Annotated in this window: 54 protein-coding genes, 1 pseudogene and 1 riboswitch; of the genes and pseudogenes, 18 read left to right on the top strand and 37 right to left on the bottom strand. The window is 68.6% G+C overall.

The features are described from left to right. The 6 genes and pseudogenes from OCL97_RS17220 to OCL97_RS17195 form a co-directional block, all read left to right on the top strand. A pseudogene (locus OCL97_RS17220) lies at positions 1 to 1,005 on the top strand (chromosome segregation protein SMC); the annotation flags it as partial. 178 nt (positions 1,006 to 1,183) lie between these two features. Next, positions 1,184 to 1,537 (top strand): F0F1 ATP synthase assembly protein I, encoded by a 354-nt coding sequence (locus OCL97_RS17215; RefSeq protein WP_305337956.1) that lies wholly within the window; start codon positions 1,184 to 1,186, stop codon positions 1,535 to 1,537. A gap of 16 nt (positions 1,538 to 1,553) precedes the next feature. Next, entirely contained in the window at positions 1,554 to 2,339 is a 786-nt protein-coding gene (locus OCL97_RS17210) for a F0F1 ATP synthase subunit A (RefSeq protein ID WP_304777424.1), read from the top strand. Positions 2,340 to 2,390: 51 nt separating this feature from the next. Beyond that, positions 2,391 to 2,615, top strand: coding sequence for a F0F1 ATP synthase subunit C (locus OCL97_RS17205; protein ID WP_293493770.1), 225 nt, complete (start codon positions 2,391 to 2,393; stop codon positions 2,613 to 2,615). A 72-nt stretch (positions 2,616 to 2,687) separates the two neighbouring features. Next, complete coding sequence (locus OCL97_RS17200) at positions 2,688 to 3,302, top strand: F0F1 ATP synthase subunit B family protein (RefSeq protein ID WP_377371066.1); 615 nt, start codon at positions 2,688 to 2,690, stop codon at positions 3,300 to 3,302. Beyond that, a complete protein-coding gene (locus OCL97_RS17195) occupies positions 3,302 to 3,805 on the top strand; it encodes a F0F1 ATP synthase subunit B (protein WP_304777426.1) in 504 nt (167 codons plus the stop codon). The genes OCL97_RS17200 and OCL97_RS17195 overlap by 1 nt, the downstream gene beginning before the upstream one ends. Before the next feature lie 86 nt (positions 3,806 to 3,891). Here the strand turns inward: OCL97_RS17195 and OCL97_RS17190 are convergent, their stop codons facing one another. The 7 genes from OCL97_RS17190 to OCL97_RS17160 form a co-directional block, all read right to left on the bottom strand. Continuing rightward, positions 3,892 to 4,275, bottom strand: coding sequence for a PGPGW domain-containing protein (locus tag OCL97_RS17190; RefSeq protein ID WP_377371069.1), 384 nt, complete (start codon positions 4,273 to 4,275; stop codon positions 3,892 to 3,894). A gap of 392 nt (positions 4,276 to 4,667) precedes the next feature. Beyond that, a complete protein-coding gene (gene gcvPB / locus OCL97_RS17185; protein ID WP_377371065.1) occupies positions 4,668 to 6,251 on the bottom strand; it encodes an aminomethyl-transferring glycine dehydrogenase subunit GcvPB in 1,584 nt (527 codons plus the stop codon). After that, on the bottom strand, positions 6,251 to 7,594 hold the full coding sequence (gcvPA, locus tag OCL97_RS17180) for an aminomethyl-transferring glycine dehydrogenase subunit GcvPA (RefSeq protein WP_377371064.1): 1,344 nt from the start codon (positions 7,592 to 7,594) through the stop codon (positions 6,251 to 6,253). Before gcvPA ends, gcvPB begins: the two co-directional genes overlap by 1 nt. Positions 7,595 to 7,600: 6 nt before the next feature. Beyond that, on the bottom strand, positions 7,601 to 7,966 hold the full coding sequence (gene gcvH / locus OCL97_RS17175; protein WP_304777429.1) for a glycine cleavage system protein GcvH: 366 nt from the start codon (positions 7,964 to 7,966) through the stop codon (positions 7,601 to 7,603). A 12-nt stretch (positions 7,967 to 7,978) separates the two neighbouring features. Further along, complete coding sequence (gcvT, locus tag OCL97_RS17170; protein ID WP_377371063.1) at positions 7,979 to 9,091, bottom strand: glycine cleavage system aminomethyltransferase GcvT; 1,113 nt, start codon at positions 9,089 to 9,091, stop codon at positions 7,979 to 7,981. 155 nt (positions 9,092 to 9,246) lie between these two features. Further along, positions 9,247 to 9,337, bottom strand: a riboswitch (glycine riboswitch). Between the two features lie 141 nt (positions 9,338 to 9,478). Next, entirely contained in the window at positions 9,479 to 11,278 is a 1,800-nt protein-coding gene (locus tag OCL97_RS17165) for an arginine--tRNA ligase (protein WP_377371062.1), read from the bottom strand. Next, on the bottom strand, positions 11,275 to 11,967 hold the full coding sequence (locus OCL97_RS17160) for a Tat pathway signal sequence domain protein (RefSeq protein WP_377371061.1): 693 nt from the start codon (positions 11,965 to 11,967) through the stop codon (positions 11,275 to 11,277). Before OCL97_RS17160 ends, OCL97_RS17165 begins: the two co-directional genes overlap by 4 nt. 121 nt (positions 11,968 to 12,088) lie before the next feature. Between OCL97_RS17160 and ispH the strand changes: the two genes are divergently transcribed. From ispH to OCL97_RS17135, 5 genes are all read left to right on the top strand, one after another. After that, positions 12,089 to 13,051 (top strand): 4-hydroxy-3-methylbut-2-enyl diphosphate reductase, encoded by a 963-nt coding sequence (ispH, locus tag OCL97_RS17155; RefSeq protein ID WP_377371060.1) that lies wholly within the window; start codon positions 12,089 to 12,091, stop codon positions 13,049 to 13,051. Next, the gene (locus OCL97_RS17150; RefSeq protein ID WP_377371059.1) at positions 13,051 to 13,824 is read left to right on the top strand and encodes a class I SAM-dependent methyltransferase; all 774 of its coding nucleotides are present in this window, start codon (positions 13,051 to 13,053) and stop codon (positions 13,822 to 13,824) included. Before ispH ends, OCL97_RS17150 begins: the two co-directional genes overlap by 1 nt. A gap of 32 nt (positions 13,825 to 13,856) precedes the next feature. Then, on the top strand, positions 13,857 to 14,822 hold the full coding sequence (gene thrB, locus OCL97_RS17145) for a homoserine kinase (protein ID WP_305703474.1): 966 nt from the start codon (positions 13,857 to 13,859) through the stop codon (positions 14,820 to 14,822). Further along, a complete protein-coding gene (gene rnhA, locus OCL97_RS17140; RefSeq protein WP_305703473.1) occupies positions 14,819 to 15,271 on the top strand; it encodes a ribonuclease HI in 453 nt (150 codons plus the stop codon). The genes thrB and rnhA overlap by 4 nt, the downstream gene beginning before the upstream one ends. A gap of 125 nt (positions 15,272 to 15,396) precedes the next feature. Further along, a complete protein-coding gene (locus OCL97_RS17135; RefSeq protein ID WP_377371058.1) occupies positions 15,397 to 15,894 on the top strand; it encodes a MarR family winged helix-turn-helix transcriptional regulator in 498 nt (165 codons plus the stop codon). On the opposite strand, the gene OCL97_RS17130 is transcribed toward OCL97_RS17135, so the two are convergent. Genes OCL97_RS17130 through OCL97_RS17120 form a run of 3 tightly spaced genes read right to left on the bottom strand, consistent with a single transcriptional unit; the run spans position 15,857 to position 17,790 of the window. Further along, positions 15,857 to 16,321 (bottom strand): NfeD family protein, encoded by a 465-nt coding sequence (locus OCL97_RS17130; RefSeq protein WP_377371057.1) that lies wholly within the window; start codon positions 16,319 to 16,321, stop codon positions 15,857 to 15,859. The two genes, OCL97_RS17135 and OCL97_RS17130, sit on opposite strands and share 38 nt — an antisense overlap. 4 nt (positions 16,322 to 16,325) lie before the next feature. After that, positions 16,326 to 17,327, bottom strand: a complete 1,002-nt coding sequence (locus OCL97_RS17125; RefSeq protein ID WP_377371056.1) for an SPFH domain-containing protein — start codon at positions 17,325 to 17,327, stop codon at positions 16,326 to 16,328. A 31-nt stretch (positions 17,328 to 17,358) separates the two neighbouring features. Further along, positions 17,359 to 17,790: a TIGR02301 family protein gene (locus tag OCL97_RS17120; RefSeq protein ID WP_377371055.1), complete on the bottom strand. Its 432-nt coding sequence runs from the start codon at positions 17,788 to 17,790 to the stop codon at positions 17,359 to 17,361. 126 nt (positions 17,791 to 17,916) lie between these two features. Here OCL97_RS17120 and OCL97_RS17115 point away from each other — a divergent pair, with 126 nt between their 5' ends. Then, positions 17,917 to 18,414 carry a type III secretion system chaperone family protein gene (locus OCL97_RS17115; protein ID WP_377371054.1) on the top strand — a complete coding sequence of 166 codons (498 nt, stop codon included), beginning with the start codon at positions 17,917 to 17,919 and terminating at the stop codon, positions 18,412 to 18,414. Between the two features lie 3 nt (positions 18,415 to 18,417). Here OCL97_RS17115 and OCL97_RS17110 read toward each other — a convergent pair whose 3' ends face one another. Then, positions 18,418 to 19,350 carry a LysR family transcriptional regulator gene (locus OCL97_RS17110; RefSeq protein WP_377371053.1) on the bottom strand — a complete coding sequence of 311 codons (933 nt, stop codon included), beginning with the start codon at positions 19,348 to 19,350 and terminating at the stop codon, positions 18,418 to 18,420. A gap of 123 nt (positions 19,351 to 19,473) precedes the next feature. Here OCL97_RS17110 and OCL97_RS17105 point away from each other — a divergent pair, with 123 nt between their 5' ends. Both OCL97_RS17105 and wrbA read left to right on the top strand, forming a co-directional pair. Further along, positions 19,474 to 20,172 carry a pirin family protein gene (locus OCL97_RS17105; RefSeq protein WP_377371052.1) on the top strand — a complete coding sequence of 233 codons (699 nt, stop codon included), beginning with the start codon at positions 19,474 to 19,476 and terminating at the stop codon, positions 20,170 to 20,172. Positions 20,173 to 20,235: 63 nt separating this feature from the next. Then, positions 20,236 to 20,835: an NAD(P)H:quinone oxidoreductase gene (gene wrbA, locus OCL97_RS17100; protein WP_377371051.1), complete on the top strand. Its 600-nt coding sequence runs from the start codon at positions 20,236 to 20,238 to the stop codon at positions 20,833 to 20,835. Positions 20,836 to 20,977: 142 nt separating this feature from the next. On the opposite strand, the gene OCL97_RS17095 is transcribed toward wrbA, so the two are convergent. From OCL97_RS17095 to OCL97_RS17055, 9 genes are all read right to left on the bottom strand, one after another. After that, positions 20,978 to 21,952: an NAD(P)H-dependent flavin oxidoreductase gene (locus tag OCL97_RS17095; RefSeq protein WP_377371050.1), complete on the bottom strand. Its 975-nt coding sequence runs from the start codon at positions 21,950 to 21,952 to the stop codon at positions 20,978 to 20,980. Between the two features lie 80 nt (positions 21,953 to 22,032). Beyond that, positions 22,033 to 23,031: a phosphotransferase family protein gene (locus OCL97_RS17090; protein WP_377371049.1), complete on the bottom strand. Its 999-nt coding sequence runs from the start codon at positions 23,029 to 23,031 to the stop codon at positions 22,033 to 22,035. Between the two features lie 13 nt (positions 23,032 to 23,044). After that, a complete protein-coding gene (locus OCL97_RS17085; RefSeq protein WP_377371048.1) occupies positions 23,045 to 23,830 on the bottom strand; it encodes an SDR family NAD(P)-dependent oxidoreductase in 786 nt (261 codons plus the stop codon). Between the two features lie 83 nt (positions 23,831 to 23,913). Further along, entirely contained in the window at positions 23,914 to 24,765 is an 852-nt protein-coding gene (locus OCL97_RS17080; RefSeq protein ID WP_377371047.1) for an SDR family oxidoreductase, read from the bottom strand. A gap of 59 nt (positions 24,766 to 24,824) precedes the next feature. Next, a complete protein-coding gene (locus tag OCL97_RS17075) occupies positions 24,825 to 26,327 on the bottom strand; it encodes a carboxylesterase/lipase family protein (protein ID WP_377371046.1) in 1,503 nt (500 codons plus the stop codon). A 65-nt stretch (positions 26,328 to 26,392) separates the two neighbouring features. Then, a complete protein-coding gene (gene yaaA, locus OCL97_RS17070) occupies positions 26,393 to 27,199 on the bottom strand; it encodes a peroxide stress protein YaaA (RefSeq protein WP_377371045.1) in 807 nt (268 codons plus the stop codon). Between the two features lie 6 nt (positions 27,200 to 27,205). Beyond that, positions 27,206 to 28,615: an FAD-binding oxidoreductase gene (locus tag OCL97_RS17065; RefSeq protein WP_377371044.1), complete on the bottom strand. Its 1,410-nt coding sequence runs from the start codon at positions 28,613 to 28,615 to the stop codon at positions 27,206 to 27,208. A gap of 25 nt (positions 28,616 to 28,640) precedes the next feature. Further along, complete coding sequence (locus tag OCL97_RS17060; protein WP_377371068.1) at positions 28,641 to 29,528, bottom strand: L-threonylcarbamoyladenylate synthase; 888 nt, start codon at positions 29,526 to 29,528, stop codon at positions 28,641 to 28,643. A gap of 17 nt (positions 29,529 to 29,545) precedes the next feature. Further along, entirely contained in the window at positions 29,546 to 29,707 is a 162-nt protein-coding gene (locus OCL97_RS17055) for a hypothetical protein (RefSeq protein ID WP_377371070.1), read from the bottom strand. Between the two features lie 100 nt (positions 29,708 to 29,807). Here OCL97_RS17055 and OCL97_RS17050 point away from each other — a divergent pair, with 100 nt between their 5' ends. Then, on the top strand, positions 29,808 to 31,550 hold the full coding sequence (locus OCL97_RS17050; RefSeq protein WP_377371043.1) for an acyl-CoA dehydrogenase: 1,743 nt from the start codon (positions 29,808 to 29,810) through the stop codon (positions 31,548 to 31,550). Between the two features lie 29 nt (positions 31,551 to 31,579). Here OCL97_RS17050 and OCL97_RS17045 read toward each other — a convergent pair whose 3' ends face one another. The 4 genes from OCL97_RS17045 to OCL97_RS17030 all read right to left on the bottom strand — a co-directional run bounded on the left by OCL97_RS17045 (position 31,580) and on the right by OCL97_RS17030 (position 34,839). Then, positions 31,580 to 32,113: a GNAT family N-acetyltransferase gene (locus tag OCL97_RS17045; RefSeq protein ID WP_377371042.1), complete on the bottom strand. Its 534-nt coding sequence runs from the start codon at positions 32,111 to 32,113 to the stop codon at positions 31,580 to 31,582. A gap of 296 nt (positions 32,114 to 32,409) precedes the next feature. After that, positions 32,410 to 33,051: an NrsF family protein gene (locus OCL97_RS17040; RefSeq protein WP_377371041.1), complete on the bottom strand. Its 642-nt coding sequence runs from the start codon at positions 33,049 to 33,051 to the stop codon at positions 32,410 to 32,412. Continuing rightward, on the bottom strand, positions 33,041 to 33,586 hold the full coding sequence (locus OCL97_RS17035) for a sigma-70 family RNA polymerase sigma factor (protein ID WP_377371040.1): 546 nt from the start codon (positions 33,584 to 33,586) through the stop codon (positions 33,041 to 33,043). The genes OCL97_RS17040 and OCL97_RS17035 overlap by 11 nt, the downstream gene beginning before the upstream one ends. 68 nt (positions 33,587 to 33,654) lie before the next feature. Continuing rightward, complete coding sequence (locus tag OCL97_RS17030; RefSeq protein WP_377371039.1) at positions 33,655 to 34,839, bottom strand: amidohydrolase family protein; 1,185 nt, start codon at positions 34,837 to 34,839, stop codon at positions 33,655 to 33,657. Between the two features lie 14 nt (positions 34,840 to 34,853). Between OCL97_RS17030 and OCL97_RS17025 the strand changes: the two genes are divergently transcribed. Beyond that, positions 34,854 to 35,450: a DNA-3-methyladenine glycosylase gene (locus OCL97_RS17025; RefSeq protein ID WP_377371038.1), complete on the top strand. Its 597-nt coding sequence runs from the start codon at positions 34,854 to 34,856 to the stop codon at positions 35,448 to 35,450. A gap of 6 nt (positions 35,451 to 35,456) precedes the next feature. Here OCL97_RS17025 and OCL97_RS17020 read toward each other — a convergent pair whose 3' ends face one another. Then, entirely contained in the window at positions 35,457 to 35,939 is a 483-nt protein-coding gene (locus tag OCL97_RS17020) for a peroxiredoxin (protein WP_305337935.1), read from the bottom strand. Positions 35,940 to 36,053: 114 nt separating this feature from the next. Here OCL97_RS17020 and OCL97_RS17015 point away from each other — a divergent pair, with 114 nt between their 5' ends. Next, positions 36,054 to 36,620 carry a YqgE/AlgH family protein gene (locus OCL97_RS17015; RefSeq protein WP_377371037.1) on the top strand — a complete coding sequence of 189 codons (567 nt, stop codon included), beginning with the start codon at positions 36,054 to 36,056 and terminating at the stop codon, positions 36,618 to 36,620. Positions 36,621 to 36,777: 157 nt separating this feature from the next. On the opposite strand, the gene OCL97_RS17010 is transcribed toward OCL97_RS17015, so the two are convergent. From OCL97_RS17010 to coxB, 12 genes are all read right to left on the bottom strand, one after another. After that, entirely contained in the window at positions 36,778 to 38,436 is a 1,659-nt protein-coding gene (locus tag OCL97_RS17010; RefSeq protein ID WP_377371036.1) for a putative bifunctional diguanylate cyclase/phosphodiesterase, read from the bottom strand. Between the two features lie 29 nt (positions 38,437 to 38,465). After that, positions 38,466 to 39,077: a GNAT family N-acetyltransferase gene (locus OCL97_RS17005; RefSeq protein ID WP_304777497.1), complete on the bottom strand. Its 612-nt coding sequence runs from the start codon at positions 39,075 to 39,077 to the stop codon at positions 38,466 to 38,468. A 40-nt stretch (positions 39,078 to 39,117) separates the two neighbouring features. Next, complete coding sequence (locus tag OCL97_RS17000; protein WP_377371067.1) at positions 39,118 to 40,380, bottom strand: M16 family metallopeptidase; 1,263 nt, start codon at positions 40,378 to 40,380, stop codon at positions 39,118 to 39,120. After that, the gene (thrC, locus tag OCL97_RS16995) at positions 40,380 to 41,771 is read right to left on the bottom strand and encodes a threonine synthase (protein WP_377371035.1); all 1,392 of its coding nucleotides are present in this window, start codon (positions 41,769 to 41,771) and stop codon (positions 40,380 to 40,382) included. The genes OCL97_RS17000 and thrC overlap by 1 nt, the downstream gene beginning before the upstream one ends. Next, on the bottom strand, positions 41,771 to 42,511 hold the full coding sequence (locus tag OCL97_RS16990) for an SURF1 family protein (protein ID WP_377371034.1): 741 nt from the start codon (positions 42,509 to 42,511) through the stop codon (positions 41,771 to 41,773). Before OCL97_RS16990 ends, thrC begins: the two co-directional genes overlap by 1 nt. Further along, the gene (locus tag OCL97_RS16985) at positions 42,495 to 42,860 is read right to left on the bottom strand and encodes a DUF983 domain-containing protein (RefSeq protein ID WP_304777503.1); all 366 of its coding nucleotides are present in this window, start codon (positions 42,858 to 42,860) and stop codon (positions 42,495 to 42,497) included. Before OCL97_RS16985 ends, OCL97_RS16990 begins: the two co-directional genes overlap by 17 nt. A 4-nt stretch (positions 42,861 to 42,864) precedes the next feature. Further along, the gene (locus OCL97_RS16980; RefSeq protein WP_377371033.1) at positions 42,865 to 43,743 is read right to left on the bottom strand and encodes a cytochrome c oxidase subunit 3; all 879 of its coding nucleotides are present in this window, start codon (positions 43,741 to 43,743) and stop codon (positions 42,865 to 42,867) included. A gap of 73 nt (positions 43,744 to 43,816) precedes the next feature. Beyond that, on the bottom strand, positions 43,817 to 44,443 hold the full coding sequence (locus OCL97_RS16975) for a cytochrome c oxidase assembly protein (protein WP_304777506.1): 627 nt from the start codon (positions 44,441 to 44,443) through the stop codon (positions 43,817 to 43,819). Further along, positions 44,436 to 44,582, bottom strand: coding sequence for a hypothetical protein (locus OCL97_RS16970; RefSeq protein WP_377371032.1), 147 nt, complete (start codon positions 44,580 to 44,582; stop codon positions 44,436 to 44,438). The genes OCL97_RS16975 and OCL97_RS16970 overlap by 8 nt, the downstream gene beginning before the upstream one ends. Further along, entirely contained in the window at positions 44,582 to 45,550 is a 969-nt protein-coding gene (gene cyoE, locus OCL97_RS16965; protein WP_304777510.1) for a heme o synthase, read from the bottom strand. The genes OCL97_RS16970 and cyoE overlap by 1 nt, the downstream gene beginning before the upstream one ends. A gap of 81 nt (positions 45,551 to 45,631) precedes the next feature. Continuing rightward, positions 45,632 to 47,290 (bottom strand): cytochrome c oxidase subunit I, encoded by a 1,659-nt coding sequence (ctaD, locus tag OCL97_RS16960; protein ID WP_377371031.1) that lies wholly within the window; start codon positions 47,288 to 47,290, stop codon positions 45,632 to 45,634. 17 nt (positions 47,291 to 47,307) lie between these two features. After that, complete coding sequence (gene coxB / locus OCL97_RS16955; protein ID WP_377371030.1) at positions 47,308 to 48,288, bottom strand: cytochrome c oxidase subunit II; 981 nt, start codon at positions 48,286 to 48,288, stop codon at positions 47,308 to 47,310. 359 nt (positions 48,289 to 48,647) lie between these two features. Between coxB and tldD the strand changes: the two genes are divergently transcribed. Then, positions 48,648 to 50,090, top strand: coding sequence for a metalloprotease TldD (gene tldD, locus OCL97_RS16950; protein WP_310540449.1), 1,443 nt, complete (start codon positions 48,648 to 48,650; stop codon positions 50,088 to 50,090). Positions 50,091 to 50,228 lie beyond the last annotated feature (138 nt).

The following is a 50,228-nucleotide window of genomic DNA, read 5'->3' as shown; positions in this document are numbered from 1 at the left end:
AAGTCCTGCTCATTGGAGCACACTCTTTCCCTGCGCGGCGCTCTACCGATCTTGCTGGACGAGCTGGAGGCCGCCAAGCCCCGCCGCGCCAAGAGCAGTGACGCCCTGGCCCAGGCCGAGGGCGCGCGCGCCGAGGCCGACCGTGCGGTCCGCGCCGGCGACGCCGCCGCCAGCCAGGCGCGTGAGCTGCGCGCCAGCCTGTCGGCGAAGCTCGAGGCCGCCGCCGAACGCCTGGCCGAGATCACCACCCAGATCCGCGAGACCGCGCGTGTTGAACCGGAAGACCTGGCTCGAAGTCTCGCCGACGCGGCCATCGCCATCCCCGGCGACGCCGGCGGCATGGAGGCCCACCTCCACAATCTGGAGCGCCAGCGCGACGCCATCGGCCCGGTGAACCTGCGGGCCGAGGAAGAGGCCGCCGAGCACGCCACCCGGCTGGAGACCATGCAGGCCGAGCGCCTGGACCTGACCGGCGCCATCGCCAAGCTGCGCCAGGGGATCGACGAACTGAACGGCGAGGGCCGCGAGCGCCTGGTGGCCGCCTTCGAGGTGATCAACGAGCACTTCAAGACCCTGTTCGAGAGCCTGTTCGAGGGCGGGGTCGCCGAGCTGCGGCTCGTCGAAAGCGACGATCCCCTCGAAGCGGGGCTGGAAATCTACGCCTGCCCGCCCGGCAAGCGCATGGCCACCATGAGCCTGATGAGCGGCGGCGAGCAGGCCCTGACGGCGGCGGCCCTGATCTTCGCGGTGTTCCTGGCCAACCCGGCGCCCATCTGCGTGCTGGATGAGGTGGACGCGCCGCTGGACGACGCAAATGTCGACCGCTTCTGCAACCTGCTGGACGAGATGCGCCGTCGGACCCAGACCCGCTTCATCGCCATCACCCACAATCCGGTGACCATGGCCCGGATGGACCGGCTTTTCGGCGTCACCATGGCCGAGCGCGGCGTAAGCCAACTGGTCTCGGTGGACCTGCGTCAGGCCGAGGCGATGGCGGCCCAGTAGTCCGGGTTTGAACGGGGCGGTATGCAGAGTCGCCGACACGTCAAGGAATCATCAGCGAAATCAGCAGTTTATGTAGGCATTTCCCTGCCTTGACGCATTCGGCCCGGCTCTATAGGTTCCGCGCGACTTGAAGCCCCGGCCGCGGCGGGCGTTGTCGTCGTCACTTAGGCCATAACGCATGCCGCAGCCGGAAAATTCGCGCGACGAGGAAATCAAGCGCCTCGACGAAAGGGCCGCCGCGCTAGAGGCGCGGACGGTCCAGACCCCGCGCGATTACGGTTCGCAAGCCGCCGGATACGGCTATCGCCTCATGGGCGTGCTGATCGGCGGCGTGTTTGTCGGACTGGGTTTTGGCGCCGGGGCGGACGCTGTTCTAAAGACAGCGCCTTGGGGGATGATTGTCGGCGTCCTCTCGGGCTTCGGTATTTCGATTTGGATGGCCGTAAATTCGGCTCAGCGGATGGCTGCCGAAGCGGCGGAAGAATGGGGGCCCCCAAAGGACCTCCCGGATTCCGACGACGAGGAAGATTAAAGGAGTTCGAGGCGGCATGGCCGACCCGATGCACCAGTTCGAGATCCACAAGGTCGTGGATCTCCCCGCTATTTCCGTTCCGGGTATTGGGGCGATCGACCTGTCGATCACCAATTCCACGGTCTCGATGCTGATCGCCGCGACTCTCGTCGTGGTGTTCTTCGCCGTCGCCACCGCCAAGGCCGCCATCGTGCCTGGCCGCATGCAGGTGATCGGCGAAGGGGTGTTCGGCTATATCGACGACCTTGTCGCCGGCATCATCGGCCCCGAGGGCCGTAAGTTCTTCCCCTTCGTGTTCACCCTGTTCCTGTTCATCCTGGCGATGAACGTGCTCGGGCTGTTCCTGGTGTTCACGGCCACCTCCCAGCTGGCGGTCACCGCCTCCCTGGCGGTCATGACCATGCTGCTGGTGATCGGCTACGGCGTGCTGCGCAACGGCGCGAACATGTACAAGCTGTTCGTTCCGGCCGGCATCCCCTGGTACATGCTGATCCTGGTCACCCCGATCGAGATCATCTCCTTCGTCCTGCGCCCGGTGACCCTGGCCCTGCGTCTGTTCGGCAACATGCTGGGCGGCCACGTGGCCCTGAAGGTCTTCGCGGGCTTCGTCGTCTCCCTGGGCGCCATGGCGGCCGGGGGCGGTCTGGGCCTGCTGGGCATCCCCGGCGCGGCCCTCTCGCTGGGCGGCGTCGTGGCGCTGACGGCGCTGGAGTTCCTGGTGGCCTTCCTCCAGGCCTTCGTCTTCGCAGTTCTGGCCTGCGTCTATCTCAACGACGTGGTCAACCTCGGCCATCACCACTGATCGCCGAACTCACCAACACCCTCTCTCAACCTACAAACGGGACTGAAAACTATGGACGCGGAATCGGCTAAGTACATCGGCGCGGGCCTCGCGACCCTCGGCATGATCGGCGCGGGCATCGGCGTTGGCACCATCTTCGGCCACTTCCTGGCGGGCGCCACGCGCAACCCGTCGGCCGCCGGCAGCCAGTTCACCAACCTGATCCTGGGCGCCGCCCTGACCGAAGCCCTGGGCATCCTGGCCTTCGTGCTCGGCCTGCTCATCCTGTTCTCCTAAGCCAAGATCCGCAGGGTGATGGGGACGCCTTCCCGGCGTCCTCAGCCTGCGTTTTAGGGACGTTCAAGCCTTATGGCCGCCGAGACCACATCACCGCCGACCGCGGACCTCCGCGACGGTCACACCGCCGCTGACGCTGCGCCGGGCCATGGCCCGGCCGGCACGACGGAAGTCGCCGCCCACGGCGCCGACAGCGGTGGCCTGCCTCAGTTCAAGTTCGAGTACTGGGGCGGCCAGATCGTCTGGCTCTTCCTGATCTTCGCCGTCCTCTACACCCTGCTGGCCAAGGTCTTCGTGCCGCGGCTCCGCAAGATCAAGGACGACCGGGCGGCCACCATCGCGGCCGCCGTCACCGAGGCCCGCAGCGTGCAGGCCGAAGCCGAGGCGCAAGCCGCCGCGGCCCAGGCCGAGATCGCCGAAGCCCACAGCCGCTCTCGCCGGCTCGCCTCCGACGCCAAGACCAAGGCGGCTTCCGACCTGGCGACCAGCCAGAAAGCGGAGGACGACCGTCTCCAGGCCCAGATGGACGCAGCCGAGACCCGCATCCGCGGGCTTCGCGACCAAGCCATGACCAATGTCCGTGGCATCGCCGCCGACACGGCCCAGGCCATCGTCGAGAAGCTGACCGGTCAGAAGCTGTCGACGGCCGAGGTCAATGCGGCCCTGGCCGCCCAAGGAGCCGTCTGATGCCCGCTTTCCTGAACCCCGCCGAAGCGGAGATGTGGGTCGGCGTCGGCCTGCTGATCTTCCTCGGCATCGTGATCTTCGGGGCCAAGGCGCCGAAGCTGATCAACGCCAACCTTGACGCCCAGAGCGCCAAGATCCAGTCCGACCTCGACGAGGCCGCCCGCATCCGTGAGGAAGCCCAGCGCCTGCTGGCCGAACTCAAGGCCGAGCGGATCCGCGCCGAGGCCCAGGCCAAGGAAATGCTGGCAGCGGCCGAGGAACAGGCCGCGCTCTACGCCGCCGACGCCAAGGCCAAGCTGGACGAAAGCCTGGCGCGACGCCAGCTGATGGCCGAACGCCGGATCGCCAACGCCGAGGCCCAGGCCGCCGCCGAGGTTCGCGCCGCCGCCGCCGACCTGGCTGTGGCCGCCGCCGAGGTGGTGCTCACCAACCGGCTCGCCGCCATGCGCACCGATCCCATGATCGACGGGGCGCTGGGCCAGCTGGCCACCAAGATGCAATAGGCTTGAACCGGTCCTCCGCGGAGGACCGGTTCGACGCCTCTGAGCTAGAGAACCCCTCCTTCGCGGAGGGGTTTTTCGTTCCGAGCCTAGCGGCGGCGGAAGCGCCGGCGGGTCTTGATCGCGAAGCGCAGCTTGCGCGGCACAATAAGACGCTCGATGCGCAGGACCTGCTGCCAGGACACCAGCAGGATCTCCGGTTCGCGACGCAGCAGCCGGCGGATGGGGAAGACCATCTTCGGGTGAGCATGCTGGAAGCGGACGAAGGTGCGGCGCGCCTTGAACGAATTGCGCAGCAGCAGCATCAATCCGACCACGATCACCGGGAGGCCGCCGGGGCCCGGCAGGGGCGCCACCGCGATTCCCGCCAGCACGATGAGCACCCCGAGCGAAGCCAAGCCGACGCGCACCAGCCGAGCCACCAGCTCGCGGGCCAATTCGTCGGAGGCGCGCAGGGCGCGCATGCTGGGCATGGCGTAGGACACTTTGGTTCAAACCAGGGGTTCTGACGCGCGCCTGTTCGGGGGAGGACAGGCGGTCGTCGTTAAGCGCATATGCGAACGCACAAGAGAGGCGTAAAGGCGACGTCCGCGTTAAATTTTAAGGTTTATGCTCATTTCAGGGATCGCGCGGCGCCGGAGCCACACTTTCCCCTGAGCCCAAACCCCGGCGAGCCAGGTTTGGCCGATCCGTCACCGGCGCGCGAAGCGGCGCGCACCAGAGATGGCGTAGGGCTAGATATTCAACCTGGAATGCGCGGCCCGCTCGATCTGGGGAGGTCGTTCGGCCACCGCGCTCAACAGGTATGAGAACCTGCGAGCGAATCGTAAAGGCTCGGGCGGGTTAAATTTTGTCCAGACCGCTGCTATTCAGCCGCCATTGGCGCCGGAGACACAGCTGTGGGCTCTGGGCGCCACGTCAACCGGGGCTTGCGAGCCGCCTGGGTCTCATCCAGGCGTCGCATCGGGGCGAGGTAGGGCGCGCCTGTGAACCGCTCGACGTCGCCGGCCTTGGCGGCCTGGGCCAAGAGGGTCAGGGCGTGGCAGAATCGGTCCAGCTCCTGTTTGGACTCTGTCTCCGTCGGCTCGATCAGCATCGCGCCATGCACCACCAGGGGGAAGTACATGGTCATGGGGTGGAAGCCCTCGTCGATCATCGCCTTGGCGAAGTCGAGCGTGGTGACCCCGGTCCCTTCAAGCCAGCTGTCGTCGAACAGGGCCTCGTGCATGCAGGGCCCATCCGGGAAGGCGGGCGTCATCACCGGCGAGAGCTTGGCCTTGATGTAGTTGGCGTTGAGCACCGCGTCCTCGGCGACCTGGCGCAGGCCATCGGTCCCGTGGCTGAGCATGTAGGCATAGGCCCGCACGAACATGCCCATCTGGCCATGGAAGGCCACCATGCGGCCGAAGGTGTCGGCGGCCTCATCCTCCGCCTCCTCCACCAGCTTGAAGCCCCCGCCCGCGCTCACCACCCAGGGGGTCGGCGCATAGGGCGCCAGGGCCTCTGACAGCACCACCGGACCCGCACCGGGGCCGCCGCCGCCGTGGGGCGTGGAGAAGGTCTTGTGCAGGTTTATGTGCATGGCGTCGACGCCCAGGTCGCCCGGGCGAACCCGACCGACGATGGCGTTGAAGTTGGCGCCGTCGCAATAGAAATAGGCCCCGGCCGCGTGGGTCAGGCGGGCGATCTCGATGATGTCGCGCTCGAACAGGCCGCAGGTGTTGGGATTGGTGACCATGATCGCCGCCACCTCCGGCGACAGCTTGGCCTCCAGGTCGGCCAGGTCGACCCGGCCGTCGGCGGTCTGGGCGATCTCGGTGACGTCATAACCGACAAAGGCCGCGGTGGCCGGGTTGGTGCCATGGGCGGAGGTGGGCACCAGGACGGTGCGGCGATGACCCTGGCCCTTGGCCTCGTGAGCGGCCTTGATGGCCAGCAGGCCGCACAGCTCGCCGTGGGCGCCGGCCTTGGGCGACAGGGCGACGGCCGGCATGCCGGTCAGGGTCTTCAGCCAGTGGGCCAGGCGGTCCATCAGCTCCAGGGCGCCCTGGGTCGTCGACTGGGGCGCCATCGGGTGCAGGTCGCCGAAGCCGGCCAGGCGAGCCATCTTCTCGTTGAGCCGCGGATTGTGCTTCATCGTGCATGAGCCCAGCGGATAGAGGGCCAGGTCGATGGCGTGGTTCTTCTGGGACAGGCGCACGAAGTGGCGCATGGCCTCGGGCTCCGACAGTCCCGGCAGGCCGATAGGCGCGGTGCGGACCAGGTCGCCCAGGTCCGAGGCGTCTTCGTTGGGCAGCTCGAAATCGACGCCGGTCTTGTCCCAGCCGTCCATCTCGAAGATCAGGGCCTCGTCCTGCAGCAGCCCGCGGGCGCCGGTGAGCGAGGTGTGGGCGGAAGATGCCCCGGCGGCCTGGGGCTGGGTCGGGCGACCGATATTGGACATGGCCATCAGGCGGTCCTCCCCTTCAGAGCCTTGGCGAAGGCGGCGATATCATCCCGCGTCGTGGTTTCGGTGGCGGCCACCAGCAGCACGTCGTCCATCCCGGCCTTGGGGTCGAGGCGGCTGAAGGGCACGCCGGCCACCACGCCGTCGGCCAGCAGGGCCTCCACGACATCGGTGGCCTTGCCGGGGACCCGGATGGCGAACTCGTTGAAGAACCGCGGCGACAGGATCTCGACCCCCGGCACGGCGGCCAGCGCCTCGCGCAGTTCACGGGCCCGGCTGTGGTTCAGGGCCGCAAGCTCGCGCAGGCCGCGCTCCCCCAGCAGGGTCATGTGGATGGTGAAGGCCAGGGCGCAGAGGCCCGAGTTGGTGCAGATGTTGGAGGTCGCCTTCTCGCGGCGGATATGCTGCTCGCGGGTCGACAGCGTCAGGACGAAGCCGCGGGCGCCTTCGGCGTCCACGGTCTCGCCGCAGAGCCGGCCCGGCATCTGGCGCACGAACTTCTCACGCGCCGCGAAGAGCCCAATATAGGGGCCGCCATAGTTCAGGCCGACCCCGATGGACTGGCCCTCCCCCACGGCGATGTCCGCGCCCATCTCGCCGGGCGACTTCAGCAGGCCGTAGGAAACCGCCTCGGTGGTCACCACGATCAGCAGGGCTCCGGCGGCGTGGGCGGCTTCGGCGATCTTGCTCACGTCGGTGACGACGCCGAACACGTTGGGGGTCTGGACCACCACACAGGCGGTCTCGGCGTCGATGGCCGAGAGCACGTCGGCCTCGGCGTCGATGGCCACGGCCTGGCGGGTGATGTCCATGCCCTCGGCATGGGCGATGGTCTGGGTGACCGCCGCATAGTGCGGGTGCAGGCCGCCCGACAGCACCGCCTTCTTCCGGCGGGTGACCCGCTGGGCCATCATCACGGCCTCGGCGCAGGCGGTGGAGCCGTCGTACATCGACGCGTTGGCCACCTCGAGCCCGGTCAGGGCCGCCACCTGGGTCTGGAACTCGAACAGCACCTGCAGAGTGCCCTGGGCGATTTCCGGCTGGTAGGGCGTGTAGCTGGTGAGGAACTCAGACCGCTGGATGATGTGGTCCACCGTCGCCGGCACATGGTGCTTGTAGGCCCCTGCCCCGCAGAAGAACGGCCCCGCCCCGGCCGGACGATTCCTGGCCGCCAGGGCCGAAAGAGCGCGCTCCACCTCCATCTCGCCGGCATGCAGCGGCAGATCGAAGAGGTCGGCCTTGCGGGCGGCGTCGGGGACATCGACGAAGAGGTCGTCAATGGTGGCCGCGCCGATGACGCCGAGCATCTCGGCCCGGTCGGCCGGGGTCAGGGGCAGGTAACGCATGGGTGCTTACAGGGTCCCGAGATAGGTTTCGTAGGCGTCGCGGTCCATCAGGGCGTCATACTGGCCCTTGTCGGCGATCTTCAGCTTGGCGAACCAGCCGCCGGACTCCGGCGTGGCGTTGACGGTCTCGGGCGCGTCGCCCAGCTCGGTATTGGCCTCGACCACCTCGCCCGAGATGGGGGCGTAGACGTCCGAGGCCGCCTTCACGCTCTCCACCACCGCCAGGCCGTCGCCGGCCTTCACGGTCTTGCCCACGTCGGGGGTCTCGACGAACACCACGTCGCCCAGTTGTTCGGCGGCGTAGGCCGTGATGCCGATGGTGGCCACGTCGCCCTCGAGGACGACCCACTCATGATCCTTGGTGAAACGCATCAGGTGATCTCCTCAGATCTTGCGGACGTAGCGATGGGGAACGAAGGGCATGCGCACGACCTCGGCGGCCTGCGGCTTGCCCCGGACGATGACTTTCAACTGGGTTCCCAGCGCGGCCAGGGCCGGCGGCACGAAACCCATGGCGATGGGATAGCCCAGGCTGGGGGAGAACCCGCCCGAGGTGATGACGCCGACCACGGCGCCGGCGCCGTCGGCGATTTCCGCGCCCTCGCGGGCCGGAGCGCCTTCCAGCACCCGCAGGCCGACACGCTTGCGCGACGGGCCGTCGGCCAGCTCCTTGGCGATGCGCGCGGCGCCGGGGAAGTCTCGTGCCTCGCGGCGCTTCACCGAGACGGCGAAGGCGAGGTCGGCCTCGATGGGGCTGACGGTCTCGTCCACGTCATGTCCGTAGAGCGGCAGGCCGGCCTCCAGGCGCAGGGAATCCCGCGCGCCCAGGCCTATGGGCCGCACGCGCTCGTCCTCCAGCAGCAAGTTCCAGATCGTCTCGGCCAGATGGCCCGGCACGGAGATTTCGTAGCCGTCCTCGCCGGTGTAGCCCGAGCGCGAAATGAGGATGTTGGTCCCAAAGCCCGGCATGGCGCGCGAGTCCATGAACACCATGCGCTGGGCGGCGGGCAGGTGGCGGCCGATGACGGCGGCGGCTTCGGGCCCCTGGATCGCCAGCAGGGCGCGGCTCTCGAGACGTTCGATCGTGACCTGGCCGGCCAGTTCGCTGTCAATGACCTTGAAGTCGTTGTCCTTGCAGGCGCCGTTGACCACTACGAACAGGCCGTCGTCGTCGGGCCGGGCGGCCATCAGGTCGTCGATCACCCCGCCCTTCTTGTTGAGCAGGACCGAGTAGCGCTGCTTGCCGGGTTTCAAGCCGATGAAATCGCCGGGGGTGATCTCCTCGAAGGCCGAGAGCGGCGAGACGCCGCGCAGCCGGGCCTGGCCCATGTGGGAAACGTCGAACAGGCCGGCATGCTCCCGGGTCCAGAGATGCTCCTTCAGCACGCGGTCCTTGTACTGGACCGGCATGGAATAGCCCGCGAAAGGCACCATGCGCGCGCCGGCGGCCACGTGCGCGGCGGCGAGCGGGGTGGTCTTCAGGGCTTCATCGGTCACGCATTAGACTCCGGCTGACGATTGCAGACGCCGACGGAAAAGCTCCGCCGTCGCCCTGCCCCCGCTGTCCTTGGACCTGAGAGATTTCAGGCGGGAGACCCCACCCTTGCTCCTTCGGCGAGCGGCCTGTCAGGGCCGCTACTTTCCAGCGTTCATCAGCCTTCGCGGTCCGTTTGCCTGAGCGTTTCCGGGGCGGTTGCGCCTTCGGCTCCGGGCTCGGGGCCCGGTCTCTCCCGCGAGAGTCGAGGCGGAACCTGTTCGAAGGGGGAGCGCGAGTCAATGCGGGAAGTCGCAGAGGCTCAAGACCATCGGGACTTGGTGTGGAGGAGGCGCCGAAGAGAGCCTTTTCGCTGACAGCTCCCCCAGTAGGGGAGCATCCAGGAGCGACTACATCCGGGCCGGCGCGGTGATGCCCAGCAGGTCCAGGGCCTGCTCCAGCTGGCGCAGGGTGGTCTCCGCCAGGGCCAGGCGCGAGGATCGGACCACCGGTTCGGCGATGAGGATCGGACAGGCGGCGTAGAAGCGGCTGAAGGCCTGGGCCAGCTTGAAGGCGTGCTCGGCCACGAAGTGCGGCGCGCGCTTCTCATAGGCGTCGGTGAGCGCCTGGTCGAAGGCGTCCAGCAGCAGGACGAGGTCCCGCTCGGCCGGATCGGACACGGTGATCGGGCCGGTGGCGACACCCTGATCGGCCGCCTTGCGCAGCAGGGATTTCACGCGGACCGCCTGGTACAGCAGATAGGGGCCGGTCTTGCCCTCGAAGCTGGAGAAGCGGTCGAGGTCGAAGACGTAGGAGGTGCCGCGGAAGTTCTGCAGGTCGGCGAACTTCAGGGCCGCGACGGCCACCTTGTGGGCGGTGTCGTCGAAGGCGTCGGGGTCGAGCTCCGCGCCGAGGTCGGCCTCCCGCAGGCGCTCGCGCGCCTTGGTGCGGGTCATTTCGATCAGGTCGTTGAGCTTCAGCACCCCGCCCTCGCGGGTCTTGAAGGGCTTGCCGTCGGTCCCGTTCATGGTGCCGAAGCCGATGTGCTCCAGGCTGCCCTCCGGCGCATAGCCGGCCAGGTATGCGGCGCGGAACACCACCTCGAAATGGTCGGCCTGACGCTGGTCCACGACATAGAGCACCTGGTCGGGATCGAAGCTCCTCTCCCGGTCCAGCACGGTGGCCAGATCGGTGGTGCCGTACATGGCCGAGCCCTCCGACGAGACCACCAGCAGGGGCGGCAGGTCGCGCTTGTCGCCCTGGCGCGCCACGCGGATGATCCGGGCGCCCTGGTCGTCCACCAGCAGGCCCTTGGCGTCCAGTTCCTTGACCATCGGCGCGATCAGATCGTCGACGTCGCTCTCACCCTTCCAGAGGTCGAAATCGACCCCCAGGGCGTGGAAGTCCCGCTCCAGAGCGACCTTGGTCACGCGGGCGAAGTGTCGCCAGAGCAGGTGATAACCGGACGCCTTGGCCTGAAGCTCGGCGGTCATCCGGCGGGCCCGCTCGCGGTACTCGATATCGGCCTTACCCTTGGCCGCGGCCAGGGGATAGAGGCGGTCGAGATCCTCCAGGCTGACCCGGTCGTGCAGGGCGGCGAAGGCGGTCTTCTCCTCCTCCGCCGACACCGGCTGATTGCGGCCGTTGAGCTGCTCCACAAGGGCCTTGATGAAGGGGTCCTCGTCCATCACCGCGCCGATGATGAGGCCCATCTGGTAGCCCCAATCGCCGAAGTGGGCGTCCCCCACCACCAGGTCGCCACGGAACCGGTAGATGCGCTTGATGGCCTCGCCGATGATGGAGGAGCGCAGGTGGCCCACATGCATCGGCTTGGCCACGTTGGGGCCGGCATAGTCCACCAGGATGCGCCGACGGGCCTCGACCACAGACGCGCCCAGGCGCGGATCGGCGGCGATCTCGTTGGCGCGCTCGGAAAGCGCGGTGTCGGAGACCCGCATGTTGATGAAGCCAAGCCCGGCGATCTCGACGGCGGACAGGCGCGGATCAGCGGCCAGGGTCGCGGTGACCCCGGCGGCGATCTCGCGGGGATCGCGGCGCGCGGTCTTGGCCGCGGCCAGGGCGCCATTGCATTGGAAGTCCGCGAGGTCGGGCCGGTCGGACGGCGTAACGCGTCCGAGCTCAGCCGGCAGGCCCGCGGCGGCGAAGGCGGCGGCGACCGCTTCGCTCAGGCCCCGTTTCAGATCGCTCATTGACGGTCGGTCGTCCCCGCCGCGGCGACGGCCGCCGTGCCCGCGTTCACCCGGAAGCGCTTGCCGTCACGGTTGAAGGCCGCCATCTGCGGCGTCACGTCGAAGCCGACGAGGATTTCGAAATTGGCGCCGCTGGTGGTGTCCTTGGCGCGCGGGATGGTGATCTGCGCCATCTTTTCGGTGGCGTAGACGCGATCCTGGCCGGCGTCGAAGCTGACTGGCAGGTCGAAGTACTGCTTGGCGATGATCGCCTCGTTGCGCTTGGTGACGGCCACCCAGTAACGATAGTTCTTGGACGAGCCCTGGGCCTGTGGGCCCTTGCCCAGTTCGAACAGCACTTCCATCTCGACCTGGATCGGCTGGTCGTCCTTGTACGCGCAGCCGGCCGAGATGCCCTGGATCTCGCCCGAATAGGCGACATTGGCCGAGGCTTCCTTGTCGTCCTTGAACTCGATGTAGCGGCCGGCGTCGTAGAGTACCTTCACGAAGGGGCACGGGCCGGCGTTGCGCAGGGCCTGGAGCGGCGCCTGGACGTCGTTCCACTCTTCCTTGGATTTCTTCTTCTTGGCGGCCTCCTGCTCCTGGCGCTGCTGGTCGCGGCGCGGCGAGCCCTGGGCCAGGGCGATTTCGGGCAGGGCGATCGCAGTCGCCATGAAGGCGCAGGCGGCGAGCAGAAGGGAACGGCGCATGGGGTCGTCCAGACAGAGGAACAGGGCGCGGAGGTCCGCGCGGTCGGCCCTGTACTACTGGCTATCGATTGAGGCCGCAACGCGGCTGGCGGTGGAAGCTCCGGACGCCTAGTTTGGTGTCATGTCCGAACCGACCCGCGCCCGCCGCCCCCTGACGGTCCTGCTCGCCACCCCGCGCGGCTTCTGCGCCGGCGTCGACCGCGCCATCCAGATCGTGGAACGCACGCTCGAGAAGTACGGCGCCCCGGTCTATGTGCGCCACGAGATCGTCCATAACCGCCATGTGGTGGACAGGCTGAAGGCTCTGGGCGCCGTCTTCGTCGAGGAGCTGGACGAGTGTCCCACCGACCGTCCGGTGGTGTTCTCGGCCCACGGTGTGCCCAAGTCGGTGCCCGCCGACGCGAAGTCGCGCAACATGCTCTATCTCGACGCCACCTGCCCCCTGGTCTCCAAGGTCCATGTGGAGGCCCAGCGCCACTACGACGCCGGCATGGAGATCGTGCTGATCGGCCATGCCGGCCACCCGGAGGTCGTCGGCACCATGGGCCAGCTGCCCGAGGGGGCCGTCACCCTGATCGAGACGGTGGAGGACGCGCGCGCCTTCACGCCCAGGGATGCCACCAACGTCGCCTTCGCCACCCAGACGACCCTGTCGGTGGACGACACCGCGGCCATCGTGGCGGCCCTGCGCGAACGGTTCCCGGAGATCTCGGCCCCGCACAAGGAAGACATCTGCTACGCTACCACCAACCGCCAGGAGGCGGTCAAGAGCGTGGCCGCCCGCAGCGACGTCCTGCTGGTGCTGGGGTCGGCCAATTCCTCCAACTCGGTGCGGCTGGTGGAGGTGGCCAAGCGCGAGGGCGTGGCCCAGGCCCACCTGATCGACGATGCAAGCTTCCTCGACCTCGCCTGGATCGACGGCGCCCGGACCGTCGGCGTCACCGCCGGCGCCTCGGCGCCCGAGGTGCTGGTTCAGGGCGTGATCGACGCGCTGCGCGCGGTGTTCGACGTGACGGTGGAGGAGGTCGACGCCGTCCGCGAGACCGTCAGCTTCAAGCTCCCCCGGGTGCTGGTGGAAGGCTGATGGCGACGATCCGGGCGCTGGCCGCCTACGCCCCACCGCCCCTGCGGCGCGCCCTGTCTGGCCTGTGGCTGGACATCAAGAGTTTGCCGACCCGCCGGCCGGGCGACCCGTGGAGCGTGATCCACAATGTCGGCAACGGCGACCACTACGCCATCGGCCTGCAGGCTGTGGGCTGGCTGAAGACCTATGCGGCCCTCAAGTCTGGCGATGCGGTGCTGGACATCGGCTGCGGCACCGGGCGGATGGCGCACCATCTGACCGACCATCCCTATACCGGGTTCGACCTCTCCAGGGCGGCGGTCGGCATGTGCAGGCGTCGCTACCCGCAGCTCACCTTCGTCCACCTCGACGTCTGGAACGGCGACTACAACCGCGGCGGATCCATCGCGGAGGACGAGGTGGCCTTTCCCGCCGAGAGCGCCTCGGTGGATGTGGCCTTCGCCATGTCGGTCTTCACCCACATGCGCTTCGGGGCCATGAGCCACTACCTGCGGGAGGCGGCCCGGGTGCTGAAGCCGGGCGGCCGGTTCGCCTTCACCGCCTTCTCGCCCCGCGAGGCGGAGGCCCCGCTGTTCGACTTCCAGCCCTATGACGCAACGTCCAGCGTCGTGGACCCCCGCAGCCCCGAGCGCGCCATCGCCCATGACCAGCAGGCCCTGGCCCGCGCCATCGCCCAGGCCGGCCTGGCCCTGGTGTCCTTCCACAAGGGCAATTGGGCGACGCCCGCCGACTATGACGGCGGTCAGGACCTGTGGGTGGTCGCCAAGGCTTGACGCCCGGCCCGGGCTCCCCCATCCGAGCCAGCATGGCCGTCTATACCGACATCAATGATGAGGAGCTCGCCCTCCTGCTCGCCGACTACGACATCGGCACGGCGCTCGCCTTCAAGGGCATGGCCGAGGGCGTGGAGAACTCCAACTTCCTGCTGGAGACCACCGGCGGCCGTTATTTTCTGACGGTCTACGAGAAGCGCATGCGGGAGGAGGAACTTCCTTTCTTCCTCGACCTGATGCGCTGGCTGGCCCAACACGGCTTCCCCAGCGCCGCCCCCCTGGCCGACCGCAATGGCGTGACCATCAAGCGGGTGCGCGGCAAGCCCGCGGCCATCGTCGAGTTCCTGCCGGGCCTGTCGGTTCGACGTCCCACCGTCGACCACTGCCGCGAGGCGGGTGAGGGCCTGGCGCGGCTGCACCAGGCCGCCCAGGGTTTTCCGGGGACGCGGGCCAATGACCTGGGCCAGGCCTCCTGGGCGCCGCTGTTCGCCACCCTGCGCGAAGCCGCAGACGGCCTGAAGCCAGGGCTGGCCGCCACCATCAGCGGCGACCTCGACCGCCTGGCCGCCGCCTGGCCGCAGGGCCTGCCGACCGGCGTCATCCACGCCGACTATTTCCCGGACAATGTGTTCTTCACCGCGGGCAAGTTCGCCGGCGCCATCGACTTCTATTTCGCCTGCGTCGACGCGCTGGCCTACGACGTGGCCGTGGCGCTGAACGCCTGGTGCTTCGAGGCCGACGGAAGCTTCAACATCACCTCGGCCCGGGCCCTGGTGGCCGGCTATGAGAGCCTGCGTCCCCTGAGCGCCGCCGAGCGCCAGGCTCTGCCCGCCCTGGCCCACGGCGCGGCCATGCGGTTCTTCCTGACCCGGCTGGAGGCCTGGGGGGCGACCCCGGCCGGCGCCCTGGTACGTCCCAAGGACCCGCTGGAATACGAGCGCAAGCTGGCGGTCCACCGCGCCGCGCCCGACCTCGTCCTGTTCGGCGCCCCGGCGTGAGCGGGACCAAGGTGGTGATCTATACCGACGGCGCCTGCTCGGGGAACCCGGGCCCCGGCGGCTGGGGCGCGGTGCTGATCTCCGGCGGCCACCGCAAGGACATCTGCGGCGGCGAGCCCGACACCACCAACAACCGTATGGAGATGATGGCCGCCATCCAGGCGCTGGAGGCCCTCACCAAGCCTTGCGACGTCGAGCTGCACACCGATAGCACCTACGTCATGAAGGGCATCTCGGAGTGGATCCACGGCTGGAAGAAGCGCGGCTGGAAGACCGCCGACAAGAAGCCGGTGAAGAACGAAGACCTGTGGCGGCGTCTCGACACCGCCCGCGACCGCCACACCGTCGACTGGCGCTGGGTCAAGGGTCACGCCGGCCATGCGCTCAACGAGCATGCCGACTTCCTGGCCGGCAAGGGGCTGAAGGAAGCCCTGAAGGCGCGCGCCTAGCCCATCAGGCCGCGTCGCCTTGAAGTCACAGTCTCGCCGGATTCGAAAGAACGTGGGTCTTTTGGGGTTGAAGCTTACGTTACGACAACCCATGTCGTTCAACAGTGAACGATATGGAGACCGCCTTGCTGACACCAGACCTTCGCAATGGGCCGGCCGCCCAGGCGCATCCTTACGTCCAGGTGTTCACCGAGATCGGGGCCATCGAGCACTATCTGCGCGCCGCGGTGACCAGGCACCTGCCTGAGGGCATGACCCATGCCCAGTTCGAGTTGCTGCAGTGGTTCATGCGGTATGGCGACGGCCAGACCCCGGCCGAGCTCGCACGCATCATGCTGATGACCAAGGGCGCGATCACCAACCTCCTCCAGAAGCTGGAGAAGATGGGCTTTGTCGCCGTGCTGGCCGACTGCGACGACCGGCGCAAGAAGCGGGTCAAGATCACCCGGGCCGGGCTCGAGGTGTCCAGCGCCATCATGAAGGACATGAAGGCCAAGACCGAAGCCCTGCGCGAGGGGTTCACCGACGATGAATTCCGGGCGGTGACCCCATTCCTGAGGGCCCTGCGAATCTTCCTGTCGGAGATCAGCGAGCTGGGCGCACCCGCAGCAACGCCCCGTTGATCCCGGTGACCTCGATGGGGGCGCCTGGGGCGAGGACCGCGTCCTCCTCCAGCTCCGCCGCCCATTCCTTGCCATCGATGAACACTCGGCCCGCGCGGTCGTGGAAGGTCGCCGCCGCCCGGCCGTGGTGGCCCACCAGGCGGGAGATGTTGTCGTTGATGTCCTGGGATTCGTCGGCCGGGCTCGGGCGCCAGTAGCGTCGAGCCAGCAGGGTGGTGACGATGGTCAGGCCGGCATAGAGGCCGATCGCCCCGACCCAGCCCATCTGCGGAAACAGCAGGGCCGCCACGGCGACGGCCGCCGCACTGGCCGCCGGCCACAGCAGCCAGCCCGAGCCGGTGGAGACCTCGGTCGCCAGGATCAGGGCGCCGATGGCCGCCCACACCCAGAACGGGTTGGCGGCCACCAGTTGGATCAGGCCGTCCATGGGGTCAGCTCCCTGCCCTGGGAACCGCCGTGGCGCGCGGCGGCTGCGGAGGACGCGGCTGGGGCGCCGGCTGCGGCGGGCGTGGCGGCGGGCTATCGGACTGGATCGACTTCACCAGCTCGCCAATGCCGGCGATGGAACCCACCAGGGACCCCATGTCGGCCGGCACGATCACCGTCTTCTGCTGCGGGCTCTCGGCCAGCTTGGCGAAGGCCTCCACGTATTTGAGCGCCACGAAGTAGTTGATGGCGTTGACGTCGCCGCTGGCGATGGCGTCCGACACCAGCTTGGTGGCCTCGGCCTCGGCGCCCGCCGCCCGCTCGCGAGCCTCGGCGTCGCGGAAGGCGGCCTCGCGGCGGCCCTCGGCCTGGAGGATGGCGGCCTGCTTGGCGCCCTCGGCCACGGTGATGGCGGCCTGCTTCTCGCCATCGGCCTCGGTGATCACAGCCCGGCGTTCCCGCTCAGCCTTCATCTGCCGCGCCATGGCGTTGGTGATGTCCGGCGGCGGCTGCAGGTCCTTGATTTCAATGCGCGCCACCTTCACCCCCCAGGGACTGGTGGCCTGGTCGATGACGTCCAGCAGGCGGGTGTTGATCTGGTCGCGCTGACTCAGCACCTCGTCCAGCTCCATGTTGCCCACCACGGTGCGCAGGTTGGTCATGGTCAGCTGGGTGATGGCGTAGTCGAGATTGGTCACGCGATAGGCGGCGGCCGCGGCGTCCATCACCTGGATGAAGACGATGGCGTCCACCTGGACCGAGACGTTGTCCTTGGTGATCACGTCCTGGCGCGGCACGTCCAGGACCTGTTCCATCATGTTGATGCGCCGGCCCACGCCCTCGATGAAAGGGGTGAGGAAGGAGATGCCCGGCTTCAGGGTGCGGGTGTAGCGGCCAAACCGCTCCACCGTGTACTCGCGCCCCTGGGGCACGATCTTGATGGCCCCCAGCACGATGACCAGGGCCAGGATTAGGAAGGCGATAGACGCGATGGTCGCAGCGGCCATGACGGGATCTCCGACGGTACGTCCGGGGAGTTTAGCGCGGAGCTTGTTCGCCTGTCGCGTTCATCTCGAAGATGGTGGGCAAAGGCTCGCGATCGGTCTTGATCATCACCTTGGCCAGGCGCTTGGAGATATCCAGGCCGTGGTTGGCGGCGGCCAGTTCGGCGCGGCGGCTGGCCGGGCCACAGGACTGAAACTCGGTCTGGCGGGAGGCGAAGCCGGTGTTGAAGCTTTCCTTCAGCCGCCCATCGAGGGCCGCATCGGGCTTCTCGTTGCTGACCAGGTTCATCATCCGCGTACGCCAGAACTGATCCTCGGCCCCGGCGCAGGCCTGGCGCAGGGCATGGCTCTCTCCCAGCACATAGGCCAGGTCCACGAGGCTTTGGCGTTGCGCCGGGCTGCGATCCTGGGCGAGGACCGGGAAGGCCACGGCGGCCAGCGCGAGGGTGAGCATCAGACGGCGCATGGCCTCACTTAAGGGAAGAACACCGATTTTGTCATCCCGTCGCGCGCACTAGGCGAGCGCCATTCTCCTGCCGCCGGATGCGCGGAAATCGGTTAAATCCCGACCGAGTCGACCCAAGGACCCGTCATGCGCATCGCCACCCTCGCCGCCGTCGTCGCCACCCTGGCGGTCGCCGCCCACGCCGCAACGCCCGCCAAGGCGCCGGCCAAGTCCGGCCCCTTCGACCTCCGCGATCCCGCGGCCCTGATCGGCCTGCTGAAAACCATGGACGCCAAGGCGGAGATCGCGAGGACCGAGGCCACCGTGGTGTTCCTGAACGTCACCACACCTGGCGGCGACTTCGGCGCCCAGTACGTGGACTGCGACCCCAAGGGAAAGGCCTGCCGCGCCCTGGTCTTCTCCACCGCCTTCTCGGCCAAGGGCGTCAACCTGAGCAAGATCAACGAATTCAACAAGGGACAGGTGGCCTGCCGCGCCTTCCTCGCCGACGACGGCAAGCCCAACGTCGCCTACGCCACCCTCGTGAACCTGCGGATGACCGCCGAGGAGGCCAAGCAGCACGTGGGCGTGTGGCAGGGCTGCCTGGGCAGCTTCGGGTCGTTCACGAAGACGGTGGGCGGGTGAACCCTAGGCCCGCTCCAAGTCCTCAACCATCGCCCAGGGCGCCGTCGCCAGGCGCGCGGCCAGGAAATCGTACAGCACCCGCACCCTTGCGGGCCGCAGACGCCCGGGCGGCGAGACCAGGTGCAGGGCGATAGGCGGGGTTCGCCAGTCGCACATCACCGCCTCGATCGTGCCGTCCGCCAGCTCGGGCCAGACAATGAACTCCGGCTGCAGGGCCAGGCCCAGCCCCTCGCGCAGGGCGGGGAGCAGGGCGTCGGAATTGTTGACCTTCAGGGGGCCGGAGACGGTGACCGATTGCTCCCCCTCGTCCGGATGGACGAACTTCCAGACCTCCGGCGTCAGGACATAGGCGTAGGTCAGGGCCCGGTGGAACAGCAGGTCGCGGGGGTGCTCGGGCCGGCCGTGTTCCGCCAGATAGGCCGGCGATCCCACCAGCACCAACCGCACCCCGCATAGGCGGCGCGACAGCAGGGAGGAGTCGGCCAGGTTGCCGATCCGCAGACCAAGGTCGAACCCCTCCCCCACGAGGTCGACCTTCTGGTCCGACAGGCTGAGGTCGATGGAGACCTCCGGATAGAGCCGGAGGAACTCCGGCAGCAGGGGGGCAAGGTGCCGGTTGCCGAAGGACATCGGCGCGGCCAGGCGCACCAGACCCTGAGGCGTCGCCGACTGGGCGGCGGCCTCGGCCTCCACCGCCTCGCCCTCGGCCAGGATCCGGCTGGCCCGTTCCAGGGCCGTGCGACCGCTTTCGGTCAGGGCGAGTTTGCGCGAGGTGCGGTGGAACAGACTGGTCCCCAGTCGCTGCTCCAGCCGCGACACCGCCTTGGACACCGTGGCCTTGGAGAGCTCCAGTTCGACGGCGGCGCGGGCGAAGGCGCCGGTCTCGGCCACCTTGGCGAACACAGCCCAGGCCTCGAAATCAGGAAGACGAGACATGACGATTTCCGAAACGATCTGTTTCCATCGTTTCTATTTCGGAATGTACGCGGATGGCTACCTTGTTCTCAACAGCGGCGCGGCCCTTCGGCCAGCGGCCCTCACGAGACAGGAGACCACGCGATGATCGAACGCAGAGCCTTTGACTCCCTCGGCGGCGCCAACCACGGCTGGCTCGACGCCAAGCATCACTTCTCCTTCGCCGAGTACCACGATCCCAAGCGCATGGGCTGGGGACCTCTTCGGGTTTGGAATGATGACCGCATCGCTCCCAACTCCGGCTTCCCGCCGCACCCCCACGCGAACATGGAGATCATCACCTATGTCCGCACCGGCGCCATCACCCACAAGGACAGCCTGGGCAACGAGGGCCGCACTGAGGCCGGCGACGTCCAGGTGATGAGCGCGGGCTCGGGCATCCGCCACGCCGAGTTCAACCTGGAGAGCGAGCCCACCACCCTGTTCCAGATCTGGATCCAGCCCAACAAGACCGGCGGGGCTCCCAGCTGGGGCGCCAAGCCCTTCCCCAAGGGCGAGCGCGCCGGGAAGTTCGTGACCCTGGCCAGCGGCGTCGAAGGCGACACCGACGTCCTGCCGATCCGCACCAATGGCCGGGTCGTGGCCGCCACCCTGAAGGCGGGCGAGACCGCCGAATATGAACTGGGCGCCGACCGCTTCGGCTACCTGGTGCCCGCCACCGGCTCGGTGGAGGTCAATGGCGTCACCCTCCACGCCCGCGACGGCGCGGCCATCCGAGACGAGGCCACGGTCCGGGTCACCGCCCTGGAGGACGCCGAACTGGTCCTCGTCGACGCCGCCTAGAACCCCTTCCCGCCCCGGTGAAAGCCGGGGCGGCTTCCCTCTCCTCCCCTGGAAAATCCCATCATGACCAAGGTCCTCGTCCTCTATCACTCCGCCTATGGGCACATCGAAACCATGGCCAAGGCCGTGGCCGAAGGGGCCCGCGAGGCCGGCGCCACGGTGGACATCAAGCGCGTCCCTGAGACTGTCCCCGAAGAGATCGCCAAGGCCGCCCACTTCAAGCTCGACCAGGAGGCCCCGATCGCCAGGATCGAGGACCTGGCGGATTACGACGCCATCATCATCGGCGTCGGCACCCGCTTTGGCCGCATGAACTCCCAGATGGCGGCCTTCCTCGACCAGGCCGGCGGCCTGTGGGCCAAGGGCGCCCTGAACGGCAAGGTCGGCGGCGCCTTCACCTCCACGGCCACCCAGCACGGCGGCCAGGAGACCACCCTGTTCTCGGTGATCACCAACCTGCTGCACTTCGGCATGGTGGTGGTGGGGCTGGACTACGGCTTCGCCGGCCAGATGACCCTGGATGAGATCACCGGCGGCAGCCCGTACGGCGCCTCCACCATCGCCGGCGGCGACGGCTCGCGTCAGCCCAGCGAGAACGAACTCGAAGGCGCCCGCTACCAAGGCCGCAAGATCGCCCAGACCGCCGCCAGGCTGGCCGCGTAACCGACAGGCTGTCGTTCCGACCTCCCCCGGAGGACGACCGCCCCGCCGCCGAGGCTGACCCCCAGCCCGGCGGCGCACGAGGGGTGGAGGCGCCCCGCGCCTCCACCCTGACCGTTTCGATGATCCCCGTGGTCGGCCGAGCCTAGGCCGTCACCTTCACCAGCTTGCTCGCCCGGGCCAGGGCGGCTTCCGCCTCCGAGATCAGGTTGGCCACGATCTGGGCCGCCGGCAGCACCTCGTGGATGCCGCCCGCCGACTGGCCCATGGCGAAGCAGGACTTGTCGGCGTCCAGGCCCTCGATCTGGCCGCCGATGCCGCCCATGACGCCAGCCTGGCTGGAGATCATCGCCTGCATGGGGAAGGGCTGGATGTCCTGGGGACGGGTTTCCCAGTCCTCGACATAGGGGTTCTTGCGCACCCGCATCGGCTTGCCGGAATAGGACCGCGTACGGACGGTGTCCTCGTCGGCGGCCTCGACGATGGTTTGGCGATAGAGTTCCCCGGCATGGGCTTCGTGGCTGGCGATGAAGCGGGTGCCCATCCAGACGCCGACCGCGCCGAGGGTGAGGGCCGCGGCCAGGCCGCGGCCGTCATAGAGGCCGCCGGCCGCCACCACCGGGATCTTCACCGCCTCCACCGCCTGGGCCACCAGGGGCATGGTGCCGACGAGGCCGGTATGGCCCCCGCCCTCGCCGCCCTGACAGATCACCGCGTCGCAGCCGGCCTGCTCGGCCTTCACCGCGTGCTTCACAGCCCCGCAGACCACCATCACCTTGAGGCCGGCCTTCTTGAGCTTCTCCATGATCGGCATGGGAACGCCCAGGCCCGCCACGAAGCTGGAGGCGCCCTCCTCGATGATGATCTCCACCGAGGCGGTCAGGCTCTCTGGCGAAGCCGCCAGCAGGTCGACGCCGAAGGGCTTGTCGGTCAGGCTTTTGACCTTGCGCATCTCGTCGCGGATGAAGTCGGGCGTGCGGCCGGCCATGCCCAGCACGCCATAGCCCCCGGCGTTGGACACCGCGGCCACCAGCTCGGCATAGGAGACGCCCCCCATGCCGGCCAGCATGATCGGGTGCTTGACCTCCAGGAGGTCGCAAAGCGGGGTGTGAAGGGTCATGGCGTTTTCTCCCGAAGTCTCGTTGGCGGCAGGATGGCGCCGCAGCCCGCGGAAGGAAACCATGACCCAGGGTCAGCGGCTCACAGTAAGGCGGTCAGCCGCTCGACATTGCGCCGCGCCCAGCCGCTGAAGGTCTTGCCCGCCGTCCAGCCGGCACGCTCCGGCGGCCGAGTGAAGTACTCCCAGAGCAGCAGCCGCTCATAGACCACGTACAGCGGCGCGCGGGATTGCGCGTCCGGCCCGCCGCCGCCTGCCCCGCGGTAGGCGCCGATCAGAGCCGACGTCAGGGCCGGGTCCTGGTCCAGGTAGTTGGCGGCCTGGCGGCAGAGGTCGGCTTCCCCGCCGCCGAAGGTCGACGTCATCAGGTCCACCACCCCGGTGATCGCCCAGGCCCCGTCGTGCCGCTGCGCCAGCACATTGTTGAGGCTGAAGTCGTTGTGCAGATAGACCGCCGGTCCGGAGTCGCGCACCAAGGCGGCCTGGTGCAGCACCCCTTCGATCCAGGCGCGGTCCTCCGGCGTCAGCGAACCGGAGCCGTCGGCGTCGGCCACCAGCTTGCGCACCTCGCGGACCAGATGCCCGATATGCCCACCTTCGAAGGGCACGATGTCACCGGTGGCGAGATCGAAATCCCCCGCCGCCGCCCAGGTCAGGGCCTGCAGGGCCGCCAGGGTCTCGCCCTGGGCCCAGGCGATCTGCCAGCGGTCGTCGGCTGAAAGTCCCGCGATCACCGCCGGGTCGGCCAGAGGCTGGCCCGGCAGGCGCGGGGCCACGATGTACGGCCAGCCGAAGATCTCCGGCGAGGTCTCCAGCCACTGCGGCCAGGCCACCGGCGCGGCCGTCCGCTCCGCCAGCAGCCGCGCGAAGAACACCTCTTTGGCGAACTGCCAGTCGCCGTGCTGGGCGCCGCGGAAGATGAATTCGCCGCGGCTGGTGGTCAGGAAGACGTTCTGCCCGAACAGGCCGAAGGGCACGGCGGTCGCGCCGACGAGCTCGCCCAGGTCCAGCCGGTCGAGCGCCTGCTGGAACTGGGCGTCGGAGATGTCCCCCAGCCGGGCGGAATAGGCGCGCGTCGTCATGCGCGCCGCATCCTCAGAAGACGCCGTATCCACCGTCGATCAGGAAGCTGTCGCCGGTGTGGAAGGACGAGGCGTCCGAGGCCAGGTAGACCGCCATGCCGCCGAAGTCCGCCGGCTGGCCCCAGCGGCGCATGGGCACCCGCTTGATCACCGCATCGTTGAACTTGTCGTTGCCCTGGGCGCCCGCCGTCATGTCGGTGGCGATCCAGCCGGGCAGGATGGCGTTGGCCCGCACGCCATAGCGGGCGTGCTCCACGGCGATGGCGCGGATCATCGAGATCACGGCGCCCTTGGTGGCCGCATAGGCCTCGTTCTTGGGCGCCCCGTCGAGGGCCGACAGTGACGAGATCACCACAAGTGATCCACCGGCCTTGTCACCGGAGCCGGCCCGCTCGACCATGTGCTTGCAGGCCTCCCGGAAGGTGAAGAACACCCCGTCCAGGTTCACCGACAGCACCTTGCGGTACATCTCGGTGGAGAACTCCGAGAAGGAGGGCGCGCCGCCGCCGATCCCGGCGTTGGCGATCACGGTGTCGATGCGGCCCATCTTGGAGACCGCTTCGGCCATGCCTGCCTTGACCGCGTGCTCGTCGGCGACGTCCACCACCTGGGTCAGGACCCGGACGTCGACCTTCTTGAGCTTCTCCTCGGCGTCCGCGTTCTTCTTGGGGTTGGAGCCCCAGATCACCACGTCCGCGCCGGACTGGGCCAGGGCCTCGACCATGCCAAACCCGATGCCGCCATTGCCACCCGTGACAAGGGCCACCTTGCCGGTCAGGTCGAAGGGTTTGTAGGCCATGGCGTCTGCTCCCAGTTCTGGTTCTTGTACGTGTTGGAGCAGAGACGCCGGGTTACGCCCGGTCCGTCAAGCGGGCGGCGCGGCTACTCAAGCCGGGCAGCGAAGGCGTCGACCACGCTGTTGCCGGTGGGGTCCACGACCTTGGGCCCCACCACCTGCCTGGCGAAGTCCGAGGTGATGTAGCGGAAGTCGGGTTTCTCGGCGGTCGCCGCCCCCAGGATCACCTCGGCGATATCGGCGCCGGTCTGGCCGTACTGGGCGAAGACGTTGGTGCTGGCGCCCATGTACTTCGCGACGATCTCGTCATAGGGCGGGGCATAGACCGAGAGGTCGCTGGCAGAGCGGACGCTGTTGACGAACTCGGTGTTGATGGGGCCGGGCTCGATCAGGCTGACCTGCACACCGAGCCGCCGCGCCAGGGGGGCCAGGGACTCCATCATCCCCTCCACCGCGAACTTGGCCGCGCAATAGGCGTCGTTGAAGGGCTGGCCGATCAGGCCGCCGATGCTGGTGACCGAGATGATCCGCCCCGAGCCACGCTCTCGCATGTGCGGGAACACCGCCTTGGTCATCCGCCAGACGCCGAAGAAGTTGATCGCCATGGTGCGTTCGAGATCGGCGTCGGTGGTCTGCTCCAGGCTGCCCAGGAAGCCGGCGCCCGCGTTGTTCACCAGGACGTCGATGCCGCCGTGCTTGCGGATCACCTTCTCGACGCAGGCCTCGATGGACTTCTTCTTCTGGACGTCGAGCTTCTCGATCTTGACCTTCACTCCGGCGGCCTTGGCCTCCGCCAGCAGCGCCTTCTTCTTGGAGGTATCGCGCATGGTGGCCACGGTGACGTAGCCGGCCCGGGCGAAGGCGATGGCGGTGTGCAGGCCCACGCCCGTGGACGTCCCAGTGATCAGGACCACCGGTCCGCTGTCGGTCTTGCTCATGGCTTGTCTCCCCCCGGCGGCTCGGAACGGCCGTTCTCAGGAGATGACCCTTAGCCCGGTTAGAGCAGCGCCTCCAGCGCCCGCCGCTCCTCGCCGAAGGGATCGGACTGAACGGTAGACGCAACGGTGTCGAAGACCATGGTGTCACGGCTGGCGGCGTCGTAGGCGGGCCAGGCGGGCAGGCCCGGATGGTTGGGATTTCCCGTGCGGGCGAAGGCGAGCCACGCGTCCATGATCTCCCCCTCCAGCCGCTCCACGTCGGGGCCGGCGCCCGCAAAGTTCACCTGCCCCTCGATTCCGGTCGTGCCGAACACGAAGGGCATCTCCAGCGCGTGACAGGCGCCGAGCGCCCCACGGCGGGCGGGAGAGGCGTGGGTGAACAGGTAGAGATAGGCCGGGCCGTGCGGGGCCTGGGCTGAGGCGAACTTGGTCGCGGCGATGCGAAACTGCATGTCGCTGCTGATGGCGTCGAGCAGGTCGAGGTTGTCGGTGGGGAGCCCCTTGGTCTCTCGCGAGGCGCGGTAGACCTCGATCAGTTCCTTGGCCTGCGGCTCGGTGGCGTTCGGAAGACGTCCGCGGACCTCCGCCAGCAGGGCCTCATCGGCCATCGGCTCGCGGCGGCCGGGGACAAACAGCTTCACCTCGTCGCGGTTGGAGCCGATCAGCAGGGCGACGTCCCTGGCCCCGCCGTCGCGGACCACCACCATCGGGGCCTCGGGCAGGGAGGCCGGGTCCCGGGTCGGGCCAAATCCGCTCCCCGGTCCGAAGCCGCCCGAGGCCTGGGCCGCCAGGATCTTGTCGGCCGGCAGGTCAAACAGGTCCACCACCTGGCTGCGGTCGAGACCGAGGCCGGCCAGCAACTTGTCGGCGGCCTTGGCGGCGACCTCCGGCGGACCCGCGCGACCCACGCCGCTCTGCAGGATCGCGCGCTTGAACAGCCCCTTCGCGGCCGGCATCGCCACCAGGCAGGCCACCGCCGCCGAGCCGGCGGACTCCCCGAAGATGGTGATCTGCTCGGGGTCGCCGCCGAAGGCCGCGATGTTCTCGGCGACCCACTTCAGCGCCGCCACCTGGTCGAGCAGGCCCGCATTGCCGGGGATGCCAGCCTCCGGGATCGACAGGAAGCCCAGAGCGCCCAGCCGGTAGTTCAGGGACACCACCACCACGTCGCCGCGCTCGGCCAGGGGCCCGCCGTCATAGAGCGGTTCGTAGCCCGCCCCATGGGTGAAGCCGCCGCCATGGATCCAGACCATCACCGGCCGCTTGGCGCCGTCCGTCGCCGGGGTGAAGACGTTGAGGTTGAGGCAGTCCTCATCCTGGGCCCCGCTGGCCGCGAATCCCGGGATGAAGTGCGGGGTCTGCAGGGCGGCGAAGCCCTTTTCGGTCGCCTTGCGCATGCCCGCCCAGGCGCCGGCCGGCTTGGGGGCGCGGAAGCGGGTTTGACCGGTCGGGGCGGCGGCGTAGGGGATACCGTAGAAAGCCATGTGGCGGCCGCGCGCTAAACCCTCGACCCATCCGGCGCGTGTCTTGACCGTAGCGTCGAGCGTGGCGGCGTCACTCATGGCGTTCTCCCTGACGGAAGCCATACTGCTCCCTAGAAAGAACATCCGGCGCGCCGGACCCTGCGTCAAGCGTCGGCGGCGGCCTTGGCCTTGGCGCTCATCAGCGGCGGTTGCGGGCGGGAGAAGACCCACTCGCTGTCGGTGGAGGCGTGGGCCTGGAACCGGTAGCCGTCGATGTCGAAAGCCTTGAGGTCGGCCGCCTTGGTGATGCGGTGGTCGACGGCGTAGCGGGCCAGGGCCCCGCGGGCCCGCTTGGCGAAGAAGCTGATCACCCGGGACTCGCCGTCCTTCTCCTCCACGAAGCGCACATTCACCACCGGCAAGGTCAGGGCCGACCGGTCCACGACGCCGAAATATTCCTGGCTGGCGCAGTTCACCAGGGTCTGATCCTTGTGACCGGCGGCCTGGGCGTTCAGGGCCTTGGCGACCTTGTCGCCCCAGAAGGCGTAGAGGCTGGGACCGCGCTTGGTCTTCAGCCGCGTCCCCATTTCAAGCCGATAGGGCTGGATGCCGTCGAGGGGCCGCAGCAGGCCATAGAGACCCGACAGGATGCGGACGTGATCCTGGGCGAAGGCCAGGGCCTTCTTGTCCAGTTCCCGAGCCTTGAAGCCCATATAGACGTCGCCATTGAAGGCGAAGGCGGCCTGCAGCCCCTCCTCCATGGCCGGATCAAAGGCCTGGAAGCGGTCGCGGTTCAGCTTGGCGAGGTTGTCGGACAGGCCCATCAACCGCTTCACCTGCGCCACGGTCAGCTTGCGGGTGGTCTCAGACAGCAGGGCGATGTCCTCGCCCATCTCCGGCGTGGTCATCGGCAGGGGCTTGTCCGGCGCGGCGAAGTTCATCGCCTTGGCGGGGGACAGGACAATCAGCATGGCGGCTCAGAAGAAGACGCGGGGGTTCATGATCCGCTTGGGGTCCAGGCTTTGCCGGATCGCGCTCAGCGCCGCAACCTCCACCGGGCTCTTGTAGCGCCGGGCCTCCTCGGTCTTCATCGCGCCCAGGCCGTGCTCGGCGGAGATCGAGCCGCCCATGGCCGCGGCGATGTCGTGCACCATCCGCGACCCCTCGTTGCGCTTGGCCGAGTGGGCGGCGTCGTCGCCCCCGTCCGGGCGGATGACGTCATAGTGGATATTGCCGTCGCCGACGTGACCAAAGGCGGTGATCCGGCAGCCCGGCGCGAAGGCCTCCATGGCCGCGGTCGCCTGCCCGATGAACTTGGCCACCTGACTGACGGGGACGGAGATGTCGTGTTTCCAGGTCGCCCCCTCAGGCTTCTGCCCCGGCGACTGGTTCTCCCGCACCGACCAGAAGGCCTTGGCCTGGGCCTCGCTCTGGGCGATGGCGGCGTCGAGGATCAGGGCGTCCTCCAGGGCCTTGCCCAGCAGCCGCTCCATGGCCGATTCCGCCGCGCCGGGCTCGCCCGAGGCGATCTCGATCAGCACGTACCAGGGATAGGCCCGGTGCAGCGGGTCGCGCTGGCCCGCGATATTCTTCAGCACGAACTCGACCCCGCGCCGGCCCATCAGTTCAAAGGCCTCCACCGCTCCGCCGGCCTCTTCCTTGGCCCGCACCAGCAGCTGGATCGCCACCTCCGGCGACTCCACCGCCGCCACCGCCGTGGCGCGGCTGGCCAGGATCGGGAACAGCTTCAGGCTGGCGGCGGTGACCACCCCCAGGGTCCCCTCCCCGCCGATGAACAGCTGCTTCAGATCATAGCCGGTGTTGTCCTTGCGCAGCCGTTTCAGGCCGTTCCAGATCTCGCCATTGGGCAGGACGGCCTCGATCCCCAACACCAGATCGCGGGTGTTGCCATAGCGCAGCACCGCCGTGCCCCCGGCGTTGGTCGACACGATGCCGCCGATGGTGGCGGTGCCCTCCGAGGCCAGGCCCATGGGGAAGCGCCGGCGCACCTTCAGCGCCGCCTCGTGCACGGCGGCGAGCGTCACCCCGGCCTCGGCCACGATCACATCGTCAAAGGCGTCCACGTCGCGGATCGTCGAAAGCCGCTCGGTGGAAAGCAGGATTTCGCCCTGCGGAATCTGGCCGCCCACCAGGCCGGTATTGCCGCCCTGGGTGGTGATCGGCACGCCCGCCTCATGGCAGACGCCGACGATGGCCGAGACGTCGGCCGTGGTCCTCGGCAGGGCCAGGAAGGGGGTCGTCCCCTTCCAGCGGTCGCGCCATTCCAGCAGCTTGGGCGCCAGGCGCTCGGGATCCTGGCTCCACCCGCCCTCACCGAGCACGGCCTTCAGGCGGGACAGGACATCGGCGGGAACGGAGATGGTCATGACGTCCAGCCTACTCCCGATGGCCCTAGCCGACAAAGCCCGCGGCGCGGATCAGGCGGTCGTTGATGGCCTCGCCCAGGCCCTGCGTCGGGATCGGCGCGACGGCGATGGCGGCAGGCTTGGTGCGATCGGCGGCGCGCAGATAGGCGAAGAGATTGGCGGCGGCCTCTCGCAGGTCGCCTGACGCACTGAGGTTCAGGACATTGCCGGTGGCCGTGGTGGGTCCAAAAGCCAGATAGGCCTCGCCCGCCTCCGGCGCACCGACGTTCAGCCGCACGGGAGCCTCGGGCGAATAGTGCCGCGCCAGGCGGCCCGGCGAGCGCTTGGCGTCGTCCTCCGCCTCGGCCAGCCGCCCGACCACGGCCTCGATCTCAGCCCGCGTCACCGACCCGGGCCGCAACAGGCGCGGCTGATCCAGCAGGGCGACGACGGTGGATTCCAGGCCGACAGCGCACGGACCGCCGTCGAGACCGGCCGCCGCCTTGTCCCCTGTCTCGTCCATGGCGTCGGCATAGGTGGTGGGGCTGGGCCGTCCCGAGCGGTTGGCCGAGGGCGCCACCACCGGACCGCCGAACCGCGCCAGCAGTTGGCGGGCCAGGGGATGGGCGGGCACGCGGATCGCCACCGTCTCCAGCCCCGCGCGCGCCAGATCGCAGACCGCAGTGTCGGCCGCGATGGGCAGGACGAGGGTCAGAGGCCCAGGCCAGAAGGCGGTCGCCAGCTTCCGCGCCCGGTCGTCGAACACCGCCAGCCGCTCGGCGGTGGCGAGGTCGGCCACATGGCTGATCAGGGGATTGAAGCGCGGCCGACCCTTGGCCTCATAGATGGCGGCGACGGCGGCGGGATTGGCCGCGTCGGCGGCGAGGCCGTAGACGGTCTCGGTGGGCAGGATCACCAGCGACCCGGCGCGCAGGGCCGCGACGGCGGCGTCTAGCGCGTCGCCGTGAGCTGTACGCTCACCGTCACCTGAGCTGGAATCTGATCGGTCGCCTGCCACTCGCCCTGCCCCACGCCGAAGGCGGTCCGGTCGAGGGTGGTTACACCGCTCATGCGCGCCTTGTCGCCGTCGATCTTCAGGGTGGAAGGCGGCAAGCGACCTATAGTCGGCTCGGATCTCCTGGCTGTGGCGCCCACGCCTTGGCGCATCCCGGGCGTCGGGGTAGACAGCCAGCCTACCTCTCAGGAGCCGCCCATGACCTTCCGCGCCCCGGTTCGCGATCTCGCCTTCGCGCTCAAGACGGTGGGTCACTCGGCCCTGATGTCCCAAGCCTTCCCGGACCTGGACGAGGACACCGTGGTGGCTGTGCTGGAGGCCGCCGGGTCCTTCACCGAGAGCGAGCTCGCGCCGCTCAATCGCAAGGGCGACACCGAGGGCGCCAAGTACGCCAACGGCAAGGTCACCGCCGCACCCGGCTTCGCCGCCGCCTACCAGGCCTTCGTCGCGGGCGGCTGGAATTCCCTGTCGGCCGATCCGGAACATGGCGGCCAGGGCCTGACCGGGGCGCTGGGCCTGGCGGTGTTCGAGATGGTGCACGCCGCCAACATGGCCTTCGGCCTCTGCCCCATGCTGACCCAGGGGGCCATCGAGGCGCTCGCCCTGCACGGCACCGAGCGGCAGAAGCGGCTGGTCTTGCCCAAGCTGGTCTCCGGCGAGTGGACCGGCACCATGAACCTAACCGAGCCCCAGGCAGGCTCGGATCTCGCCGCCGTCGCCACCCGCGCCGAGCCGGACGGCCAGGGCGGCTACCGCCTGCACGGCCAGAAGATCTTCATCACCTGGGGCGACCACGACGCCGCCGACAACATCTGCCACCTGGTCCTGGCCCGCCTGCCCGACGCCCCGCCCGGCGTGAAGGGCATCAGCCTGTTCCTGGCCACCAAGCGGCTGGTGGACGAGGACGGCGCCCTCGGCGACCCCAACGACCTGCGGGCGGGCTCCATCGAGCACAAGCTGGGCATCCACGGCTCGCCCACCTGCGTCATGCTGTTCGAGGGCGCCCAGGCCGAGCTGGTGGGGGAGCTGAACAACGGCATCGCCCACATGTTCGTCATGATGAACGCCGCCCGCCTGCAGGTGGGTGTCCAGGGCGTGGCCATCGCCGAGCGCGCCTTCCAGCAGGCCCTGGCCTTCTCGCAGGAACGCAAGCAAGGCCGCGCCGCCTGGGCGCCCGACGGCGCCATCTACGGCCACCCGGACATCCGCCGCTCGCTGCTCCTGATGAAGGCCAAGATCGAGGCCGCCCGCGCCATCTGCCTGTCGACCGGTGTGCTCAACGACGTCGCGCGCCTGGCCACCGACGAGGCCGCCCGCGCCGTGGCCAAGGCCCGCGCCGAGCTCTTCACCCCCATCGCCAAGGCCTGGTCCACCGATGTGGGCGTGGAGGTCGCCTCCATGGGGGTGCAGATCCACGGCGGCATGGGCTTCATCGAGGAGACCGGCGCAGCCCAGCACTACCGCGACGCCCGCATCGCCCCGATCTACGAGGGCACCAACGGCATCCAGGCCATCGACCTGGTGGGTCGCAAGGCGCCAATGGAGAACGGCGGGGTGATGGACGCCCTGGCCGCCGAGATGCACGACACGGCGCGGACTCTCGCGGGGTCGCCAGGTCTGGAGGCCGTCGGCGCCCGCCTGGAAGCCGGGGTCGCGGCCCTGGAACGCGCCACAGACTGGATCCTGGCCAACAAGGGCCCGAACGCGCTGTCGGGCGCCACACCCTATCTGAAGCTGGCCGGCGACGTGCTGGGCGGCTGGATGCTGGGCCTCCAGGCGCTCGCCCTCGTGGACGCCACCGACGACTGGTCGATGAGCAAGGCGGCCCTGGCCCGCGTCTATGCCGCCCAGGTTCTGGCCCAGGCCCCGGGCCTCGCTGAAGGCGTCATGGAAGGCGCCGCCGACTACGAAGCGGTCAGCGCCCACGCCCTGGGGGGGTAAGGCGTGAACTCATAGATTCGGCGGGGCCATCACGGCCCGTCGAATGCGGGATGGAAGCTGGCGTCCCCCTTTGCGGGAGGGCCCTTCAGAACCAGGTGCTGGAAGTACCGATTGGGTCGGCCCTGATAGGTGAGCGCGGGGTCGCTGAGGAAACCGAAGCGGCGGTAGTAGTCCGGGTTTCCCAGCAGCACGCATCCCGCGGCGCTCAAGTCTCTCAGGCGATCCAATCCGGTGGCGATCAGGGCGCTGCCGACGCCTTGCCGTTGCAGCCGTGGCGCGACCGAGACGGGCCCGAGCCCGTACCAGTCGCCCGGTTGGTCGTCGATGCGCACAGGGGAGAAGGCGATATGGCCCACCAACTCGCCCTCGGCGGTCAGCGCGACAAGGGAGAGGGTCAGGGCCCCGGCCTCGCGCAGGGCGTCGATGACGCGGGCTTCATCGCCGTCGCTGAACGGCATGGGCGCGAACGCCGCGGTGGTGAGTTGGCTGATCTCGCGCGCGTCGCCGGGACGCTCGGGTTCAATTCGCAGGCTTTCGGAACCCTGCGGGGGGATCGTGTTCAACGCGGAAATCCTTCAACGGGCATGACGCAGCAATGCGGCCGCGGCTTCCGCGGTCGCGATGGAGGCTGGCGACGCCGCGCGGAGCACGGCGTCAGGGTCACGCAATCGTTGACATGGTAGGAGGCTACGGAGTCGCCTTGGGATGGTCAACGGCGGGCTGGGCGATGGGTGGGTAAGATTTAGAGGAACCACGAACCTCACGAACGGCACGAACAATAGGTGTCATCCCGGACCGCGAAGCGCCGCCGTGCTCTTGTTCGTGTCGTTCGTGAGGTTCGTGGTTCGATAAGACGGCCTCACCACCGCAGCAGCCTGCGCCCCGCCAGCGCCCCCAGCAGGGCCACGAAGGCCATGCCCGCCGTGTACCAGAGGGCCACGAAGGCCGCGGCGCTCTCGTTGCAGTGGAAGGCGTAGATCCAGGCGCCCATGGCCCCGGCGCAGCCGCCGGCCACGAAGCCCGACAGCACCAGCCGGGTGGGCGCCAGGCCCCGCAGCGCCCAGACCGCGCCGGCGAAGATCGGCAGGCTGAGGATGGCGATGCGCCAGGGGCAGACCTCGGCGGAATCCCCCATCAACATGCCGTGGGCGATCACCGGATCGGCATTGGCCAGCCGCCAGACCGCCATGCCGCCCACCAGGGCGAAGGGCGCCGCCAGGGCCCAGGCCAGCGAGCCTACCCCGCCCCCCGGCCGCGCCACCCGGATCAGGGCGGCGATCAGCACCGCCGAGCAGGCCAGGGTGTAGGCGAACTTCATCCAGAACATCGTCCCGGTCATGGCGTCCATCAGATCGGACCGCACCCCCAGCCAGAGGATCATCAGCAGGGCGGAGAAAAAGGCCCCGCTGCCAAGGCCGATCAGGACGCGCCGCGTCACCCACCAGGGGGGCGTGGGCTCCAGGTTGGCCGTCAACCGATCGATCAGGTCGTCAGTCTTCACGCGCGCCTCCGAACCTGGCGGTCAGCGCCTTCAGGCCCCGATGCACAGCCACCTTCACCGCCGTCTCGGAGAGCCCATGCTTCTCGGCGGCCTCGCGAGTGGACAGCCCTTCCACCTTCACGTCGCGGATCAGGGCGCGGGTCCGGGCCGACACCTGCTCCAGCACGCGGTCGAGGTCACGCTTGACCACCAGGTCCTCGGCGCCGCCGTCGGTGAACAGGCCATCGGCCGTCTCCAGCGGCGAGGAGGGACGCACCTTCATGCGCCGCAGATGGTCGATCATCTTGTAGCGCGCGATAGCGTAGGCCCAGGCGGTGAAGGGCTGCTGCGGGTCATAGGTGGCGCGACGGGTATGCACGGCGATCAGGGTTTCCTGGACAAGGTCTTCGGCCTCCGGCGTCCCGAAGCCCAGCCGCCGGGCGTAGTAGCGGCGCAGCAGCCGGCCCAGCTCGGCCAGCAAGGCGCGATGCGCCGCGGCGTCGCCGGCCAGGCCGGCGAGCATCAAGGCCCGCAGTCGCGCTTCGGTCTGGTCCACGTGTCGTCTCAGGTACGCAGGGCCGGGAGGATTGGTTACGCCAGCCTAGCGGCGCCTGAGGCCCCGGCCTACTCCGCCGCCATCAGCGCCGGATGGTCGCGCAGGGCGGGGTCCAGCCCCTTGCCCATCAGGTCGATGAAGTTGTCGCGGTAGAAGCCGCGCTTGGCCGTATCCGTGCAGCCTTCAAGCGCGTCGTTGAACCGCTTGAGCGGATTGCGGCCGCCCTCGACGTGCGGGAAGTCCGAGGAGAACAGGCACATCTCCGGTCCGGAATTGGCGATGATCCAGGCGGTGTCTTCATGCGGATAGGGCGTGACGCGCAGCTGGCGGCGCAGGATCTCGCTGGGCTTGGCTGACAGCTTCTGCAGCCGCTCCTCCTTGCCGAACGCCGCCGCGCCCGAGTCCATGAACCGCATCAGGCTGGGCAGCCAGGACGCCCCCAGTTCGATGGCCCCGAACTTCAGCTTGGGGAAGCGGTCGAAGACGCCGTCGATCACCAGGGCCGACAGGGTCTGCCAGACCGACAGCGGGATCGCCATGAAGGTGAGCGACGTGAAGTTCTCCGCCCCGCCATGGAAGTCCAGCACCCGCTCGCCGCCGTTCTCCAGATAGGCCTCGTGCATCTTCTCCTCGCCGCCGACGTGGAACAGGATCGGCACGCCCGCCTCCTGGGCCACCGCCCACAGCCGATCCAGAGCGGCATGGCTCGGCGAATGGCGCGGTGGATGGCGCGAGGGGATGACCAGGCCCTTGCAGCCCATCTCGATGGCCTCGCGGGCGATATCGGCGGCCCGGTCGAGATCCACTAGGGTGACATAGCCGGTGGCGAGCAGGCGGCGGTCCACCGAGCAGAAGTCGGTCATCATGCGGTTGTGAGCCCGGGCGCCGGCGACGGCGAGTTCGACCTCGCCCATCTCCTCCAGCCCGTAGTTGCCGAGCGCCGCGGTGGTGAAGACCAGCTGGCTGGTGAAGCCCAGCATGTCCAGGGCGCGGGGGCGATCGATGTTGCGGAACGACCCCATCGCCTGGAAGTTCTTGCGCAGCAGCAGGTTGGCTTCGTCGCCGGCCCGGAACTCCGGATCGTCATGCAGCGCCTGGGCCTTGGCCGACCATTCGACGAGGGTGTTCTTCTTGGCGGTCTTGGCCGCGAATTCCTCGCGTAGCCCCGCCTCGACATAGGGGAGAATGGCCCCGGGAAGCTCCATCACATGACTGTCGGCGTCATGGATGGTCTGGCCCTCAACATAAGGCATGGCGTTCTTCCCTGATGAGTTCTTTTCTTGACCCCAGTTCGGACCCAAGCGAACCCGGCGTCAAGCTGTTCGCGCGCCACCCGGCCGACGTGGCGCGGGACCTGATCGGCATGATCCTCACCGTGGACGGGGTCGGCGGACGCATCGTCGAGACCGAGGCCTATCACCACGAGGACCCGGCCTCGCACACCTTCAATGGGCCGACGCCGCGCAACGCCGCCATGTTCGGACCCGTCGGCCGGGCCTATGTCTACCGCTCCTACGGCCTGCACTGGTGCCTGAACTTCGTCTGCGGCGACACGCCGGGCAGCGCCGTGCTGATCCGTGCGCTGGAGCCGATGAGCGGCCTCGAACAGATGCGTGAGCGGCGCGGCGCCGATGCCGCGCGCCTGCTCTGCGCCGGGCCGGGACGCCTGTGCCAGGCCCTGGCCATCTCCCGCGAGCACGACGAGGCGCCGCTGGACAAGCCACCCTTCGCCCTGGAGCCGTCGATGCAGGATTGGGAGATCGTGGTGGGCCCGCGCATCGGCCTCACCAAGGGAGTGCAGACCCCCTGGCGCTTCGGTCTGGCCGGCTCGAAATTCCTGAGCCGGCCATTCCCGAAGGCGTAGGTGGTCCTAGAGCTGGGCCAGCAGGTAGTCGGCGGCCGAGACCTTGAATTCGCCAGGCGCCTCGACGTTCAGCTCCTTCACCACACCGTCCTCGACGATCATGGAATAGCGTTGCGAGCGCAGGCCCAGGCCGAACTTGGAGCCGTCCATGTCCAGGCCGACGGCCTTGGTGAAGTCGCCGGCCGGATCGGCGATCATCTGCATGGTGTCCAGGACGCCCTGGTTCTCACCCCAGGCCTTCATGACGAAGGCGTCGTTCACCGACAGGCAGACGATGGCGTCGACGCCCTTGCCCTTGATGTCGCCGGCCAGGTCCTTGTAGCCGGGCACATGCTTGGCCGAGCAGGTGGGGGTGAAGGCGCCGGGGACGGCGAAGAAGGCCACCTTCTTGCCGCCGAAGATCTCGTCGGTGGTGGTGGGCTTGGGACCCTCGGCGGTTCCGGCGATGAGGTTGGCGCTGGGCAGCTTGTCGCCGACTTTGATGGTCATGGTCTTCTCCCGTGATGGCGTTGGAAACCAGATACCCCCGCTCGGCCGGGGTTCAACGCAGAACTTCTGGGGTCGAGACTTGAAAGCGCCGCGTTCACCTTCAAACTAGGGGCGATGGATGACGCCTCTTTCCTCCGCGGCCAGCTGTTGATCGCCATGCCGGGCATCGGCGATCCGCGCTTCGAGCGCGCCCTGGTGCTGATCTGCGCCCATGACGAGACCCATGCCATGGGCATCGCGGTGAACCGGCCCGTGGAGGGCCTCACCGTGCCCGACCTGCTGAAGCGCCTGGACGTGAAGTCGCAGATCGAGATTCCGCCCGACCTGGTGCTGATCGGCGGCCCGGTGCAGCGTGAGCGCGGTTTTGTGGTCCACACCGATGACTACAGCGCCGGGGATCACAGCATCGAGCTGGGGGGCGGGGTCGCCCTGACCCCCACCCGCGAGGCGCTCGAGGCGATGGGCGCCGAGGATCACCCCCGCCGCGCCCTGCTGGCGCTGGGCTATGCCGGCTGGGGCGCGGGCCAACTGGAGTATGAGATCCGCGAGAACGTCTGGCTCACCTGCCCCGCCGACGAGGCCCTGATCTTCGACCCCGACTATGATCGCAAATGGACCAAGGCCCTGGCCAAGCTCGGCGTGGACGCCAGTCTGCTGACGGCCGAGGCGGGCCGGGCTTAAGATCCTCCCCCAGCGCGGAGCGCGATGTGGGGGAGGTGGACCACGTCGTGGACGCGGGACGGAGGGGGATCGACGTAGTCGACCGCTAGGCCCAAACGAGAGTCAAAGTCCCCCTCAGTCAGCTTCGCTGACAGCTCCCCCAGAGGGGGAGCATCTATCAGCCCCGCGCCTTCACCGGCGCCGCGCCGTCCACATAGCTTTCATTGAGATAGACCTCGGCCTCCTGGGCCGACAGGGCCGGCGCATAGCCGAAGCCCTGGCCGTAGTCGCAGCCGACCGCCAGCAGGGCCTTGGCCATCTGGGCGTTCTCGACGCCCTCGGCCACCACTTCGAGGGCCAGGTCCTGGCCCAGCTTCACCACCGACGAGACGATCTTGGCCGAGCCCTCGTTGGTGGCCATGGTGCGCACGAAGTAGCGGTCGATCTTCAGGGTGTCGAAGGGCAGCCGGGTCAGGTAGCTGAGCGACGAGAAGCCGGTGCCGAAATCGTCCAGGGCCAGGGCCGCGCCGGCCTCCCGCAGGTTGCCCAGGATCACGGCGGCCCGGTCGGGGTCGCGCATGACGTCGCCCTCGGTGACCTCCAGCTTCAGCGCGCCCGGCGGCAGGCCGGTGTCGCGGCGGATGCGCATGACGTCGGCCACCAGGTCGGGCCGGTCGATCTCGCCGGTGGAAAGGTTCACCGCCACGGTCAGCTCGCCGGCGGCCCGGTGGTTGTTGCGCCAGACGGCCAGCTGCTCGGCGGCCTGACGCATCATCAGGGCCCCCAGTTCGCTCATCAGCCCCATCTCGTCGCAAAGCGGCAGGAACTGGTCCGGGGTCAGCAGGCCACGGCGCGGGTGCTTCCAGCGCACCAGGGCCTCGAAACCCGACAGCGCCCCGGTCGAAAGGCGCACGATGGGCTGGTAGTAGGCGGTCAGCTCGCCGCGTCCGATGGCGCCACGCAGGTCGCTCTCGAGAGCCAGGCGCGAGAGGCCGTCGGTCTCCATGGTGCGGCCATAGGCGGCCCCGCCGCCGCGGCCGTTGCTCTTGGCCGACTCCACGGCGAGCTCGGCCCGGCGCAACAGTTCGGCGGCCTCAGGCGCCTCGTCGCCACCCATCGCCTCGACAGCGCCGATGGACAGGGTGGGATGGATATCGAAACCCGCGACCCGCAGGGGCTGCTCCAAGGCCTTGCGCAAGGTCTCGCCGGCGCTGATGGCGCGGATGGGGGTCAGCAGGGCGAACTCGTCCTCGCCGATGCGGGCCATCAGCACGCCGGGCGGGAAGGCCGCGGCCATCCGCGATCCGAGCGCGGCCAGCACCAGGTCGGCGCGCTCGTGACCCAGCGCCTCGTTCAGGCGGCGCAGGCGGTCGAGGTCGGCCACCACCAGTTCGTGGACGCCCGGGGTCTGTAGCCGCTCCCGGGCCTGGGCGATGAAACTCTTGCGGTCCAGCAGGCCGGTCAGCTTGTCGACGTCGGAGGCGGCGAACTTGGTTTCCGGCGCCACGACGCCAGCGGCGCGCAGCCCCTCCTCCAGCCAGACGCCACGCCATATGCAGATCCCGCCGGCGCGCATCCGCAGGCGCACGGCGATCTCGCTGCCCGGCTCCTGCACGCGCAGGACTTCCTCGGCCAGGGCCCGGTCCTGGGGCATGGCGAGCGCACGCATGGCGGCGGAGGAACATTCAGGCGCCAGGGGGCCAAGCCCCAGGGCGCGCGACGCGCCGGTGATGCGCAGCCGGTCGCGCTCCGGCTCCCACAGCCAAAGGGCCACGTCGGCGGCGCCCAACGCTTCAAGCGTCGTCGTGGCGTCCCAGATCCAACGGTCGTTCGGCATCGCCTCGACTAACTCTGGTCACGCGCCGGCTAGACCGACACTCCCTGATCAGGCTCCAGAGCCGCGCGAAGCGGCGAGACAAGCCCGAACAGGACATGATCTCGCCAAACGCCGTTAATTTTTAAATAAGCCTTGGCATATCCCTCCTCGGCGAACCCGGCCCGGCTGAGCAGTTTGCGGCTAGGTTCGTTGGTGGGGAGGCAGGCGGCTTCCAGGCGATGCAGGGCCAGGGTGCGGAAGGAAAACAGGGTGAGCGCCCGGACGGCGGCCAGGGTTTGTCCTTGCCGGGCAAAGGCTTGGCCGCACCAGTAGCCCACCGAGCCCATCTGGGCGACGCCCCGGCGGACGTTGGACAGGGTGATGCCGCCGGTCAGGGCCTCGTCGCTCGAGCGGAAAACGAAGAACGGATAGGCCGTTCCGGCTTCACGATCCCGGGCGTAGGCCGTCAGTCTGCGTCGGAAGGCCGCGCGGCTGAGATCATCGGCGGGCCAGGTCGGCTCCCACGGCTGCAGGAAATCCCGCGAGGCCGCCCGCAGTTCGCGCCAGGCCTCGAAGTCGGCGTTGCGGGCCGGCCGCAGGAAGACCCCCTCGCCCTCCACGCGTAGGCCGCTTTCCGGCGCGATCCAGTCCAGCAGGGCCATGGAGCGAGGGTCGGACCTGGAGCGGGGGCCGTCAAGCTCTCTACCCGAACAGCGCCTTCTGGAAAGCGTCTGCGGCCTTCAGGGCGGGCCTGGGTCCCAGCACGCTGACCGCCGCCTTGCCGGGCGCCAGCAGCAAGGCGCCCAGACGGGCGAGATCGGCGGCCTCGACCGCGTCGATCTGCTCTGCGATCTGGCCCGTGGAAAGCAGGTGGCCGAACAGCAGCACCTGGCCTGCAGCCTGTTCGCTCCGCGACTGCAGGGACTCGCGCGCCATGAACATGCCGGCCTTCAGCTGGGCCTTGGCGCGGGCGAGTTCGGCCGGCTCGACGCTCTCGGCCAGGCCCTGGATCTCACCGGCCGCGACCTTGGCCAGTTCGGCGGCGTCCTTGGCCGCGCAGCCGGCGAACACGCCCAGCACCCCGGTGTCGGCGTAGGTCTCGGAATAGGCGTCCACGGTATAGGCCAGACCCCGCTTCTCGCGGGCCTCCTGGAACAGCCGCGAGGCCATGCCGCCGCCGAGGATTTCGGCGAACAGGCGCAAGGGGAAGTAGTCGTCGTGCCGAACACCCACGGCGGGCAACAGGAAGACGAGGTTCGCCTGCTCCAGCGACTTGGGCGCCGTCTCGGTCCCGCCGGTGAAGAGGGCCGGCGCGGCGTCGGGGATCGGGGCGCCGACGGCTCCGCCGAAGTCTCGCTCGGCGAGCTTCAGCACCTCGTCCTCGGTGACCGCGCCCGACGCCGAGAAGATCAGGGTCTCAGGCGCGTAGAGCGCCGCGCGCCAGTCGGCCAGCGTCGCCTGGGTGGCTGGCGCGATGGAGGCGTCGGTGCCGAGAATCGAACGGCCCAGCGGCTGGCCCGTAAACGCCGCCCCCTGGGCCATCTCGAACACCACGTCGTCGGGGGTGTCGGTGGCCTCGGCGATCTCCTGGCCCACCACCTGTTTCTCGCGGGTCAGGTCACCCGGCTCGATCACCGGCCGCTGGATCAGGTCAGCCAGCACTGCCGAGCCGAGATCCAGGCCGCCGGCCAGGGCGCGGATCTGGAAGCTGGTGCGCTCATAGCCGGTGGCCGCGTTGATCGAACCGCCCTGGGCCTCCACCACCTCGACGATCTCTCGGGCGGAACGGTCGCCCGCCCCCTTGAAGACCATGTGTTCGAGCAGGTGGGACCAGCCTGAGCGGGCCTCGTCCTCGAACCGCGCGCCGCGACCGGCGACGACGGACAGGGCCACGGTCTCAAGACCCGGGACCGGGTCGCAGACGACGCGGACGCCGTTGGAGAGGGTATGAAGCGTGGCCAGGATCAGCTTTCCGCGAAGGCCCTGACATAGGCCTTGATGGTGTCGGCGTCGGCCGGAAGGCGGTCGAAGCGCTCGGCCTTGCCGGCCAGGTTCTGGGCGCTGCGCGGCAGGTTCGGGGTCTCGCCGCAGGCGGCGCTGACAGCTTCCGGGAACTTGGCCGCATGCGCGGTGGACAGCACGACGATGGGGTCGGTGGTCCCCCGCGCCCGGCGGAAGGCGGCCATGCCCACGGCGGTGTGGGGATCGATCAGCTCACCGGTCTCGTTCAGGGTCGCCACGATGGAGCCGCTGGTCTCGCGCTCGTTGATGGAAACGCCCACGAAGGTCTCGCGCATCATGGCCAGGGCGCCCGGCGGGATGTCGATCACCCCGGTGTCGCCGAAGGCCTTGAAGGCCCGCATGGTCTCGACGCCGTCGCGGCGCACGGCCTCGAAATACAGCCGCTCGAAGTTGGAGGCCGACTGGATGTCCATGGCCGGCGACTGGGTCTGGGCCACAGCGCCGCGGCTGTAGCGGCCGTCCTGGAAGGCGCGCGCCAGGATGTCGTTGGAATTGGTGGCCACCAGGATCTTGGAGATCGGCAGGCCCATGCGCTTGGCCATGAAGCCCGCGAAGCCGTCGCCGAAATTGCCCGAGGGGACGGCGAAGGCCACCGGCCGGTGCGGGGCGCCGATGGCGACGGCGCTGGTGAAATAGTAGACCGACTGGGCGACGATGCGGGCGAAGTTGATGGAGTTCACCGCCGACAGGCCCACCGACTGTTTCAGGCCCTGGTCGGAGAGCGCGTCCTTCAGGATCGCCTGGCAGTCGTCGAAGGTGCCGGAGACCGCCACGCAGCGGACATTGTCCTCGCCGGCCGTCGTCATGAAGCGGCGCTGCACCTCGCTGATGCGGCCATCGGGGAACATGGCGACGATGCGGGTGTTGGCGCGGCCGCGGAAGGCCTCCACCGCCGCTCCGCCGGTGTCGCCCGAGGTGGCGCAGAGGATGGTCTGGGTGCGCTTCTGGGCGCCCAGCACATGGTCGCTGATCCTGGCCAGCAATTGCATGGCCACGTCCTTGAACGCCAGGCTCGGCCCGTGGAACAGCTCGGCCAGGAAGCCGCCCGGATAGAGCTGCTTGACCGGGACCACGGCGGCGTGGGTGAAGGTCGCGTAGGCCTCGGCGCACATCTCGGCCAGGACGTCGCGGGGGATCTCGTCGCCCACGAAGCGGGCCAGGATCTCGGTGGCCACGTGGGCGTAGGGCTTGCCGGCGAAGGCGGCGATCTCGCTGTGGGTCAGGCTCGGCCATTCCTCCGGGACATAGAGGCCGCCGTCGGGGGCGAGGCCCGCCAGGATCGCATCGACAAAGCCGACCGAGGGCGACTGCCCCCGCGTTGAAACGTACCGCATCAAGCCTTCCACCATCGCCAGAGCATGGCGGCATAGACGGCGACCAAGGCGCCCGCAAGGCCGAACCAGGTCAGGGCGTATTCGAGATGGCGGTTGGGAATCTCCGCTGGAAGCGGCTCGGGCTTCAGGGCCTGCCAGGCGGGGTTGGAACTGGTCTCCGCCGCCAGCATGATCGGGGCCGGCGCCGGCGCCTTGAGCTGCGCGGCCATGGCCGGGATGTCGCGGGAGTACCAGTGATTGCCCGCCACGTCGTTGGCCGGGGTCACGAAGGTCGCCTCGTCGGGCGCGCGCAGGACGCCCACCAGGCTGACCGGCGTCCGGTCCTCGGGATCCACCGGCGGTCGCGCCGAGATGATGTCGGACACGAAGCCACGGTCGACGAGAATGCTGCGGTATCTGGCGCTCTCCACCGCGCAGGCCGAGATCAGCCGCAGGCCGGCCCCGGTCTCGCGGACCGAATAGAGCTCCAGATAGGGGGCGGCCCCCAGGCCCGGGCATTCCACCTTCACCCGGATGAAGTCCCCCTGCCCGCCCCGCGCCAGGCCGTCGAGGATCGGACCGAGGGGTTGGGCCGGCGCGGCCTGCAAGGCCTCGATACGCGCCAGCAGGCTGTTCTTCCAGGCCAGGCGCTGCATCTGCCAGGAGCCGAGCCAGATCAGTATGCCCGCCGCGACCAGGGTTGCGAGGGTCAGGGCGAGGGGGAAGGCCTTGCGGGGGGTGGGGTCAGTCCTGTCCGTCATGCCGCGCCTCGGACGCCCGATTGGCGAACTGCGCCGCCAGCATGAGCCCCTTCATCGGCCGCAGGAGGCCGAGGCAGAGGAACAGGGTCAGGGGCAGCCAGATGATCATGGTCAGCCAGACCGGCGGATCAAAGGAGAACTGGGTGAAGAGCGCGCCGAAGCAGGCCAGGAAGCCCGCGATCAGGATCACGAAGACGGCCGGACCGTCGCCGCTGTCGGCCTTGGCCAGATCGTAGCCGCACGCCTCGCAGCGCGCGGCCACTGTCAGGAAGCCTGAGAAGAGAGGTCCTTCTCCGCAGTTGGGGCAGCGGCCCGCGAGCCCCGCCAGCAGCGGATTGTGACCTCTCATCGGGTTAGTGGGCGCCAGCCGCTCCGCCGAACACGACGTAGATGAAGGCGAACAGGAACAGCCAGACCACGTCCACGAAGTGCCAGTACCAGGCGGCGGCCTCGAAGCCGAAGTGCTGCTTCTGGGTCAGGCCGGTGCCCATCATCCGGATCAGGCAGACCGTCAGGAAGATGGTGCCGATCAGGACGTGGAAGCCGTGGAAGCCGGTGGCCATGAAGAAGGACGAGCCGTAGAGGCCGGCGTTGGTGGCCGCTTCGCTGAAGAAGTACTTGTGATCCAGGATGTGCTTGTACTCGTAGGCCTGGATGGCGGTGAAGATCGCGCCCAGCGCGATGGTCAGGGCCAGGCCGATCTTGGCGCCCTTGCGGTCGCCGGTCTGCAGCGCGTGGTGGCTCCAGGTGACGGTCGTGCCCGAGAGCAGCAGGGTCAGCGTGTTGACCAGGGGCAGGTTCCAGGCCGGGACCAGCTCGACGCCGGCCGGCGGCCAGGTGGCCCAGGCCGTGCGGACTTCCTCGATGGAGGAGAGCGTCCGGGCCTCGTGGAACAGGGCCATCTCGAAGAAGATCCAGAACCAGGCCACGAAGAACATCACTTCCGAAGCGATGAACATGATCATGCCGTAGCGCAGGCCGATGGAGACGACAGGGGTGTGGTCGCCGGCGTTGGCTTCCTTCACCACGTCCATCCACCAGCCGAGCATGGTGTAGAGCACGCCGCCGAGGCCCGCATAGAAGACCCACGGGGTGCCTTCGGGCAGGCCGAACAGGCCCTTCATCCAGACCACGGCGCCGAGCGCCATCACCGTCGCGGAGATGGACCCGACCAGGGGCCAGGGACTGGGATTCACCAGGTGGTAGTCGTGCTTGACGTCGCCGGCAGACATAATCGGTCCTAACCCCTCTCAAATCTCAAAGCCCTGGGCGCCTCTCCGCTGCCCAAGGCCGTCGTAACCGAGGCTATAGCCCCGCCGTGGTGTGTCCGCCAAGGGCCGAACCGACCTTGGCCTGCGATGCATCGGCGCGCCGGCTGGCCTTCTCCGCGTCCACGGACGGGAAGAAGGTGTAGGACAGCGTCACCTCAGGCTTGCCCTTGGTCTCGAAGTCGTCGGCATATTTCGGATCGACGAAGTAAACCACGGGAAACTCAATGGTTTTTCCGGGACCGATCGTCTGGTCCGAGAAGCAGAAGCATTCGAGCTTCTGGAAGTAGGCGCCGGCCGACTCCGGAACCACATTGTACAGGGCCCGGCCGGTCATCGGCGTGTCGCCGTTATTCGTGACCTTGAAATAGGCGAGACCGGTCTCGCCGATTCGCACCGACTGGCGGGTCTGCTCGGCGGTGAAGGTCCAGGGCAGTTCGCGGACATTGGTGTCGAACCGGATCACCAGCTGCTTTTCCAGGATCGTGTCGGGGGCGCGATCAGCCTTGCGCACCACACCGTCGAAGCCGGTCAGTTGGCAGAAGGCCTTGTAGAGCGGCACCGCCGCGAAGGAGGCCCCGACCATGCCGAGGAAGCCGATCGCGCAGATGGCTCCGAGGTTGCGGTTGCGGCGCGCCTGGGGCGAGAGGGGCGGCTTAGCCATTGCCTGTACTGGCCCCCAGACGCACGATGGTCACCACGAAGACCAGGACCATGAACAGCGCCAGGCCGAGGGCGAGCGCGATATTGCGGCCGCGGCGCGCCTTGGCGTCGATGGGGCCTTCGTTCTGCGGGTCGCTCATCAAAAACCTCCGAAGGCGGGCAGGTCGAGAAGGTGCTCGGCCAGCAGGGTGGCGAACAGCAGGGTCAGGTAGAGAATCGAGAAGGCGAAGAGGTTGCGCGCATCCTTGGCCGCGGCCTTGACGTCATAGAGGCCGTCGTCCTGGCGCGGATCGGCGGCGTCGCCGGCCCGGCTCTTGAACACCCGCCAGGCCAGGATCAGGAAGATCAGCCCCCCGCCGGCGGCCACCGCCAGATAGGTCAGGCCGCCGAGGCCGGTGAAGGCCGGGACCAGGCAGAGTGGGGTGAACAGCAGGCTGTAGATGAGGATCTGCTTGCGGGTCGACTTCGCGCCGGCCACCACCGGCATCATCGGCACGCCGGCCTTCTCGTAATCCTCGCTGGTGTAGAGCGACAGCGCCCAGAAATGGGGCGGGGTCCACATGAAGATGATGGCGCACAGCAGCCAGGCGTTCAGCGGGACCGTGCCGGTGGCCGCGGCCCAGCCGATCACCGGCGGCAGGGCGCCGGCCAGGCCGCCGATGACGATGTTCTGCGGCGTCGAGCGCTTCAGCCACATCGTATAGACGACCGCGTAGAAGAGGATGGTGAAGGCCAGCAGGCCGGCGGCCAGCCAGTTCACGGTCATGCCCAGCAGCATGGTGGAGAACAGCGACAACACGACCCCCAGCGTCAGGGCGTCGGCGCCCTGGACCCGGCCGGCCGGCACCGGCCGACCGCGGGTGCGGCGCATCTTGGCGTCGATATCCGCGTCGAACCACATGTTCAGCGAGGCCGAGGCGCCCGCCCCCACGGCGATGCAGAGGATCGCGATGGCGCCCAGGATCGGGTTGATGGCGGCGTCGGCGCAGACCATGCCGGTGATGGCGGTGAACACCACGAGCGACATCACCCGCGGCTTCAACAGCTGCAGGAAGTCCTGCCAGCGCGCGGGAGCGCGGCTTGTCGGAAGGGCTGACGACATCGTCATGGTTCTACTCTCATACGTCGAGGGGCGCGCGCCGGATGTTCCAGCCCGCGCCCCTCTTAAGTCTTTGGTGAGCGCGGCGCGTCAGTGCGCGTCGGGCTTGATCACCGGCAGTTCGTTGAACTGGTGGAACGGCGGCGGCGAGGACAGGGTCCACTCCAGCGTCGTGGCGCCTTCGCCCCAGGGATTGGCCTCGGCCTTGCGGCGCGAGAGGGCGGCTTCCGCCAGCAGCAGCAGGAAGATCACCACACCGCCGGCCGTGACCAGGTAGCCGATCGTCGAAACCTGGTTCCAGAGGGTGAAGGCCTCCGGATAGTCCACGTAGCGGCGGGGCATGCCCTGCAGGCCGAGGAAATGCTGCGGGAAGAAGATCAGGTTCACGCCCACGAAGGTCACCCAGAAGTGCAGGGCGCCGAGCCATTCGCGGTACTTCACGCCCCAGATCTTCTCGAACCAGTAGTAGAAGCCCGCGAAGATCGCGAACACGGCGCCGAGGCTGAGCACGTAGTGGAAGTGGGCCACGACGTAATAGGTGTCGTGCAGGCTGTAGTCGATGCCCGCATTGGCCAGCACCACGCCGGTCACGCCGCCGACGGTGAACAGGAAGATGAAGCCCATCGCCCACAACATGGGCGTCTTGAAGTCGATGGAGCCGCCCCACATGGTGGCGATCCAGGAGAACACCTTCACCCCGGTCGGCACGGCGATGACCATGGTCGCGGCCACGAAGTAGGCGCGCAGATTGATGGTCATGCCCACGGTGTACATGTGGTGCGCCCACACGACGAAGCCGATGAAGCCGATGGCCACCATGGCGTAGGCCATGGCGAGGTAGCCGAAGACCGGCTTCTTGGAGAAGGTCGACACGATGTGGCTGATCATGCCGAAGCCGGGCAGGATCAGGATGTACACTTCCGGGTGCCCGAAGAACCAGAACAGGTGCTGGTACATGATCGGGTCGCCGCCGCCGGCGGCGTCGAAGAAGTGGGTGTTAAAGTTGCGGTCGGTCAGCAGCATGGTGATCGCGCCGGCCAGGACGGGCAGCGAGAGCAGCAGCAGGAAGACCGTCACCAGGATCGACCAGACGAACAACGGCATACGGTGCAGGGTCATGCCCGGCGCGCGCATGTTGAAGATCGTGGTGATGAAGTTGATGGCGCCCAGGATCGAGCTGGCGCCGGCCAGGTGGACCGACAGGATGGCCAGGTCCATGGCCGGGCCGGTGTGGCCCGAGGTGGACAGCGGCGGATAGAGCGTCCAGCCGCCGCCGAAGCCCTTGCCGGGGCCGCCGTCGGTGAACATCGAGGTGAGCAGCAGCACCCAGGCCGCCACCAGCAGCCAGAAGGAGATGTTGTTCATCCGCGGGAACGCCATGTCCGGCGCGCCGATCATCAGCGGCACGAACCAGTTGCCGAACCCGCCGATCATGGCGGGCATGACCATGAAGAAGATCATGATCAGGGCGTGGGCGGTGACCACGGCGTTGTAGCCGTGCTTGGAGGCCTCGATCACCCCGAGCTGGTCCAGCAGCGAACCGGACGTGAAGACCTGGATCCCGGGCTCGTAGAGCTCCCAGCGGATCAGGCCCGACAACGCCCCGCCGACGATCCCCGCCATGATGGCGAAGAGCAGGTAGAGCGTGCCGATGTCCTTGTGGTTCGTCGACAGGAACCAGCGGGTGAAGAACCCCGGGATGTGTTGGTCGTGATCGTCGTGATGATCGTGAGCGGCGGCGTGTGCCATCGTACGCGTGTCCTAGATCAGAGCGCGGCCGGCGCCGCAGCGGGCGCGGGCGGCGTGGAAGTCGGCGCCGCCGCGGCCGGAGCCGGCGCGGCGGGGTTGTTGGGCGAGACAGGAGCCGGCGTGGTGGCCGAGACCGGAACCGCGGCGTCGCCGGCGGCCGGAGCCGCGGGCGCGGCGCCGACGGGCGAGCCGCCCTTGCTGGCGACCCAGGCGTCGAAGTCGGCCTGGCTCAGCACGTGGACCTCGATCGGCATGAAGGCGTGATCGACGCCGCACAGCTCGCGGCACTGGCCATAATAGACGCCCGGACGATCGGCCTTGAACCAGGTCTCATTGACCCGCCCCGGGACAGCGTCGGAGATCACCCCGAAGGAGGGGACGGCGAAGGCGTGGATCACGTCGGCGCCGGTCACCAGCACGCGGACGACCTGGTTCACCGGAACCACCAGGGGCTCGGTGGCCGCCAGGAGGTAGGGGACCTTCTTGGCCTTGGCCTCGTCCTCGGGAAGGATGTTGGAGACGAACTCACCGATCTTCTGGTCGGGATACTCGTAGCCCCAGTACCACTGATACCCCGTGGCCTTCACGGTCATGTAGGGCTTGGGCATGTCGTGGTAGGCGAACAGCAGCTTGAAGGAGAAGATCGAGATTCCCATGAGGATCAGGACCGGAAGCACGGTCCAGATGATCTCGATCGGCGTGTTGTGGCTCCACTTGGCCGGGACCGGGTTGGAGCGCTTGTTGTAGCGCACCACGACCCAGATCAGCAGGCCCAGCACGAACACGCAGATCGCCGTGATGATCGGCAACAGGACGATGTCGTGGAAGAATATGGCGTCGGCCCGCAGCGGGGTGACCCCCGGCTGCAGATTCATGCCGCCGGGCGTGGGCTGGCCCACGAGCTCCTCAGCCAGGGCCGAGAGGCCCCAGAACGCTGTCATCGCGCCCGCTGCGGCCCCGGCCGCCAGCGCTCGCATCCCTTGAAACCTTGACTTCATGTCCCCTCGGTCTGCTTGGCCGGCGGCGTCTCGTCGAAACGATCGCCCCCGCCGCCGTCATAGAGGTTCGCGCCCCGCAAACTCACGAGGCCCGACCCTTCAGCGGGGTGCATACGCGCTCGCTGACGCCTTGCCAAGGCGGTAGAGCCGCCTAGGGCGCGAGCATGGCGCGGCGGGGCGGAATCTTCGGTGGGCCAAGGCGCTTCGGACGATGTGACGCACGCCCCTCAGACCCGTGATCGCTGAACGGGCGACGCCCCCTTCGAAGCGCCGGAAAGGCGTGGTGGCGCGCGGTTTGGGGTGACGGACCGGCCTTGAGCCCCTATCTCTTGAGCCAAGTCAGTCAAGGCATAGCGCTCATGAACGCCCATTCCCCCGCCCCCTCTATCCTGGACTCCGCCGGTGTCTCTCCTGAGCGGGCCCGCGAAATCCTGGGGGACGCGCTGCAGGGCGCAGACGACGGCGAGCTGTTTGTCGAGCGCTCCGAGAGCGAATCGTTCCTGTTCGACGATGGCCGGCTGAAATCTGCGGCCTATGATTCCTCCGAGGGCTTCGGCCTGCGGGTGGTGGCGGGCGAGACCGCCGGCTACTCCCACTCCAGCGAGATCTCCGAGGCCTCCATTCGCCGGGCCGCGGCCTCGGCCTCCCTGGCCAAGCGCGGTTATGACGGCGTCTCAGGTTCTGATGAGGCGCCTCGCGCCACCAACACCAAGCTCTATGGCGAGGACGATCCCACCGCCTCGCCGGCCTTCTCCGAGAAGGTCGCCCTGCTGCAGGAGATCGACGCCTGGTGCCGGGCCCGCGATCCCCGGGTCGTCCAGGTCATGGCCTCGATGTCCGGCGAGCGCCGCACGGTGGAGATCCTGCGCGCCGACGGCCGGCTGATCCGTGACGTGCGGCCGCTGTCGCGCATCAATGTCCAGGTGACCGTCGAGAAGGATGGCCGCCGCGAGAATGGCTTCACGGGCGCCGGTGGCCGCGCCGGCTTCGAGAACTGGATCAGCGCCGCCAACTGGCAGGAGCAGGCCGAGGAGGCGCTGCGCCAGGCCCTGATGAACCTGGACGCCGTTCCCTGCCCGGCCGGCGAGATGGACGTGGTGCTGGGCGCCGGCTGGAACGGCATCCTGCTGCACGAGGCCGTCGGCCACGGCCTGGAGGGCGACTTCAACCGCAAGGGCACCTCGGCCTTCGCCGGCCGCATCGGCGAGCAGGTGGCCGCCCGGGGCGTCACCGTCTTCGACGACGGCTCCCTGCCCGGCCGCCGCGGCTCCCTCACGGTCGACGACGAGGGCACCCCCACCGAGCGCACCGTCCTGATCGAGGACGGGATCCTGGTGGGCTACATGCACGACCGCATGAGCGCCCGCCTCATGGGCATGAAGGCCGGCGGCAACGGCCGCCGCCAGTCCTACGCCCACATGCCCATGCCGCGGATGACCAACACCGGCATGGACAACGGCAAGACCGACACCCCGCGCGCCGAGATGATCGAGGCCACCAAGCGCGGCCTCTACTGCGCCAACTTCGGCGGCGGCCAGGTGGACATCACCAACGGCAAGTTCGTCTTCCAGTGCACCGAGGCCTACCTGATCGAGGACGGCAAGATCACCAGCCCGGTGAAGGGCGCGACCCTGATCGGCGACGGTCCCTCGGCCCTGACCCGCGTCACCATGATCGGCAACGACTTCGACTTCGACCCCGGCGTCGGCGTCTGCGGCAAGTCGGGACAAAGCGTCCCGGTGGGGGTCGGCCAGCCCTCGCTGAAGATCACCGGCCTGACCGTCGGCGGGACCAGCGTCTAGGGCGTGTGTACTCATAAAATTCGGCGAGGTCCGCTATAGGCCTCGGCGCCAATGCCCGCATTCGACCGAGGCCGTGGAAAAACGTGAGTTCCGGTCTCGGCTTGGTTGGCCCGGCGGAGTTGATTGATCGAGTTCCGC

It is taken from the genome of Phenylobacterium ferrooxidans, assembly GCF_042714595.1.
GTDB classification, from domain to species: Bacteria; Pseudomonadota; Alphaproteobacteria; order Caulobacterales; family Caulobacteraceae; genus Phenylobacterium; species Phenylobacterium ferrooxidans.
This window is presented reverse-complemented; position numbering and strand designations above follow the sequence as displayed.

Bases quoted from the DNA above. Each gene is read 5' to 3' on its own strand.
- OCL97_RS17110 (WP_377371053.1), bottom strand. From the start codon at position 19,350: ATGTCTCGTCTTCCTGATTTCGAGGCCTGGGCTGTGTTCGCCAAGGTG.
- OCL97_RS17195 (WP_304777426.1), top strand. From the start codon at position 3,302: ATGCCCGCTTTCCTGAACCCCGCCGAAGCGGAGATGTGGGTCGGCGTC.
- ctaD (WP_377371031.1), bottom strand. From the start codon at position 47,290: ATGGCACACGCCGCCGCTCACGATCATCACGACGATCACGACCAACAC.
- OCL97_RS17050 (WP_377371043.1), top strand. From the start codon at position 29,808: ATGACCTTCCGCGCCCCGGTTCGCGATCTCGCCTTCGCGCTCAAGACG.
- OCL97_RS17095 (WP_377371050.1), bottom strand. From the start codon at position 21,952: ATGACCCTTCACACCCCGCTTTGCGACCTCCTGGAGGTCAAGCACCCG.
- wrbA (WP_377371051.1), top strand. From the start codon at position 20,236: ATGACCAAGGTCCTCGTCCTCTATCACTCCGCCTATGGGCACATCGAA.
- OCL97_RS17005 (WP_304777497.1), bottom strand. From the start codon at position 39,077: ATGGCCCTGCTGGACTGGATCGCGCCGGAAAGCGGCCTACGCGTGGAG.
- OCL97_RS17160 (WP_377371061.1), bottom strand. From the start codon at position 11,967: ATGCGCCGTTCCCTTCTGCTCGCCGCCTGCGCCTTCATGGCGACTGCG.
- OCL97_RS17065 (WP_377371044.1), bottom strand. From the start codon at position 28,615: ATGACCATCTCCGTTCCCGCCGATGTCCTGTCCCGCCTGAAGGCCGTG.
- ispH (WP_377371060.1), top strand. From the start codon at position 12,089: ATGTCCGAACCGACCCGCGCCCGCCGCCCCCTGACGGTCCTGCTCGCC.
- thrC (WP_377371035.1), bottom strand. From the start codon at position 41,771: ATGCGGTACGTTTCAACGCGGGGGCAGTCGCCCTCGGTCGGCTTTGTC.
- OCL97_RS17015 (WP_377371037.1), top strand. From the start codon at position 36,054: ATGGATGACGCCTCTTTCCTCCGCGGCCAGCTGTTGATCGCCATGCCG.
- tldD (WP_310540449.1), top strand. From the start codon at position 48,648: ATGAACGCCCATTCCCCCGCCCCCTCTATCCTGGACTCCGCCGGTGTC.
- OCL97_RS17080 (WP_377371047.1), bottom strand. From the start codon at position 24,765: ATGAGCAAGACCGACAGCGGACCGGTGGTCCTGATCACTGGGACGTCC.
- coxB (WP_377371030.1), bottom strand. From the start codon at position 48,288: ATGAAGTCAAGGTTTCAAGGGATGCGAGCGCTGGCGGCCGGGGCCGCA.
- cyoE (WP_304777510.1), bottom strand. From the start codon at position 45,550: ATGACGATGTCGTCAGCCCTTCCGACAAGCCGCGCTCCCGCGCGCTGG.
- yaaA (WP_377371045.1), bottom strand. From the start codon at position 27,199: ATGCTGATTGTCCTGTCCCCCGCCAAGGCGATGAACTTCGCCGCGCCG.
- thrB (WP_305703474.1), top strand. From the start codon at position 13,857: ATGGCCGTCTATACCGACATCAATGATGAGGAGCTCGCCCTCCTGCTC.
- OCL97_RS17165 (WP_377371062.1), bottom strand. From the start codon at position 11,278: ATGAGCGATCTGAAACGGGGCCTGAGCGAAGCGGTCGCCGCCGCCTTC.
- OCL97_RS16985 (WP_304777503.1), bottom strand. From the start codon at position 42,860: ATGAGAGGTCACAATCCGCTGCTGGCGGGGCTCGCGGGCCGCTGCCCC.
- OCL97_RS17090 (WP_377371049.1), bottom strand. From the start codon at position 23,031: ATGACGACGCGCGCCTATTCCGCCCGGCTGGGGGACATCTCCGACGCC.
- OCL97_RS17025 (WP_377371038.1), top strand. From the start codon at position 34,854: ATGAGTTCTTTTCTTGACCCCAGTTCGGACCCAAGCGAACCCGGCGTC.
- gcvPA (WP_377371064.1), bottom strand. From the start codon at position 7,594: ATGCGTTACCTGCCCCTGACCCCGGCCGACCGGGCCGAGATGCTCGGC.
- OCL97_RS17150 (WP_377371059.1), top strand. From the start codon at position 13,051: ATGGCGACGATCCGGGCGCTGGCCGCCTACGCCCCACCGCCCCTGCGG.
- OCL97_RS17125 (WP_377371056.1), bottom strand. From the start codon at position 17,327: ATGGCCGCTGCGACCATCGCGTCTATCGCCTTCCTAATCCTGGCCCTG.
- OCL97_RS17200 (WP_377371066.1), top strand. From the start codon at position 2,688: ATGGCCGCCGAGACCACATCACCGCCGACCGCGGACCTCCGCGACGGT.
- OCL97_RS16980 (WP_377371033.1), bottom strand. From the start codon at position 43,743: ATGTCTGCCGGCGACGTCAAGCACGACTACCACCTGGTGAATCCCAGT.
- OCL97_RS17120 (WP_377371055.1), bottom strand. From the start codon at position 17,790: ATGCGCCGTCTGATGCTCACCCTCGCGCTGGCCGCCGTGGCCTTCCCG.
- OCL97_RS17210 (WP_304777424.1), top strand. From the start codon at position 1,554: ATGGCCGACCCGATGCACCAGTTCGAGATCCACAAGGTCGTGGATCTC.
- OCL97_RS17205 (WP_293493770.1), top strand. From the start codon at position 2,391: ATGGACGCGGAATCGGCTAAGTACATCGGCGCGGGCCTCGCGACCCTC.
- OCL97_RS17085 (WP_377371048.1), bottom strand. From the start codon at position 23,830: ATGGCCTACAAACCCTTCGACCTGACCGGCAAGGTGGCCCTTGTCACG.
- gcvPB (WP_377371065.1), bottom strand. From the start codon at position 6,251: ATGGCCATGTCCAATATCGGTCGCCCGACCCAGCCCCAGGCCGCCGGG.
- OCL97_RS16970 (WP_377371032.1), bottom strand. From the start codon at position 44,582: ATGAGCGACCCGCAGAACGAAGGCCCCATCGACGCCAAGGCGCGCCGC.
- OCL97_RS17020 (WP_305337935.1), bottom strand. From the start codon at position 35,939: ATGACCATCAAAGTCGGCGACAAGCTGCCCAGCGCCAACCTCATCGCC.
- OCL97_RS17190 (WP_377371069.1), bottom strand. From the start codon at position 4,275: ATGCCCAGCATGCGCGCCCTGCGCGCCTCCGACGAATTGGCCCGCGAG.
- OCL97_RS16990 (WP_377371034.1), bottom strand. From the start codon at position 42,511: ATGACGGACAGGACTGACCCCACCCCCCGCAAGGCCTTCCCCCTCGCC.
- OCL97_RS17010 (WP_377371036.1), bottom strand. From the start codon at position 38,436: ATGCCGAACGACCGTTGGATCTGGGACGCCACGACGACGCTTGAAGCG.
- OCL97_RS17215 (WP_305337956.1), top strand. From the start codon at position 1,184: ATGCCGCAGCCGGAAAATTCGCGCGACGAGGAAATCAAGCGCCTCGAC.
- gcvH (WP_304777429.1), bottom strand. From the start codon at position 7,966: ATGCGTTTCACCAAGGATCATGAGTGGGTCGTCCTCGAGGGCGACGTG.
- OCL97_RS17075 (WP_377371046.1), bottom strand. From the start codon at position 26,327: ATGAGTGACGCCGCCACGCTCGACGCTACGGTCAAGACACGCGCCGGA.
- OCL97_RS16975 (WP_304777506.1), bottom strand. From the start codon at position 44,443: ATGGCTAAGCCGCCCCTCTCGCCCCAGGCGCGCCGCAACCGCAACCTC.
- OCL97_RS17130 (WP_377371057.1), bottom strand. From the start codon at position 16,321: ATGGACGGCCTGATCCAACTGGTGGCCGCCAACCCGTTCTGGGTGTGG.
- OCL97_RS17115 (WP_377371054.1), top strand. From the start codon at position 17,917: ATGCGCATCGCCACCCTCGCCGCCGTCGTCGCCACCCTGGCGGTCGCC.
- OCL97_RS17030 (WP_377371039.1), bottom strand. From the start codon at position 34,839: ATGCCTTATGTTGAGGGCCAGACCATCCATGACGCCGACAGTCATGTG.
- OCL97_RS17105 (WP_377371052.1), top strand. From the start codon at position 19,474: ATGATCGAACGCAGAGCCTTTGACTCCCTCGGCGGCGCCAACCACGGC.